The organism is Micromonospora polyrhachis (assembly GCF_014203835.1).
Classification (GTDB): Bacteria; Actinomycetota; Actinomycetes; order Mycobacteriales; family Micromonosporaceae; genus Micromonospora_H; species Micromonospora_H polyrhachis.
The window spans coordinates 5,085,741-5,143,411 of record NZ_JACHJW010000001.1; the positions used below are offsets into that span (position 1 = coordinate 5,085,741).

52 protein-coding genes and 1 riboswitch (2 of these 53 cut by a window edge) are annotated in these 57,671 nt (G+C 69.3%); of the genes, 30 read left to right on the top strand and 22 right to left on the bottom strand.

The genetic code is table 11. From position 1 onward, the window contains the following. A protein-coding gene (locus FHR38_RS22510; protein ID WP_184536535.1) for a winged helix-turn-helix domain-containing protein crosses the window boundary here: on the top strand, positions 1–887 show its final stretch. 1,903 nt of this gene lie to the left of the window's left edge; the window shows 887 of its 2,790 coding nt (coding positions 1,904–2,790); its start codon lies off the left edge, out of view; its stop codon occupies positions 885–887. 29 nt (positions 888–916) lie between these two features. Here the strand turns inward: FHR38_RS22510 and FHR38_RS22515 are convergent, their stop codons facing one another. Together FHR38_RS22515 and FHR38_RS22520 are read right to left on the bottom strand one after the other, a co-directional pair. Next, positions 917–1,468 carry a DsbA family protein gene (locus FHR38_RS22515; protein ID WP_184536536.1) on the bottom strand — a complete coding sequence of 184 codons (552 nt, stop codon included), beginning with the start codon at positions 1,466–1,468 and terminating at the stop codon, positions 917–919. 3 nt (positions 1,469–1,471) lie between these two features. Then, a complete protein-coding gene (locus FHR38_RS22520; RefSeq protein WP_184536537.1) occupies positions 1,472–2,149 on the bottom strand; it encodes a BON domain-containing protein in 678 nt (225 codons plus the stop codon). A gap of 250 nt (positions 2,150–2,399) precedes the next feature. Between FHR38_RS22520 and FHR38_RS22525 the strand changes: the two genes are divergently transcribed. The 3 genes from FHR38_RS22525 (at position 2,400) to FHR38_RS22535 (ending at position 7,801) form a co-directional block, all read left to right on the top strand. Next, the gene (locus FHR38_RS22525; RefSeq protein ID WP_184536538.1) at positions 2,400–4,277 is read left to right on the top strand and encodes a putative glycosyltransferase family protein; all 1,878 of its coding nucleotides are present in this window, start codon (positions 2,400–2,402) and stop codon (positions 4,275–4,277) included. Positions 4,278–4,347: 70 nt separating this feature from the next. Beyond that, positions 4,348–4,836, top strand: a complete 489-nt coding sequence (locus FHR38_RS22530) for a hypothetical protein (RefSeq protein ID WP_184536539.1) — start codon at positions 4,348–4,350, stop codon at positions 4,834–4,836. A 196-nt stretch (positions 4,837–5,032) separates the two neighbouring features. Continuing rightward, positions 5,033–7,801, top strand: a complete 2,769-nt coding sequence (locus FHR38_RS22535; RefSeq protein ID WP_184536540.1) for a cellulose binding domain-containing protein — start codon at positions 5,033–5,035, stop codon at positions 7,799–7,801. A 91-nt stretch (positions 7,802–7,892) separates the two neighbouring features. On the opposite strand, the gene FHR38_RS22540 is transcribed toward FHR38_RS22535, so the two are convergent. Continuing rightward, positions 7,893–8,483 (bottom strand): TetR/AcrR family transcriptional regulator, encoded by a 591-nt coding sequence (locus FHR38_RS22540; RefSeq protein WP_184536541.1) that lies wholly within the window; start codon positions 8,481–8,483, stop codon positions 7,893–7,895. A 139-nt stretch (positions 8,484–8,622) separates the two neighbouring features. Between FHR38_RS22540 and FHR38_RS22545 the strand changes: the two genes are divergently transcribed. From FHR38_RS22545 to FHR38_RS22565, 5 genes are all read left to right on the top strand, one after another. Next, positions 8,623–9,378: a class I SAM-dependent methyltransferase gene (locus FHR38_RS22545; RefSeq protein WP_281384904.1), complete on the top strand. Its 756-nt coding sequence runs from the start codon at positions 8,623–8,625 to the stop codon at positions 9,376–9,378. A gap of 100 nt (positions 9,379–9,478) precedes the next feature. Beyond that, positions 9,479–9,871 (top strand): TOBE domain-containing protein, encoded by a 393-nt coding sequence (locus FHR38_RS22550; RefSeq protein WP_184536543.1) that lies wholly within the window; start codon positions 9,479–9,481, stop codon positions 9,869–9,871. Then, entirely contained in the window at positions 9,868–10,710 is an 843-nt protein-coding gene (modA, locus tag FHR38_RS22555) for a molybdate ABC transporter substrate-binding protein (protein WP_184536544.1), read from the top strand. The genes FHR38_RS22550 and modA overlap by 4 nt, the downstream gene beginning before the upstream one ends. After that, positions 10,707–11,516 carry an ABC transporter permease gene (locus FHR38_RS22560; protein WP_184536545.1) on the top strand — a complete coding sequence of 270 codons (810 nt, stop codon included), beginning with the start codon at positions 10,707–10,709 and terminating at the stop codon, positions 11,514–11,516. Before modA ends, FHR38_RS22560 begins: the two co-directional genes overlap by 4 nt. Beyond that, positions 11,513–12,751, top strand: coding sequence for an ABC transporter ATP-binding protein (locus FHR38_RS22565; RefSeq protein ID WP_184536546.1), 1,239 nt, complete (start codon positions 11,513–11,515; stop codon positions 12,749–12,751). Before FHR38_RS22560 ends, FHR38_RS22565 begins: the two co-directional genes overlap by 4 nt. Positions 12,752–12,804: 53 nt before the next feature. Here FHR38_RS22565 and FHR38_RS22570 read toward each other — a convergent pair whose 3' ends face one another. Next, positions 12,805–13,218 carry a hypothetical protein gene (locus FHR38_RS22570; RefSeq protein ID WP_184536547.1) on the bottom strand — a complete coding sequence of 138 codons (414 nt, stop codon included), beginning with the start codon at positions 13,216–13,218 and terminating at the stop codon, positions 12,805–12,807. Positions 13,219–13,515: 297 nt separating this feature from the next. Then, positions 13,516–13,659 (bottom strand): hypothetical protein, encoded by a 144-nt coding sequence (locus FHR38_RS22575; protein ID WP_184536548.1) that lies wholly within the window; start codon positions 13,657–13,659, stop codon positions 13,516–13,518. A 492-nt stretch (positions 13,660–14,151) separates the two neighbouring features. On the opposite strand from FHR38_RS22575, the gene FHR38_RS22580 reads away from it, so the two are divergent. After that, the gene (locus FHR38_RS22580; protein ID WP_184536549.1) at positions 14,152–14,520 is read left to right on the top strand and encodes an STAS domain-containing protein; all 369 of its coding nucleotides are present in this window, start codon (positions 14,152–14,154) and stop codon (positions 14,518–14,520) included. Here FHR38_RS22580 and surE read toward each other — a convergent pair. Together surE and FHR38_RS22590 are read right to left on the bottom strand one after the other, a co-directional pair. Further along, the gene (surE, locus tag FHR38_RS22585) at positions 14,469–15,353 is read right to left on the bottom strand and encodes a 5'/3'-nucleotidase SurE (protein WP_312882342.1); all 885 of its coding nucleotides are present in this window, start codon (positions 15,351–15,353) and stop codon (positions 14,469–14,471) included. The two genes, FHR38_RS22580 and surE, sit on opposite strands and share 52 nt — an antisense overlap. Positions 15,354–15,355: 2 nt before the next feature. Beyond that, positions 15,356–16,333, bottom strand: a complete 978-nt coding sequence (locus FHR38_RS22590; protein WP_184536551.1) for a 1-phosphofructokinase family hexose kinase — start codon at positions 16,331–16,333, stop codon at positions 15,356–15,358. A gap of 133 nt (positions 16,334–16,466) precedes the next feature. Between FHR38_RS22590 and FHR38_RS22595 the strand changes: the two genes are divergently transcribed. Both FHR38_RS22595 and FHR38_RS22600 read left to right on the top strand, forming a co-directional pair. Further along, positions 16,467–16,853, top strand: coding sequence for an ArsR/SmtB family transcription factor (locus tag FHR38_RS22595; RefSeq protein WP_184536552.1), 387 nt, complete (start codon positions 16,467–16,469; stop codon positions 16,851–16,853). After that, entirely contained in the window at positions 16,850–17,311 is a 462-nt protein-coding gene (locus tag FHR38_RS22600) for an SRPBCC family protein (RefSeq protein WP_184536553.1), read from the top strand. Before FHR38_RS22595 ends, FHR38_RS22600 begins: the two co-directional genes overlap by 4 nt. Before the next feature lie 177 nt (positions 17,312–17,488). On the opposite strand, the gene FHR38_RS22605 is transcribed toward FHR38_RS22600, so the two are convergent. Then, entirely contained in the window at positions 17,489–18,739 is a 1,251-nt protein-coding gene (locus FHR38_RS22605; protein ID WP_184536554.1) for a S8 family peptidase, read from the bottom strand. A gap of 106 nt (positions 18,740–18,845) precedes the next feature. Beyond that, positions 18,846–19,916: an FAD-dependent monooxygenase gene (locus tag FHR38_RS22610; protein WP_184536555.1), complete on the bottom strand. Its 1,071-nt coding sequence runs from the start codon at positions 19,914–19,916 to the stop codon at positions 18,846–18,848. Positions 19,917–19,981: 65 nt separating this feature from the next. Between FHR38_RS22610 and FHR38_RS22615 the strand changes: the two genes are divergently transcribed. Further along, positions 19,982–20,548 carry a TetR/AcrR family transcriptional regulator gene (locus FHR38_RS22615; protein WP_184536556.1) on the top strand — a complete coding sequence of 189 codons (567 nt, stop codon included), beginning with the start codon at positions 19,982–19,984 and terminating at the stop codon, positions 20,546–20,548. Between the two features lie 67 nt (positions 20,549–20,615). On the opposite strand, the gene FHR38_RS22620 is transcribed toward FHR38_RS22615, so the two are convergent. The 5 genes from FHR38_RS22620 to FHR38_RS22640 form a co-directional block, all read right to left on the bottom strand. Next, entirely contained in the window at positions 20,616–21,698 is a 1,083-nt protein-coding gene (locus tag FHR38_RS22620; protein ID WP_184536557.1) for a coiled-coil domain-containing protein, read from the bottom strand. Between the two features lie 4 nt (positions 21,699–21,702). Continuing rightward, positions 21,703–21,830: riboswitch (cyclic di-AMP (ydaO/yuaA leader) on the bottom strand. Between the two features lie 173 nt (positions 21,831–22,003). Further along, positions 22,004–22,918: a cation diffusion facilitator family transporter gene (locus tag FHR38_RS22625; protein ID WP_184536558.1), complete on the bottom strand. Its 915-nt coding sequence runs from the start codon at positions 22,916–22,918 to the stop codon at positions 22,004–22,006. 178 nt (positions 22,919–23,096) lie between these two features. Continuing rightward, on the bottom strand, positions 23,097–25,214 hold the full coding sequence (locus FHR38_RS22630; protein WP_184536559.1) for a HelD family protein: 2,118 nt from the start codon (positions 25,212–25,214) through the stop codon (positions 23,097–23,099). A gap of 319 nt (positions 25,215–25,533) precedes the next feature. Then, positions 25,534–27,654: a right-handed parallel beta-helix repeat-containing protein gene (locus FHR38_RS22635; RefSeq protein WP_184536560.1), complete on the bottom strand. Its 2,121-nt coding sequence runs from the start codon at positions 27,652–27,654 to the stop codon at positions 25,534–25,536. Between the two features lie 257 nt (positions 27,655–27,911). Beyond that, on the bottom strand, positions 27,912–28,241 hold the full coding sequence (locus FHR38_RS22640; RefSeq protein WP_184536561.1) for a hypothetical protein: 330 nt from the start codon (positions 28,239–28,241) through the stop codon (positions 27,912–27,914). Between the two features lie 361 nt (positions 28,242–28,602). Here FHR38_RS22640 and FHR38_RS22645 point away from each other — a divergent pair, with 361 nt between their 5' ends. The 6 genes from FHR38_RS22645 (at position 28,603) to FHR38_RS22670 (ending at position 35,421) form a co-directional block, all read left to right on the top strand. After that, positions 28,603–29,094, top strand: coding sequence for a DUF3145 domain-containing protein (locus FHR38_RS22645; protein WP_184536562.1), 492 nt, complete (start codon positions 28,603–28,605; stop codon positions 29,092–29,094). A gap of 192 nt (positions 29,095–29,286) precedes the next feature. After that, the gene (locus FHR38_RS22650; protein WP_184536563.1) at positions 29,287–30,993 is read left to right on the top strand and encodes a glycoside hydrolase family 3 protein; all 1,707 of its coding nucleotides are present in this window, start codon (positions 29,287–29,289) and stop codon (positions 30,991–30,993) included. A gap of 154 nt (positions 30,994–31,147) precedes the next feature. Beyond that, positions 31,148–32,161 (top strand): glycosyltransferase family 2 protein, encoded by a 1,014-nt coding sequence (locus FHR38_RS22655; protein WP_312882344.1) that lies wholly within the window; start codon positions 31,148–31,150, stop codon positions 32,159–32,161. Continuing rightward, a complete protein-coding gene (locus tag FHR38_RS22660) occupies positions 32,158–34,449 on the top strand; it encodes a hypothetical protein (RefSeq protein ID WP_184536564.1) in 2,292 nt (763 codons plus the stop codon). Before FHR38_RS22655 ends, FHR38_RS22660 begins: the two co-directional genes overlap by 4 nt. A 53-nt stretch (positions 34,450–34,502) precedes the next feature. Then, complete coding sequence (locus FHR38_RS22665; RefSeq protein WP_184536565.1) at positions 34,503–34,997, top strand: GNAT family N-acetyltransferase; 495 nt, start codon at positions 34,503–34,505, stop codon at positions 34,995–34,997. 97 nt (positions 34,998–35,094) lie between these two features. After that, entirely contained in the window at positions 35,095–35,421 is a 327-nt protein-coding gene (locus FHR38_RS22670) for a hypothetical protein (RefSeq protein WP_184536566.1), read from the top strand. 57 nt (positions 35,422–35,478) lie between these two features. Here the strand turns inward: FHR38_RS22670 and FHR38_RS22675 are convergent, their stop codons facing one another. Then, positions 35,479–36,096, bottom strand: coding sequence for a class I SAM-dependent methyltransferase (locus FHR38_RS22675; protein WP_184536567.1), 618 nt, complete (start codon positions 36,094–36,096; stop codon positions 35,479–35,481). Between the two features lie 196 nt (positions 36,097–36,292). Here FHR38_RS22675 and FHR38_RS22680 point away from each other — a divergent pair, with 196 nt between their 5' ends. Beyond that, entirely contained in the window at positions 36,293–37,036 is a 744-nt protein-coding gene (locus tag FHR38_RS22680) for a YqjF family protein (RefSeq protein ID WP_184536568.1), read from the top strand. 161 nt (positions 37,037–37,197) lie between these two features. Here the strand turns inward: FHR38_RS22680 and bla are convergent, their stop codons facing one another. Beyond that, a complete protein-coding gene (bla, locus tag FHR38_RS22685; RefSeq protein ID WP_312882346.1) occupies positions 37,198–38,106 on the bottom strand; it encodes a class A beta-lactamase in 909 nt (302 codons plus the stop codon). Positions 38,107–38,156: 50 nt separating this feature from the next. After that, the gene (locus FHR38_RS22690; RefSeq protein ID WP_184536570.1) at positions 38,157–38,873 is read right to left on the bottom strand and encodes a class I SAM-dependent methyltransferase; all 717 of its coding nucleotides are present in this window, start codon (positions 38,871–38,873) and stop codon (positions 38,157–38,159) included. A 105-nt stretch (positions 38,874–38,978) separates the two neighbouring features. Here FHR38_RS22690 and FHR38_RS22695 point away from each other — a divergent pair, with 105 nt between their 5' ends. Continuing rightward, complete coding sequence (locus FHR38_RS22695; protein ID WP_184536571.1) at positions 38,979–39,200, top strand: hypothetical protein; 222 nt, start codon at positions 38,979–38,981, stop codon at positions 39,198–39,200. Between the two features lie 22 nt (positions 39,201–39,222). Here FHR38_RS22695 and FHR38_RS22700 read toward each other — a convergent pair whose 3' ends face one another. Continuing rightward, positions 39,223–40,107: a LysR family transcriptional regulator gene (locus FHR38_RS22700; protein WP_184536572.1), complete on the bottom strand. Its 885-nt coding sequence runs from the start codon at positions 40,105–40,107 to the stop codon at positions 39,223–39,225. A gap of 80 nt (positions 40,108–40,187) precedes the next feature. On the opposite strand from FHR38_RS22700, the gene FHR38_RS22705 reads away from it, so the two are divergent. Next, positions 40,188–41,126: an EamA family transporter gene (locus tag FHR38_RS22705; RefSeq protein WP_184536573.1), complete on the top strand. Its 939-nt coding sequence runs from the start codon at positions 40,188–40,190 to the stop codon at positions 41,124–41,126. 12 nt (positions 41,127–41,138) lie between these two features. Next, entirely contained in the window at positions 41,139–41,993 is an 855-nt protein-coding gene (locus tag FHR38_RS22710; protein ID WP_184536574.1) for an NmrA/HSCARG family protein, read from the top strand. Positions 41,994–42,020: 27 nt separating this feature from the next. Here the strand turns inward: FHR38_RS22710 and FHR38_RS22715 are convergent, their stop codons facing one another. Both FHR38_RS22715 and FHR38_RS22720 read right to left on the bottom strand, forming a co-directional pair. Continuing rightward, positions 42,021–42,641, bottom strand: a complete 621-nt coding sequence (locus FHR38_RS22715) for a hypothetical protein (protein ID WP_184536575.1) — start codon at positions 42,639–42,641, stop codon at positions 42,021–42,023. A 130-nt stretch (positions 42,642–42,771) separates the two neighbouring features. Further along, positions 42,772–44,097 carry an MFS transporter gene (locus FHR38_RS22720; RefSeq protein WP_221449129.1) on the bottom strand — a complete coding sequence of 442 codons (1,326 nt, stop codon included), beginning with the start codon at positions 44,095–44,097 and terminating at the stop codon, positions 42,772–42,774. A 382-nt stretch (positions 44,098–44,479) separates the two neighbouring features. Here FHR38_RS22720 and FHR38_RS22725 point away from each other — a divergent pair, with 382 nt between their 5' ends. Further along, on the top strand, positions 44,480–44,728 hold the full coding sequence (locus FHR38_RS22725; protein ID WP_184536576.1) for a hypothetical protein: 249 nt from the start codon (positions 44,480–44,482) through the stop codon (positions 44,726–44,728). A 98-nt stretch (positions 44,729–44,826) separates the two neighbouring features. Continuing rightward, positions 44,827–45,285 carry an Imm1 family immunity protein gene (locus FHR38_RS33600; protein ID WP_376771426.1) on the top strand — a complete coding sequence of 153 codons (459 nt, stop codon included), beginning with the start codon at positions 44,827–44,829 and terminating at the stop codon, positions 45,283–45,285. 52 nt (positions 45,286–45,337) lie between these two features. Here FHR38_RS33600 and FHR38_RS22735 read toward each other — a convergent pair whose 3' ends face one another. Further along, positions 45,338–45,568: a GntR family transcriptional regulator gene (locus FHR38_RS22735; protein WP_184536578.1), complete on the bottom strand. Its 231-nt coding sequence runs from the start codon at positions 45,566–45,568 to the stop codon at positions 45,338–45,340. 341 nt (positions 45,569–45,909) lie between these two features. Here FHR38_RS22735 and FHR38_RS22740 point away from each other — a divergent pair, with 341 nt between their 5' ends. Beyond that, complete coding sequence (locus FHR38_RS22740; RefSeq protein ID WP_184536579.1) at positions 45,910–46,191, top strand: hypothetical protein; 282 nt, start codon at positions 45,910–45,912, stop codon at positions 46,189–46,191. Then, positions 46,188–48,116 carry a hypothetical protein gene (locus tag FHR38_RS22745; RefSeq protein ID WP_184536580.1) on the top strand — a complete coding sequence of 643 codons (1,929 nt, stop codon included), beginning with the start codon at positions 46,188–46,190 and terminating at the stop codon, positions 48,114–48,116. Before FHR38_RS22740 ends, FHR38_RS22745 begins: the two co-directional genes overlap by 4 nt. A 32-nt stretch (positions 48,117–48,148) precedes the next feature. Here the strand turns inward: FHR38_RS22745 and FHR38_RS22750 are convergent, their stop codons facing one another. After that, positions 48,149–48,463, bottom strand: coding sequence for a hypothetical protein (locus FHR38_RS22750; RefSeq protein WP_184536581.1), 315 nt, complete (start codon positions 48,461–48,463; stop codon positions 48,149–48,151). A gap of 444 nt (positions 48,464–48,907) precedes the next feature. On the opposite strand from FHR38_RS22750, the gene FHR38_RS22755 reads away from it, so the two are divergent. The 3 genes from FHR38_RS22755 to FHR38_RS22765 form a co-directional block, all read left to right on the top strand. Further along, entirely contained in the window at positions 48,908–56,272 is a 7,365-nt protein-coding gene (locus tag FHR38_RS22755) for a polymorphic toxin-type HINT domain-containing protein (protein WP_184536582.1), read from the top strand. A gap of 10 nt (positions 56,273–56,282) precedes the next feature. Then, positions 56,283–56,720, top strand: coding sequence for a hypothetical protein (locus FHR38_RS22760; RefSeq protein ID WP_184536583.1), 438 nt, complete (start codon positions 56,283–56,285; stop codon positions 56,718–56,720). A 160-nt stretch (positions 56,721–56,880) separates the two neighbouring features. Beyond that, positions 56,881–57,671 carry the 5' portion of a S8 family peptidase gene (locus FHR38_RS22765; RefSeq protein WP_184536584.1) on the top strand. The gene runs 328 nt beyond the window's last position, so only the first 791 of its 1,119 coding nucleotides appear in the window; its start codon is at positions 56,881–56,883; its stop codon lies beyond the right edge, outside the window.

Consider the following 57,671-nt stretch of genomic DNA (forward strand, 5'->3'; position numbering starts at 1 on the left):
CCCTGGAACGGAACCGCCCGCTGGACGCCGACAGTCAACTCGCCCTCGCCGGCCAGTGGCCTGGTGCGGGCGGCGACCCCGCGCTTGCCGCGCTCGCCGCCCTGGTCCGGGCGCGGCTGCTACGGGTACGTGGCGATCTGGCCGGCGCCCAGCGGATCCTGCGAGCCGGCCGGGAAGAGTTGGCCGACCTGCCGGAGTCCGTGGAGCTGACGCACGGGCTGTTGGCGGCCGAGGCCGACCTGCATACCGCGCACGGCGACACCACCGCCGCCCGTGATCTGTTGTTACCCCTGGTCAATGGTGGTCCGCCGCCGTTCGAGGCGCTCGCGGTGGCGCTGGCCCGCAGCTACCTGGCCGACGATGACGCGGCTGCCGCGTCCCGGGCCCTGCCCACATGGACCGATCCGGCGGCGCACCACTGGCCGGTGCCGGTACGACTCACGGCCGGTCTGCTCGACGCGCTGGCCGCTTGGCGACTCGGTGACCGTCGGCGGGCCGCACACACCCTGGAACAGGTGCTCGCCGTGGCGGAACCGGAGGGCTTCCGGTGGGTCTTCGTCCATGCCGAGCCATCGACCCGGGATCTGCTCGCCGCGCATCTGGACACCGGCACCGCCTACTGGCCCACCATCAGCGAGCTGGTCGTGGCGCAGGAGCCGCCGAACAGCGGGCCGGTGGCCCGGCCTGCCCTCGGCGAGCCACTGACCGAACGGGAACTGACCATCCTGCGCTACCTACAGAGCATCCTGTCCAATGTGGAAATCGCCAGCGAGCTGTCCCTGTCGGTCAACACCGTCAAGACCCACATCCGCAACATCTACCGCAAACTTGACACCAGTCGCCGCCGGGAGGCCGTCCGCCGGGCCCGGGAACTGCGTCTGCTCTGACTGCCGAGGCGTGCGCCGGCCAGGCACAGTCAGGTACCGGCCGCCTGGTCGACAGCGGCCAGCAACTCGGTCAGGGCGTACGAACCGTCGTGCCGGATGCCGTTGACGAAGAACGTCGGTGCGTGGTCCACCCCGCTGCGTATTCCGGTGACGAAGTCGTCCCGGACCGGACCCAGGTGGGCGTGGGTACGTAACTCCTCCGCCACCTCGTCCAGCGGTAGTCCGAGCTGCTGCACACCGAGCGAGAGATGGACCGGGTCGAGCTGGTCCTGGTGTTCGAAGAGCCAGTCGTGCATCGTCCAGAACTGCCCCCGGGCACCGGCCGCCTCGGCCGTCTCAGCGGCGTTCTCCGCGTACGGGTGCACGTTGATGATCGGGAAGTGCCGGAACACCAGCCGTACGACCTCGGCACGCTGCCGTAGCAGCTCGGTCAGGTTGGGATGGGCAGCCCCACAGTGCGGACACTGGAAGTCGGCGTAGACGACGACGGTCACCGGGGCGTCGGACGTGCCCCGGATGTGGTCCTCCTCGGTCACCGGCGTCCGCAACCGGCTGACCGTGACCTGCAACGGGGTACTCACGGGTCACAGCCGTACGGTGATGTGGTTGTGCACGTCGACGATGCCCGGCGCGGACCAGGCGATCCGCTCGGCCACCTCGCGTTCGAGCCAGGACCGGACGGTGCCGCTGAGCATGATGACGTCGTCCCGCACCTGGATGTCGATGTGTTCGGCGTCAGCCTCGGCGGTGCGGGTCAGGGCGTCCTTGATCCGCTGCGTCAGGTCGTCCGGCGTCGGTCGGTCACCGGGCCGGACGAAGATGCCGTTGCTGACCCCACGGACGGCGGTCAGCTGGCACACGGCCCGCTCCGCCGCCCGTTTCTGGTGTTCCCACTCGACCTCGCCGCGCAGGGTGACCCAGCCATGGGAGACGGTCACGTCGAGTTCCCGGATCGACACGAAGGCATCCCACTCCAGGGTCTCGGTGACCGCCGTGGCGATCTCCGTATCGCTGCGTTCGGCCGAGGCCGGCAGCCGTACCTCGATGTCGTTGGCCACCGCGCGAACCCGGTTCACCCGGTGCGCGGCCCGTTCCGCCGCCCACTTCTTCGCGTAGTTCTCCACCCAGCCGGCGAGGGTCACCACACCCTCGGTCACCGACACACCGATTTCGTTGGGTTGGATCCGCGGTTCCCAACTCAACTCGTCGAGCACATCGTTCTGGATGTCCCGATCGGTGCGGGTGACCGATTGTGCCGACATGCGTTCCTCCCGAGGTCCCGTCGTTGGGTGCACGCCCCGGCCAACCGGTGCGGCACCCGTCATCGCTGATGCTCGCGCCCCGCCGGGTGAGTCGCCCTCGTCCGCAGCGGGTGATCCAGCCGTCGTGGCGGCGGACGAATCGACTGCCGTGGAATTCCCGGCCCGTGCCCCCCGAGACCACCCGGTGGGCCATATCGTGGGTCCTCGACAGCGGGCCGGTGGTTGCGGCGACGACGGTGAGGAACGGCGGATGACGACGGAACAGGAAGCGCCACCGACGTCCCCGGACGGGGCGGATCACACGGAAGAGTCCGGCTCCCGGGGTCGTACCGCCGGTCGTTTCCTGCTCCGGCTGCTGCGGCACGAATGGACCCTGGCCTCGATCGGCGGGCTGCTGCTCGCGGTCGTCCTGACCTGGCCGACGCTGCGGGACATCACCGAGACGATCCCGCAGGACATCGGCGACCCGATCCTCCAGGCGTGGCAGATCGCCTGGGGTGGGCACGTGCTGACCACCGACCCGACCCAGCTCTGGCACTCCAACACGTTCTTTCCGGAGCCCTACACCTACGCCTATTCCGACACGCTGCTCGGCTACGCCCCGGCCGGCATGATCGGCGAGGGGCCGGTCGCGGCCGTGGTGCGCTACAACATCCTGTACGTCCTGGTGCACGCGCTCGCCTTCGTCGGCGCGTACGCCCTGGTCCGTCAGCTCGGCGCGAACCGGATCGGCGGGGCGGTGGCCGGCGTGGCCTTCGCGTACGCCCCGTGGCGGTTGGCCCAGGCCGGCCACCTGCACGTGCTCTCCATCGGCGGGATCGCGCTCGCCCTGGCGATGCTGGCCCGAGGCCATGGCTGGTCGCTGCGGCACGGCTACCGGCCGCAGCGGCGCCGGCCCGGTTGGGCGCTGGCCGGCTGGCTGGTCGCCGCCTGGCAGATCACCCTCGGCTTCGGCGTCGGCCTGCCCTTCGGGTACGTCCTCGGCCTGCTCTGCCTGGCGGCGCTGGTCGGGTACGGCTGGTCGTGGTGGCGGCGGAAGGCGCGGCCCGTCTTCGGCGGTCGACTGCTCGCGGCTGACCTGGTCGGTGGGGTGCTCTTCGCGGCGGTGACCTTCTTCATGGCGCTGCCCTACCTGGAGGTGGTGGAACGGCACCCGGCCGGGCGGCGCACGCTGGCGCACATCGAGATGTTCTCGCCGCCGTTGCGCGGCTTCTTCATCGCGCCGTCCGAGTCGTGGCTCTGGGGTGAGCGGCACGCCGCCGCCCGGGACACCTTGACGTTCGCCGGGGAGATGACCCTGCTGCCGGGGGTCACCCTGATCGCGCTGGCCGGTGCCGGGCTGTTCCTCTCCGCGTGGCGGCCGATCCACCGGGTGTTCCTCGCGGTCGGCGTGCTGGTCAGCGTCGCACTCGCCTCGGGTACCCGGTTCGGCGGCGACGGTGATCCGGGCTACGCGACACTGGTCAACTACTTCCCTGGCTGGGACGCGCTGCGTACGCCGGGCCGGCTGGTGCTCTGGACCACGCTGCTGCTCGCCATACTGGCGGCTGGTGCGCTCAGCGCGAATCTGCGTCGGCCGGAGCCGATCGCCGCACCGGTCGCCGGCACGGCTACCGACACGACTGCTCGACCCGTCGCCGGAACGGCTACCGACACCGAGACCGGAACGGCCGCTCGGCGGCGCCCCCGGCGCCGATGGTTCGTCCGGTTGGCCATGCTCGTGCCGCTCGCCCTGGTCATGCTGGAGGGGATCAACCTCACTCCACATGCGACGGTCATCCCGCAGCCGGCCGCCCTTCGGGACCAGGCCGGTCCACTGCTGGTGCTACCGAGCGACGGCATCCTCGAATACAGCGTCATGCTCTGGTCGACGGATGGTTTCCCCCAGGTCGTCAACGGACTGGCCTCGTTCACGCCGGACACCCAGGCACAGACCCGGGCGATGACGGTGAGTTTCCCGGACGCGGCGAGTGTCGCCTATCTACGAAACCTCGGTATCCGAACCGTTGTCGTGCTTCCCGGGTATGCGGTGGGCACCCCATGGCAGGATGTGCTTGACCGGCCGGTGGACGGACTGGATGTCCGACGCGAGGAGATCGCTGGCGCGGTGGTCTTCCACCTCAGCTGATTGGTGTCCCGACCGGGTCGGACGGCGTGTCCGTCCGGCGACCAAGCGCGGGATGCCGGGGAGGTGGGGGATGGACCGGCAGGCGGCGGCGCTGTTCGGGGGCATTGTCGCGGTGGGGCTCGGACCTGCCGTCTGGCTGGGCGGCACGCTGTTCCGGGTTGATCCGGCCCCACGGAACCCGGTGCCGGTGATGACCGAGTTGCCGACCGTCGCGCCGACCGAGTCCAGGACCACGCCGGGGGCGACCCCCGATCCGTTGCCCACCGAACCGACCGGTCCCTATCGGGGTGGCCCGGACTGGTATCCGTCCGGGGGGCCGACCTTTGTCCCCGATCCGGTCGATCCGCTGCCGGAACCGAGCGAATCGGCGGCGCCGTCGGGTTCGCCGTCGCCGGGGGAGACCCCGCCACCCGCGACGCCCGATCCCGGCACCGAGCCGCCGAGCCGCCCATGGCCCGCCGTGCCCTGGCCCGCTGATCCGTGGTCAGACCATCCCGGGCCGGATCGGCCAGGGCCAGGTTGGCGGACCCAGGTTGACAGACTGCATCCGTACATGTGAATGTTTGCGCGTGGCCGGTGCGGGAGCCGAGCCGGTGTGGGAGCGTAGGGCCGTCTCCCACGTCAGGTAGTTTTCGCTCCCGCACGTGCCCGGCGCTGGCGGTCGGTCGATCCCCACCATCCGGGACCCGGCTTGCCGTGGCGCGGGTCGGTGACCCGCCCCTGACGCGATGCGGGACTTCCGAGAGGAAGCCGTGATGCGTAGGAGTCCTGGCGGCGTACTCGTGTCCGCCGCGACCGCGACGGCGGTCGCCGTCGCCACTGGCGCGGTGGCTGCCGCCGCCCAGTTGATCATTGGCCCGTCGACCTCGGCATCGGCCGCCGTGGTGGAGCCGTACTCGTGGAAGAACGTCCGGATCGACGGTGGCGGGTTCGTCCCGGGCATCGTCTTCAACCAGACCGAACGGAACCTGATCTACGCGCGTACCGACATCGGGGGTGCCTACCGCTGGGAGCAGGCCAGCCAGTCGTGGACCCCGCTACTGGACTGGGTGGGCTGGGACCGGTGGGGCTGGAACGGGGTGCTGAGCATCGCCACCGATCCGGTCCAGACCAACCGGGTGTACGCCGCCGTCGGCATGTACACCAACAACTGGGACCCGAACAACGGTGCGATCCTGCGCTCGGCCGACAAGGGGGCCACCTGGCAGGCGACCGAACTGCCGTTCAAGGTCGGCGGCAACATGCCCGGTCGAGGCCAGGGCGAACGACTCGCCATCGACCCGAACCGCAACAGCATCCTCTACTACGGTGCCGAAGGCGGCAACGGACTGTGGCGCAGCACCGATCATGGCGTCACCTGGGCGAAGGTCGCCAGTTTCCCGAACCCCGGCAACTACGTCCAGGACCCGGGCGACAGCAGCGGCTACCTGAGCCAGAACCAGGGAGTCACCTGGGTCGGCTTCGACAGGAGCACCGGTACGGCCGGCAACACCACCCAGACCATCTACGTCGGGGTGGCGGACAAGCAGAACCCGATCTACCGCAGCACCGACGGCGGCACCTCCTGGGCACGCCTCCCCGGCTCGCCGACCGGCTACCTGGCCCACAAGGGCGTGGTCGACCACATCGGGGGACACCTCTACCTCGCCACCAGTGACACCGGTGGCCCGTACGACGGGGGCAAGGGCGACGTCTGGAAGTTCAGCCGGAGCACCGGAGCGTGGACCCGGATCAGCCCGATCCCGTCCAGCAGCTCCGACGACTACTTCGGCTACAGCGGACTGACCATCGACCGGCAGAACCCGGACACGATCATGGTGGCCACCCAGGTCTCCTGGTGGCCGGATGCGATCTTCTTCCGGAGCACTGACGGCGGCGCGACCTGGACCCGGATCTGGGACTGGACGAGCTACCCCAATCGCAGCAAGCACTACACGATGGACGTCGCCTCGGTGCCCTGGCTGACCTTCGGCAGCAACCCGGCCCCACCCGAGGAGACCCCGAAGCTCGGCTGGATGAACGAGTCACTGGAGATCGACCCGTTCGACGGCAACCGGCTGATGTACGGCACCGGCGCGACCATCTACGGCACCACGAACCTGCGGGACTGGGACTCCGGCAGCCAGATCACCATCCGGCCGATGGTCAAGGGGCTGGAGGAGACCGCCGTACTCGACCTGGTCAGCCCGCCGACCGGGGCATCGTTGATCAGCGGACTCGGCGACGTCGGCGGATTCCGGCACACCAACCTGGACGCCGTACCACCGATGATGTTCACCAGCCCCATCTTCACCTCCACCACCAGCCTGGACTACGCCGAGTCCAACCCAGCGGTCATGGTCCGGGCCGGCAACTTCACCGACGCCGACCGGCCGAACGACAGTCACGTCGCCTTCTCCACCGATGGCGGGGCCAACTGGTTCCAGGGCACCGAGCCGGGCGGCATCAACAGCGGCGGTACGGTCGCCGCCTCGGCCGACGGCAGCCGCTTCGTCTGGGCTCCGGGCGACTCCGGCCAGCCGGTGGTCCGCTCGGTTGGCTTCGGCAACACGTGGACCACGGCGACGGGCATCCCGGCCAACGCCCGGATCGAGTCCGACCGGGTCGACCCGAACCGGTTCTACGGCCTCAGCGGCGGCCGGTTCTATGTCAGCACCGACGGCGGAGCGAGCTTCACCGCCACCGCCGCCACCGGCCTGCCGACGGACGGGCGGTTCACGGCACTGCCCGGGACCGCCGGGGACATCTGGTTGACCGGTGCAGAGGCGGCCAGCGGCGGGATCTGGCGTTCGACTGATGCCGGGGCGAGCTTCACGAAGCTCACCACCATCACCGGCGCGGTCAGCGTCGGCTTCGGTCGGGCGGCACCGGGCCGGACGCACCCGGCGGTCTTCACGATGGGCACGGTCGACGGCCGTACCGGCGTGTACCGCTCCGACGACACGGGCGTGACCTGGGTACGGATCAACGACGACCAGCACCAGTACGGCAACGCCGGTGAGGCGATCACCGGTGATCCCCGGATCTACGGCCGGGTCTACCTGGGCACCAACGGCCGGGGCATCCTGTACGGCGATCGGCTGGGCGGCCCGACCACCGGTCCGACGGCCACCCCGACAGGCAGTCCGACCACCGGTCCGACGGGCAGCCCGAGTCCGACTGGTGCGCCGACCACCCCGCCTCCGACGACACCGCCCCCGACCAGTTCCCCACCGGCCGGGGCGTGCGCGGCCAGCTACCGGGTGACCAACTCCTGGTCGGGCGGCTTCCAGGCGGAGGTGACCGTACGTAACACCGGCTCGTCGGCGGTCACCGGTTGGGCGGTCGGTTGGACGTTCCCCGACGGCCAGACGATCTCCCAACTCTGGGGCGGTACGCACACCCAGACCGGCGCGAACGTCACGGTCCGCAATCTCTCGTACAACGGCAACCTCGCCCCGAACGCGACGACCACCTTCGGCTTCCTCGGCACATGGGCCGGGGTCAACGGCGTACCGGCGACGATCAGCTGCACCGGATCCTGACTCGGACCGGGTGGCCGAGCCGTCGGAAGGCGGCCGGCCACCCGGACCATCGGGACGACATGATCCCCTGGCCGCCGGGTGGGGTTCGGGATCACGGTTGCCGCGTGGCGCTGGTCAGGGTGGTGGTCACGATCTTGTGGACGGCTGAAGGCTCTGGGCTGTCCTTCCGCTCGGTGAACAGTAGGTGCGCGGCACCGATCAGGGTGGGCGCGAGCGTATGGATGTCGGCGTCGAGCGCGATCCGGCCGAGGTCGCGTTCGGCCGTCAGGTAGCCGGCGATCATGGCCGTGCTCTCGCCGACGAGCGGGAACTGGGCGGTACCGGCTGCGCGCAGCCGTGCGCGTAGCTCGTCCCGGGCGATGATGAGGGCCACGATTGCCACCATGACCGGCTCGAAGAGGGTTATCAGGGCACGGGTCAGGTTGTCGGCGACGGTACCGGTCCCTGCCGCGTCCCGCAGCGCGGTGGCCTGCGCCTCGACCCGCGCCACACGGTCGAGAACCAGGTCGGCGAGAAATGCATCGAAATCAGCGAAATGTCGATGCAAGACGCCCTTGGCGACGCCCGCCTCGGTGGTGACCGCCCGGCTGGTCAGGCCGGTGACCCCCGCCTGGATCAGCACCCGTTCCGCCGCGTCGAAGAGTTGTTGACGTGGGTCCCGCAACGCTACGCCGGTGGGCAACGCGTACCTCCTTCGATCGCTGGAACGTCTGCGATCGCCTTAGTGGGCAAGCGCCCATTAAAGTGGGCGCATGGTCACTCTATCGCCCTCGTCCAGCTCCGAACCACACCGGCATCGTCGCCTGGCAGAGTCGTTCGGGATGGACCCCGCACGGTATGACCGGACCCGACCTCCGTACCCAGACGCCATGATCGAGCGGATCGCGGCCGCCAGTCCCGGCACCGACTTTCTCAACGTCGGCTGCGGAACCGGCATCGAGGCCCGCCAGTTTCGGGCCGCCGGCCGTAGGGTTCTGGGCGTCGAGCCCGATCCGCGGATGGCCGACTTCGCACGAGAAAGCGGCCTCGAGGTCGAGGTCGCGACCTTCGAGGAGTGGAAGCCGGCCGGGCGCACCTTCGACGCGGTCGTGTCAGGTACGGCCTGGCACTGGGTCGACCCGGTCGCCGGCGCGGCGAAGGCGGCGCGGGTCCTGCGGCCGGGCGGCGTGCTGGCACCGTTCGGGCATGCGTACCAGCTTCCGCCCACCGTGGCGGAAACCCTCGCCACGGCCTACCGGCGGGCGGCCCCTGAGTCGCCGATCAACTTCAGCGGCCAATCAGGCGGCTCTGTCCTGAACGCGTACCAGGCGCTGTACACCAAGGCTGCGGAGGGGATTCGCGAGGTTGGCGGGTTCGGGGAACCTGAGCTGTGGCGGTACGACTGGGAGCGTTCGTACCGTCGGGAGGAGCTCCTGGATCTGATGTCGACGTGGGGCGGCGTCAGCGATCTGCCGTCGGAGCGGATGGCCGAGGTGCTGACAGCCGTGGACGGGGCGGTCGATGCACTGGGCGGAACCGTCACGTTGTCGTACGCCACCTGGGGCCTTACCGCGATCCGGACCGACGCCCGACCCTGAAGAAATGGCCTAGCGGATGCGGCCGGTATGTCGCCTATCACCTAGCGGATGCGGACAATGAGCCTTTACTGGGCTTGCAAATGCTGGTTAGGTTGCGGGCGTGGACAGATTCCGGATCGGGGAAGCCGCCGAACTGCTCGGGGTCAGCGCCGACACCGTACGGCGATGGGTGGACAGCGGACGGCTGCCGGCCACCCGCGACGAACACGACCGTCGGGTGATCGACGGCGTCGACCTGGCTGGCTTCGCCCGCTCGCTGGCCGACGAACCCGACGAGGGGACCAGCCGCTCGTCGGCTCGCAACCGGCTGCGCGGCATCGTCACCGCCATCACCCGGGACACCGTGATGGCCCAGGTCGACATCCAGGCCGGCCCGTTCCGGCTGGTCGCCCTGACCAGCCGGGAGGCGGTCGACGAGCTGGGCCTGCGGGTCGGCTCGGTGGCCGTCGCGGTGGTCAAGTCCACCACCGTCATGGTGGAGCTGCCCCGATGAGCCGCCGGCACCGAGCCGGATGGTCCTCGGCACCAGCGCGGCGGTTCGGCCGGCGCAGCGCCTGGATCGGGGCCGCGCTCACCCTCGTGCTCGCCGGAGCGGCCGGCTGCACCTCGTCCGATCGCGGCGATGCCGGTCATGCCGGCGGCGACCCGGGACAGCCGACCGGCACCGTCACCGTGCTGGCCGCCGCGTCGCTGACCGAGACGTTCACCAGGATCGGTACGAACTTCGAGGCCGCCCATCCCGGCGTACGGGTCGTCTTCTCCTTCGCCGGTAGCTCACAACTGGCCAGCCAGATCAATTCCGGTGCCCCCGCCGACGTCTTCGCGGCGGCCAGCCCGGCGACCATGAAAACCGTCACCGAGGTGGCCCGCGACATCGACCAGCCCCGGGTCTTCGCCCGCAACCAGCTGGTCATCGCCGTACCGGCGGGCAACCCGGCGCAGGTCACCGGTCTGCGTGACCTGTCCCGGCCGGGGCTGAAGGTGGCGCTCTGCGCCCCGCAGGTGCCGTGCGGGGCGGCGGCCCGGACCGCGCTCGACACCGCCGGGGTGGCGCTCACCCCGGTCACCCTCGAACGGGACGTCAAGGCCGCGCTGACCAAGGTACGGCTGGGCGAGGTGGACGCCGCACTCGTCTACCGGACCGACGCGCGGGCGGCAGCCGGGCAGGTCGAGGGCATCGAGTTCGCCGAGTCGGCCGTCACGGTCAACGACTATCCGATCGTGGCGCTGCCCGGGGCACCCAACCCGACCGGGGCGGCGGCGTTCGTGGCGTACGTCCTGTCCGAGCCGGCCCGTACGGTGCTCACCGAGGCCGGATTCCAACCGGCATGATCGTGGCATCCCGTACCCGTGCGGTCGGCGGTCGCCTACCCGTGGTGCTGCTCGTACCGGCCCTGATCGGGCTGGCGTTCCTGGTGCTGCCGGTGGCCGGCCTGCTGATCCGTACCCCGTGGTCGTCGCTGCCGGCCCGGCTGACCGCCCCCGGGGTGCTCGACGCGTTACGGCTCTCGCTGGTCAGCGCCACCCTCGCCACCCTGCTCTGCGTGCTCTTCGGGGTGCCGCTGGCCTGGCTGCTGGCGCGTACCTCGGTGCCCGGCCGCCGGTTGATCCAGGCGCTGGTGACCGTGCCGCTGGTGCTACCCCCGGTCGTTGGCGGCGTCGCGTTGCTGCTGGTCTTCGGGCGGCGCGGGGTGCTCGGCGGTTGGCTCGACAGTACGTTCGGCATCACCCTGCCGTTCACCACCACCGGCGTGGTGCTGGCCGAGGCGTTCGTCGCCATGCCGTTCCTGGTGATCAGCGTGGCGGGGGCGCTGCGCGGTGCGGACGCCCGCTTCGAGGAGGCGGCGGCGACCCTGGGGGCCGGCCGGTGGACCGCGTTCCGCCGGGTCACCCTGCCGCTGGTGGCCCCGGGTATCGCCGCCGGAGCGGTGCTCTGCTGGGCCCGTGCCCTGGGGGAGTTCGGTGCCACCATCACCTTCGCTGGCAACTTTCCGGGTCGGACCCAGACCATGCCGCTCGCCGTCTACCTGGCGATGGAGACCGATCCGGAGGCGGCCATCGTGCTCAGCCTGGTGCTGCTCGTGGTCTCGGTGGCGATCCTGGCCACCCTCCGGGAACGCTGGACGATGACGTCATGACCAGGCTGGAATCCGCTGCCCACTCCTCGGCCGCCCAGCACCCGGCCGGTAACCATTCCCCGGTGGTGGACGCGCACCTGGTGGTCGACCGAGGGGCGTTCCGGCTCGATCTGGCACTGACCCTCTCCGCCGGTGAGGTGGTCGCCCTGGTCGGTCCCAACGGGGCCGGCAAGAGTACGGTGCTGCGGGCGCTGGCGGGACTGCTACCCCTGCACGACGGGCACATCGACCTGGCCGGCGAGCGGGTGGACGAGCCGGGAATCGGCGACTCCGGTGCCGGTCTGCCTCGTGCTACTCGGCCACGGGCCGGTCGGTTCGTGCCCGCCGAGCGCCGGCCGATCGGCGTGGTCTTCCAGGACTACCTGCTCTTTCCACACCTGTCCGCGCTGGACAACGTCGCCTTCGGTCCGCGCTGCCGGGGCGTGCGCAAACGGGACGCGCGGGACGAGGCCGCCCGCTGGCTCGCCCGGGTGGGGTTGACCGAGTACGCCCATCGCCGGCCCCGCCAACTCTCCGGCGGGCAGGCGCAGCGGGTGGCGCTGGCCCGCGCGCTGGCCGTACGCCCGGCCCTGCTTCTGCTCGACGAACCGCTGGCCGCGCTCGACGCCCGGACCCGGTTGGACACCCGCGCCCAGCTACGCCAGCACCTGACCGCACATCAGGGGGCCACCCTGTTGGTGACCCACGATCCGCTGGATGCGTTGGTGCTGGCCGACCGGCTACTCGTGGTGGAGGACGGTCGGCTGGTGCAGCAGGGTGACCCGGCCGAGGTGGCTGCTCGCCCCCGCACCGAGTACGTCGCCAGCCTGGTGGGGCTCAACCTGTATCGCGGCCAGGCCGACGGGCATACCGTGACGCTGGCCGACGGTCCGGTCCTCACTGTCGCCGACCAGGTGCACGGTGCCGTCTTTGTCGCTTTTCCGCCGTCGTCAGTCACGTTGTCACAGATCAAGCCGGGCGATGAGGGTAATACCTGGCCGGTACGGGTGACCGGGGTGGAGCCGTACGGCGACAATCTCCGGGTCCGACTCACCGGCATGCAACCCGGCCCTGCCGATTCCCCGACTACGATCCGGCCGCACGTTGACGTGGGGCACCCGGCCGATGCTCCGGCTACGGGGCAGTTGGCAGCCGACGTCTCGCCCGCGGTGGTGGCGCGGCTGGATCTGCGTACCGGGGCGCGACTCTGGGCCATGATCGACCCCGCCACCACCCGCGCCTATCCCGCACGATAGGAAGGGCTCCTTCCTGTCGTCTTCGCATAGGAAGGAGCCCCTTCTGACACTTGTCAGATGTCCAGGCCGGTCGGGGGCTTGAGCGAGTCGGCGTCGACGAACTCCAGGTGCTCGGCGGTGCGGGCGGCCTCGGCGCGACTCATCACGGCCTGGGCCATCGCCCCGACAGCCCAGCCGATCGCCGCACCGGCCAGCCCGGCCCCGATCAGCCAACCCCAGGGCAGCCCCGGTCGTCGGCCGGCGAGGGCGTCCACGGCCGAGGTGGCCCGGTGCCACGCCTCGTTGGCGACCGGTGCGACCCGGTCGCCGGCCCCGTCCGCGAGGTGCGCGGTGGCGCGCTTCGCCGAAAGTACGCTGTCCCGGGCCAGGTCCCCGGCCGAGTTGACCGTGGAGAGCACCTGCTCCCAGGCGTGATCGGCGATTCGTTCGGGCTTGCTACGGCGGTCCAGCAGACTGGTTCCGAACATGGTGCTACCTCCTCGGGTGCCGACAGCAGCGAGCGCTCTGGATAGCGGCATCTGTTCGGCGGTCGGTTTTCTCTCTCCGAGGTGCCCGGACATGCTTCCCGGCAAACGCGGCCGATGGTAGGAACTGACATCCTCTCCGCTCCAAAGGGTGGAGATTCCCTCCGCGTGTGGGACACGCGGCGTCCGGGCGGGTTACCGCTTCGCCGCGCGGCCCTGGCAGCCCTCCCAGCGCGGGCCTTCACCCCCGCCCTGAAGGGCGGAGCGTCGGCCCGCGCAACCGGTGGCGGCCGTACCTGATCAGCGGAGGGCGACCACCGCGGCCGGCAGCGCGAAGTCGTCGTCATCGTCATCGTCGTCGTCACCGGCGGGGCCGAAACCGCAGGCGAGCATCAGGGCGAGCAGGGCGCCGACACCGGCTAGGCCGAGCAGCTTCTTCAACATGATCAGTCTCCCTCGACTTGGCGGACCGGACGGAACGGCCGGAGGTGCTGGATCGGTACCGGTGGAACGTGCTGATCGGTGCGGGTGGAACGAAGATCGATGGTGTGGACATCGACCGGGTGGGGGCCGGTTCGGGCCGATGGTAGTGCTGCCCGTCCACCCCGATGGGGCCCAAGTAGGCGGGGTGTGCGGTGATCATGCTGGCCAGCGCGGGTGTGGAGAGGTCAGCCGCCACGCCGACGCCGACCGGCACGCTAGCGACTGGCTCGCTCGTCCCGCCGGTTAGGCTGACGGATGTCATGGGGCCGGATTGGCCTCGTGGAGCACGAGAACATATGGTGGCGATTGCCCGGATAGATGCTGTTTTGGGGGGTTCTTCGCATAGATTGCCCCTCCGGAAGGGTGGCGACCGAGGCCATGGGAGGAATACTCTCGGTCGCGGCCCGCGTACTGATGAGGCGCCCGGACACGGGCGAGTGGAGGTGCTCCCGCGTGAGCCTGTCGATCGTCCAGTCGACCCTGCCAGACGGAGTAGTGGAGATCGCCCCCCGTGGAGAGATCGATGTCGACACGGCGTACGAGGTACGTGAGGCGATTGCCGGGGTGCTGACCAAGAGTCGGCCCGCCCGGATCGAGCTCAACATGCGACTTGTCAGCTTCATCGACTCAGTGGGCATCAGCGCGATGGTCGCTGGGTTCCAGACCGCTGAGGTCAGCGGCGTGAAGCTGGTGGTCACCGAACCGAGCCGGTTCGTGCACCGGCAACTGTGGGTTACCGGTCTGCTCGGCCTCTTCGGCGCGCCGGAGCCCTACTTCTCGGGTGCCTCCTCGGCACCCGAGGCACCGGTTGCCGGCGGCTGAGTCGCGTCTGGCCTACCCCTGATCGCATCGAGGTCAGAGAGATCCACGTCGTAGGCCTCGGTGATCGCTCGGATCGCGGTCACCGAGGCGTACCCGTCGGCGAGCCAGGCGACGTCCGTACCCCGCTCCACCGGCTGGCCCGACTCCTCCAGCGCGGTCTGGATGAATCCGTGCCCCATCTCGGCCACGGTCATCTGGACCTGACCGAAGCCGGCCAGCGAGCCCCGTCGGATACCTCGCAACTGCTCGTACGGGATGTCCGGCGAGTTGACGTTGAGTACGCACTCCAGCGGCACGGAGGTCAGCCGGGGCAGTAGATCCAGCGCCACCCGAGCGGCGGTACCCCAGTGGCGGGCGTCGTCGTGCCCGTGATCCGCCGCCACCGCCGCGCCACCGCTGGCGGCGGTAGCCGTGGTGGCGGAGAGCACGTCGAGCGAGACCGCCATCGCCCGGCAGCCGTTGGCCGCCGCGGTGAACGCCGCGCCCACCGTGCCCGAGTGCAGGATCGCCCGGCCCGCGTTGGCACCCCGGTTGACCCCGGAGAGCACCACCGTCGGGGGTGGTCCGAACGCCCCGTGAATGGCGATCAGCGTGATGAAACCCGGGGAGCCGGCGACGCCGTACGACGGAACTCCGGGCAGATCGTCGACGGTGCGTTCCTCGACGACCACCCGGCCCTCCTCCTCGACCGCGGTCATCCCGGCGCTGGTACCACTGGCCTCGGTCGCGGGCGCCGCGATCACGACGTCCAGACCCCGGGCGACCGCTGCCTCGGCCAGCCACCGGATGCCAGGGGCGGCGATGCCGTCGTCGTTGGTGATCAATATGCGCATGGTCATCCCGGATTCGTCCGACCGGCGAACTGGTCCGGCGTCATCCGTTCCTGCCGGTCCGCCCCGATCGGTGCGAGCCGGACCCGGTCGACCAGCCCGGCGATGGCGTCCGGGCGGCCGGTACCCAGGCCGTGCCGGGTCACGTTGAGCGCGCCGGCCGCCGCTCCGGTGCGTACCGCGAGTGGCATGTCGCCGCCCCGGGCGAGCACGGCGGCCACCCCGGCGGTCAGCGAGTCGCCGGCTCCGCGCGGATCCGCCGCCTGCAATCGGGGCATGTGCACCTCGTAGACCTCCCCGTCGATCAACGCGAGGGCGGGATCCCCGGCACGGCTGACCACCACCGACTCCGCCCCCTCGGTGTGCAGTTGGTGCATCGTTTCGACGAGTTCCTCCTCGCTGTCGTTGGCCGCCCGGCCGTCGGCGATCAACTCCTCGTGGCTGATCTTGAGGAAGAAGAGCCCGCTGTCGAGGACCGCACCGAGATGCTCGCCGGAGAGGTCGGCCACCACCAGACTGCCGTTCCCTCCGAGGTCGGCGGCGAGCCGCCGGTAGGTGTCGGCCGGGGCCAGGGAACGGTTGCCGGGGCCGCTGAGCACGCTCACCCGGGCGCACAGTCCCTCGCCGAGAGCCAGGTTGTACAGCTCGTCCAATTCGTGTCGGCTCAGCGGATGTCCCGGTACGTCCGCGACCTCCTGTCGAGTGCCACTGCGCCGGTCGTGTACGTACCCGCCGCTGCTGGACTCCCGGCGGACCACCTTCAGGTCGACGCCCTCACTGGCCATCAGCGGTTCGAGCACCTGACCGATCTCGCCGCCCAGGCTGGCGCAGAGCACCACCGGGGTGCCGAGCGAGGTGATCATCCGGGCCTGCCAGATGCCCTGTCCGCCGGGGTGCAGGTGCATCTCCGCCTCGCCGTTGGTCTGGTCGAGGGTCACCGTCAGCTGTGGTGCCGGCGCGAAGACCATCACGTGGTCACTCATGAGGAGTCGTTTCCCTGCCTGGCGTCGCTCATGCGGCAGGTGCGGCGTATCCCTGCCGCGATTCGAGGTTGACAGCGTGCGCCGAGGAACCTATGTTTAACGTGTTCGTTAATTAACAAGGAGGCTAAATGCGGTGGCCAGCGACCGCCTGAGCGTCATCTTCGCGGCACTGGCGGACCCGACCCGCCGGGCGATCCTCACCCGGCTCGCGGAAGGTGACGCCACTGTCTCGGAACTCGCGGAACCGTTCTCGATCAGCCTGCCGGCGATCTCGCGGCACCTGAAGGTGCTCGAACAGGCCGGGTTGATCACCCGAAGCCGTACGGCCCAATGGCGCTCCAGCAGTCTCAACGCCGAACCGCTTCGGGAAGCCACGGAGTGGATGGAGCGGTACCGACAGTTCTGGGACGCCAACTTCGAACGGCTGGACGCCCACCTGCGGCGAATCATGCAGGCGCAGCAGGACGAACCGGCAGCACCTCAGACCAACCGAGCAGAATCCGAAGGGAAAACGTCATGACCCAGGCGAAGCCCGACCAGGAACTGGTCATCACCCGGATCTTCAACGCGCCGCGGGAGCTGGTCTACCGCGCCTTCACCGACCCCGACCAGCTGGTGCAGTGGTTCGGGCCGGTGGGCTTCTCGGTGCCCCGCGAGACCGTCGACCTCGACGTCCGTGTTGGCGGGCATCAGCGGTTCACCATGGTCAGCGACGAGGACCCGAACATGGCCTCGCCGGTCGCCGCCCGGTTCACCGAGGTCATCGAGAACGAACTGATCGTGGGCACCGAGGACTGGGAGGGGGTACCCGGTCAGCAGGAGAGTAGCGGCATGTACCTGCGGATCGAGTTCCACGACGAGGGTGGGAAGACGCGTCTCGTACTGCGTCAGGGGCCGTACACCGCGGAGATGGTGCAGATGGCCACCGCCGGTTGGGAAAGCTCCTTCACCAAGCTCGACCCGCTGCTCGCCAGCTGAACGGCGACACTCGTTCGTACGCTGGGGTGAGTGCGAGCCCCGTTCGTGCGCTGGCTGGTCGCGGTCTTCCTTCGGGCGCTGGTGGAAGCGTCTTTGCTGCCGCGTCGTGCCGCGTCGTGCCGCGTCGTGCCGCCCGTCCCCGGCCGGATCTCCGGTCCGGGGGCGGGCGTGGGGGACTCAGCCGGTGGGGGAGAGGTAGAGCAGGCGGTTGGGCGAGCCGGTGCCGGGGTTGGTCACCACCCCGATGGTGGCGGTGCTGGCCAGGTAACTCTGCACCTGGGCCGGCGTCCAGGTCGGGTTGTTGCTCAGCACCCGGGCGGCGGCACCAGCCAGGTGCGGTGCCGCCTGCGACGTGCCGCTCAGGCTGTTGGTGGCGCTGATGCTGGTGTGCCAGGTCGAGGTGACCGTTACGCCGGGCGCGAAGAAGTCCAGGCAGGGGCCGAAGTTCGACCAACTCGCCCGAGCGTCGGAGCTGGTGGTGGCACCGACCGTGATTGCGTTCGGGGTCGAGCCGGGCGAATAGTTGCAGGCGTTGGCGTTGGAGTTGCCTGCGGCCACCGTGTAGGTCACCCCGTCGGCGATGGAATTCGTCACCGCCGTGTTGAGCGCGTTGCTGTAACTGCCCTGGACGCCCAGGTTCGCCACGGCCGGTTGCCCGGGGAGGTGGTCGGCGGTGACCCAGTTGATGCCGGAGATGATGATCGCGAGGCTGCTCGCCGCGCCGCAGTCGTACACCTTGACGGCGACCAGTACGACGTCCTTGGCCACGCCCCACCACGTCCCGCCGACGGTGCCGGCCGCGTGGGTGCCGTGTCCGAGGCAGTCGTTGGCCGGCGGGAGACCGTCGATCGCGTCGTACCCGTAGATCGCCTGACCACCGAAGTCCTGGTGGCCGATCTGCACCCCGCTGTCGATGATGTACGCCTTTACCCCGGTGCCCTGGCTGGTGAAGTTGTAGGTGGTGCTCAGCGGGAGAGCCGGCTGATCGATACGGTCCAGGTTCCAGGGCGCGTTGTTCTGGGTGGTGGTCAGCTCCACCGTGCGATCCTGCTCGACGTAGGCCACTGCGGGATCGCGAGCCAGCCGTCGGGCCGCCGACTCGGACAGGTGGATCTGGAATCCGTTGAGCGCGTCGCCGTACACCCGGCCCAGGGTGCCGCCGTAGCGGCTGGCCAGGCTGCTGGCGGTGGCGGCGAGTGCGGCCTGTCGGGTGCCGGCCCTGCCGCCGACGGCGCTGTCGGCGAGTACCACGATGTAGCTGCCCGGAATCGCGGTGGCGGCACCGACATCGCCGATATCGGGGTGGGTGCTTGCTGTCGCCGTCGAACCGGCGGCCATCGTGCTGGACAGGACCATGATCGTGGTGGCCAGGAGACCGAGGACGCCCCGGGCGCCCAGTCGCCGCCGAGGACTGTGGGGGAGTGTCATCCGCCAATTCTATTGACGTTCTCCTATGTTAGGGGGTGGTCTGCCAAGTGTTAGGAAGGGCCCCTTCTCGTCGTTTTTCGCCTTGGAAGGGACCCTTGCTGACGCCTCAGCTCGGCGGACCCCCGACCGCCAGTGCGGCGCGTACCGTGACGTCTCGAAGTGGGACGAACCGACGCATCTGGGCCGCCCGGTTCATGATCCGGGCGAGTCGGGCCAGGCGTTGCACCGGCCGACGACGCTCGCGGTCGTACGCCGCCAGTGCCGACTGGACGTCCGGCGTCCGGCCCAGGTGGCCGGCCAGGGTCACCGCGTCGACCAGTGCCTCGCATGCGCCCCGACCGAGGTCGGGGGTCATCGCGTGCGCCGCGTCGCCGATCAGTACGGCGTTGCCCCGTACGAAGGTGGGCAGCGGCGGGTGAAGATCGTAGATGTCGTGCCGCAGCACCTCCGTCTCGTCGTGCAGGTTGGCCAGCACCCGGCGTACCCCCTCGTGCCAATCCCCGAAGTGCGCACGCAGGGCTGCCACCTCACCCTCGGGGGAGCGTCCGCCCTCGGTGGTGCGAACGGTGGCGAACCAGTTCGTCCGCCCGTCCTCGCGCGGGGTGATGCCGAACCGCTTGCCGCGCCCCCAGGTCTCGTCCACCGTGTCGATCGCGCCGTCGACCGTGCCGCGCCAGGCCGTGCAGCCGGCATAGCGGGCTCGACTGGTCGGACCGAAGAGGGCGGTACGGGTCCCGCTGAAGATGCCGTCGGCGACCACCACCACGTCGTACTCCCGCTGTAGTGCGGCAACGTCGGAGATCTCGGTGCCGAGGGAGAGCCGGTCCGACGGGAGCGCCGCGACCAGCAGGCGGAGCAGCGCCGGGCGGGAGATCAGGTGTACGCCGTCGCCGGTGCGGCGAGCCGTGGCGGCCACGTCGACGGTGGTGATCCGGCTGCCGTTCGGCCGTAGCAGGTCGCCGCTGCGTTGCCGGGCACCGATGTCGCGTACCGCGTCGCCCAGCCCCATCGCGTCCAGCGCGCGTAACGCCTCCGGCCACATGCCCAGCGCGGTGCCGGTGCCACCCGGCGTGGCGGCCCGCTCGAAGACCCGTACCGACCAGCCGGCCCGATGCAGCATGACCCCGGCGGCCACGCCCCCGATCCCGCCCCCGATGATGCCCGCTCTTCTGCTCATGCGCCGAACCGTACTACAGGTGTAGTGAGAAAAAACTACGGCCGTAGTGCCCTAGGGTGATCGACATGGAGAACAGGCAGGTCCGGATCACCGACGCGGCCATCCGGGTGTTGGGCGAGCGGGGGCTACGACAGTTGACCCACCGGGCGGTGGACGCCGAGTCCGGGCTGCCGGCCGGCTCCACCTCCAACTACTTCCGCACCCGGGACGCGTTGCTCACCGGGGTGGTGACCCGGATGACCGAGCTGGACCGGGAAGCCTGGCAGCACTTTGCCGGCTCGATCCAGCCCGCCGACATCGACGAGCTGGCCGGCGCGCTGGGCGAATTCGTACGCTTCGCCACCGGCCCGGGACGTTGCCAGACACTGGCCCGGCTGGCGCTTTTCGTGGAGGCAGGGGTCCGCCCCGAGCTGCAACAGGAGCTGGTACGCGGCAACCGCGAGATCGTCGAGTGGGGAGTTCCGTGGCTGCGGGGAATCGGCTCGGCCGACCCGGTGGGACACGGCCGGCTGCTCGCCGACTATCTCGACGGGGTGCTGCTGCACGGAGTGGCGTTCCCCGACACGAAGACCGACCCGGTGCCCGGGATCCGGCTGCTGCTGGGCGGCCTGGTTACCGCCGACGGTGGTTAGGACGGGCCCCTTCCTATGCAAAAAGCGACAAGAAGGGGCCCGTCCCTACCTCTCAATACGAAGAACCTCAGTACACGGAGAGGTGGACGTGGTTGGTGTGGTCGCTGGAGGGGTCGCCGTTGCCACCGCTGTACGACTTCCAGCCACTGCTCGGTAGCCAGATCTGCTTGAACCAGATCACGTAGAGCACACCGAGCCGGTTGGCGTTGTTCACGTAGTACGCCGCCAGGTTGTTGCCGTAGGTCCGGTCCCCGCCGGTCGCCACCCCGCCGAAGCCACCCTTCTGGGCGGCGAAGTCGCAGGCCCGACCCTTCGGGTGCTCACCGGAACCGCCGCTGCGGTAGCAGGAGACGTACCGGGTGAAGCCGGCGGCCTTGGCCTGGTTCATGGCGTGCAGGGTGCGCGGCGTGATGCAGCCCGAGGTGGTGGGGTCGTTCACACTGCACGACTCGCGGGGCCAGGAGCCGTCGGAGTTGCGCGGTGCCGGCTTCGCCGTCGAGGTGTTGGAGCCGGTCACACCGGCACTGGGGGACCCGCTGCCGGCAACGGCCAGGGCGCGCTCGGCCTGCTGCTTGCGGCTGGCCATCACGGCGACCTGTTTGCGCTGTTCGCGGATCTCGTTGTCCAGCGCCGCCTTCGCCCGGCTCTCCCGCTCGCGGGTGTCGAGCAGGGCCCGGAGCTGCCGATCCTCGTTGCTGGCCACCACGCCGAGGGTGGCCGCGCGGTCCAGGAAGCCATCCGGGGAGTCGCTGTTGAGCAGTGCGGCCACCGTGCTGAGGCGACCGGTCCGGTAGGCGGCTCCGGCCAGTTCCCCCACGGTCGCGGTCCGGGCGGGGAGTTCGGCCTCGATGGCCGCGAGGTGTTCGGTGAGCTGCTTCTGTCGCTTGATGGAGTTGTCGAGGGCGGCCTTGGCATCCAGGTAGCCCTTCGAGGCCGCCTCAAGCTGTTGCCGCAGGCTGGGGCTGCCGCCCTCCGGGTCGGCGACGTCGGGAGCGGCGAGCAGCCCGGCGGCGGTGACCGGACCGGGTGCCCCGGCGGCCACCGGGGCTGCGCCCGCCGGTACGGCGACCGTCAGGCAGACCGTGATCGTGGCGGCCACCAGCGCCATCATGCGGGTGGCCGTTCGTCGTACGGGTGCCGGGAATGGCATGCAGTTGTCCTTCCGTCAGCCGCCGACCGGGTTAGCTGACGGGTTCGGGACGGAAGATCCCTACCGCTGACGCGGATGCACCCCAAGTGGTGGTTCCCCGGCTCGCGCGTGGCGATTAGGCGGCGGTCGCCACCGGCACCCGGTGGGGTGCCGCCTGGTGGTGACCTCGACCGAGCCTACCGGTAGTGCAGAGATAGATCATGACCGCACGCGGAAACTTAAGACGCCGCTAAATTCCGTCGCGTCGTATCCCGTCGCGTCGCGGCTGGTACACGCCACCCCGGTCGGGCTACCACCCGGTCGGGCTACCACCCGGTCGGTCCGCAGTTGCCGGGCTCCGTGCCCGGCTCGACCTGCAGGGTCGCGTGTTCGATGTGGAAGTCGTCGTGCAGGGCTACCCGTGCGGCGGCGAGCACCTGCCCCACCTCGGTGCCCGGCTCGATGGTGAGGTGCGCGGAGGCGACCTCCATTCCGGAGGTGAGCGTCCACACGTGCAGGTCGTGCACGTCGGCGACGCCGGGGACGGCGGAGAGTCGGGCCGCCACGGCGGGGACGTGTAGGTGCTCGGGTGCGGCCTGTACCAGGATGCGCACGGCCGCCCGGCCCAGCCGCCAGGTGCGCGGCAGGATGAAGACGCCGATGGCGACCGCGACCAGTGGATCGGCCCACCACCAGCCGGTGAGCGCGATCAGCCCGGCGGCGAGGATGACCCCGACCGAGCCGAGCAGGTCGCCGAGTACCTCCAGGTAGGCCCCGCGCAGGTTGATGCTCTCCTTGGCGCCGGAGCGCAGCAGGGCGAAGGCGACGATGTTGGCCAGCAGCCCGAGCACGGCCACGACGAACATCGGCCCGGCGAGCACGTGTGGCGGCTCGCCGAATCGGCGTACCGCCTCGACGAGGACGTAGATCGCAACGCCGAAGAGCAGCACCGCGTTGGCCAGCGCCGCGAGCACCTCCAGCCGGTAGAGGCCGAAGGTGCGTTGCGGGTCCCTGCTCGCCCGTCGGGTCGCGGTGATCGCGGCCAGGGCCATGGCGATCCCGAGTACGTCGGTGAACATGTGCCCGGCGTCGGAGAGCAGGGCCAGCGACCCGGTGGCCAGTGCGGCGACCGCCTCGACCACCATGAACGCGGCGAGCAGCGCGAACGCGGCCCAGAGTCGTCCCCGGTGCCGCTCCGCGGCGCGCATTACCTGCCCACCGTGGTCGTGTCCAGCCCCCATCGGCCTACCCTCCGTCGCTCCTGCGCGTCCGGCTCAAATTATGCTCACATCGCAATATGTGCAAGTGAAATGCTGGCCGGTGGGAGCGCAGAAGAGGACGAGCCGGGATGAAGCAGACGGAGGACGGGACAGGGAAGCGGTCAGCCGGGGAGCAGGCGGGCCGGCACGGCGACGCGGATCAGTCGGTGAGGTCGATCGTGGTGAGCCGCTGAGTGGCCCGGGACAGGGCGACGTAGAGCGTCCGTACCCCCGACTCCGAATCGGCCCGGATCTCCCCAGGTGCGACCAGCACGACCCCGTCGTACTCCATGCCCTTGGCCTGGAGGCAGTCGACCACCTGTAGGCGCGGTCCGGCCAGCTCCGCCACCCAGTCGGCGATCTCGGTCCGGCGCGGTACCGGCGTGATGACGCCGACCGTCCCCTCCACCTCGGCGAGCAGCCGTGCGGTGGCGGTACGGATCTGTTCCGGCAACTCGGCGGCGGGCACCCGCAGCGCGACCGGCTCGACGCCGGTGGTCCGGACCGCGGTGGGCAGCGGCAGGTCCGGATGCACCTCGCGGATCACCTCCGCGGCGACGGCGAAGATCTCCGCCGGGTTGCGGTAGTTGGTGGAGAGGGTGTACTCATGCCGGGGCCGACGGCCCAACGCCTTGTCCCGGGCCTGCGCGAGTTCGCGTGGGTCGCCGGCCCAGGCGGTCTGCGCCGGGTCACCCACCACGGTCCAGGACGCCAGCCGGCCTCGGCGGCCGATCATCCGCCACTGCATGGGGGAGACATCCTGCGACTCGTCCACCACCACGTGGGCGTACTCGCGGTAGTCCTCCGGCCGCTGCCGGTCGGCCTGCGCGGCGCGCTGCCGGTCGGCGTACGTGCTCAGCTCCCGCACCCCACCGGTGAGCTGGAACGGGTCACGCCTGCGTCGGGCAGCCCGCTTCATCGGCTTGCCGAGCAACTCGTCCAACTCGTCGAGCAGGGCGACGTCGGCGATCGTCGGCCCGTCCGCGTCCAGGTTCCGGTACGACTCGGCGAGTAGCCGGGTCTCGGCACCGGACAGGATGCCCGCCGTGTACGCGCGCAGCCGCTCCGGCACCGCCAGCCAGCCGAGCACGTGCCACGGGTGCAGTCGGGGCCACCAGGCGCGCAGGAAGTCCCGGAACTCGGGCCGCTCGGCCACCTCGTCCTCGAACACCCGCTGATCGGGTAGACGACCGACACGCATCTTCCGGACCTGTGCCCAGAGCGCGGAGAAGATCCCGTCGAAGCCGACCCGGCGTACCTCGTTGCGGCGACCACCCCCGGCGAGCGCCCGGGTACGGATCTTGTCCAGTTCGGCGGTGGTCAGCCGGAGCAGTTCGCCCCGGTAGAGCAGGCGCAACTCGCCCGGACCGTCCGGTACCGCGTCCCGGGCGGCCCGGCGCAGCACCTGGCGCATCCGGAGCGAGCCCTTGATCGCGGCGACCTCGGTTCGGTCGACCCGGGTCGCCACCACCCCCGGGAAGAGCGAGCCCAGCGAGTGCAGGGTCGCCGTCTCCTCACCGAGCGAGGGCAGCACCGAGGCGATGTACTGGACGAAGACCCCGGACGGGCCGACCACCAGGACACCGCCCCCGGCGAACCGGTTCCGGTCGGAATAGAGCAGGTACGCCGCCCGGTGTAGGGCCACCGCCGTCTTGCCGGTCCCCGGCCCGCCGGAGACGATCGTCACCCCGGAACCGGGGGAGCGGATGGCCTGGTCCTGTTCCCGCTGGATGGTGGCGACGATGTCGCGCATGCCCCGGCCGGTGGCCCGGGAGAGATTGGCCAGCAGCGCGCCGTCACCGACCACCCGCATCCCGGGTGGTGCGGCGGCCGGGTCGAGCAGGTCGTCCTCGATCCGGGTGACCCGCTCGTCAGCGGACTGGATCATCCGTCGCCGGATCACGCCCTGTGGATCGGCGGCGGTGGCCTGGTAGAAGGCGGCGGCGGCCGGTGCCCGCCAGTCGATCAATAGCGGCTCGGAGTTCTCGCCGCGAATGCCGAGCCGGCCGATGTGCATCACCGCACCGGTGTGTAGGTCCAGCCGGCCGAAGACCAATCCCTCGTGCTCGGCGTCGAGCGAGTGCCGCCGCCGGGCGGCATGGAAGACCATGGCGTCGCGTTCCACGAGCGCCCCGAAGTTGCCCACCCGGGCCAGTTGGTAGCCCTCCCGTTCCGCCAGCGCGGCCGACTGGCGCAGCGCCGCCAACCGGGCGTAGACCCGGTCGAGATGGCACTGTTCGGCGGCCATCTCCTGTTCGAGGGTGGTGAGGTCGGTCAACGCGCTGGCTCCCGGACGATCGGCGGTAGGCCCCCGCCAGCGCCCGGCCCACCTCGGTCGGTGGGCGCCGGTTCGCAGCGGTGACCAGAGCGAGGGTACGGGCAACGGCCCAGGTCCGTGCTGCCGAGCGAGGCATGTCGGGTGGTATTTGATCTCCGTCACGTTCCGCCCGACCGGATGACCGCACCGAACCGCCGACTGGAAGGCCGGTCGACCGCTGGTCGCGGAACCGGTCGAGGCTGCGGAACCGATCAGGCCGGGAGGCTGCGGAACCGATCAGGCCGTGAGGCTGCGGAACCGGTCAGGGCTGCGGAACCGGTCAGGCCGTGGGCTGGGGGACCGGTCGAGCCGGGGGTTGGGTCGGCGCGGCGGCCGGACGGCGACGCAGGGCGAGCAGCGCCCAGGGCACCCAGACCAACTCCAGCAGGATCCGGATCCACACCGGGCCGATCGGGGTGACCGGCACCATGAGCAGTCCCCGGTCGAGCGCACCGAGCAGGGCGAAGCCGCCCAGTGCCACGGTCAGCCAACCCAGGCCGGTCCGGCCGGCGGCGCGTACGGACCAGCCGAGGCCGAGCCAGCCGAGGCCGGTCAACAGCAACCCGGTCGGAGTCCACCAGGTCGCCTCGGCGGCGGTCCCGAACACCCCGACAGCCAGGCCAGCGAGCAGCAGCAACACCGGCCAGCCCGCCGACCCACGCATCCTTCGGCCCGCCTGGCCGTCGTCGCCGAGTGGACGGCTGGTAGGCCGCCGACCGACGGGGCCGCCGGTACGCCGCCGGGCCACCCTGGCCCAGAGAGCCAACCCGACCAGACCGAGCAGCAGCGCCTCACCGAGCGCCCACTGCACCTCGATCCGGGCCAGACCCCGGGCGCCGTACCAGTCGCAGTTGCCGGGCATCCGGCGCTCGCCGAGCGAGTAGTCGGAGCAGACGTAGAGCTTGATCAGCTTGCCGGGCTCGGCGATCGCCCGGTTACTGCCGAGCCCGGCGGGTAGGGCGTCGTGGCCGCAGGCGGGCAGGGCCAGCGGCTCGGCACCGGCGTCGGACGGGGACTGCCAGCAGGACCCACGCCCCTGCCCGTCCCACCAGAAGTCCATCCGGTTCGGCGCGATGCCGCCGTCCGGTTTCACCCCCAGCTTGTTGCCCAGGTAGCGGTTGTGGTGCGAGGTGTCGAACTGGGCCCGCAACGAGGTGTCGCCACGTACCTGCCCCGGCACCCAGGACGTAACGAAACCGGCGTATTTGTGCCCGTAGACCCAGTTGTCCCGCCAGATGTTGTAGTTGCCGCCTGGATTGATCACCCCGGTGCCCACCGGCAGCCCCACCGCCGGACACACCACACCCTGCTCGTAGCCGCGCTCGGCGTACGGCCGGGCACAGGTGCCGTCCCGGACGTACCGGTAGTAGTCCTCGTTGTTGTCGCCGATCACGTTGCGCTCGAACCGGGCGTGGTTCTGTGGCATGCCAGGGTGGTCGGGGAAGGCCGAGTCGGTGCCGACCCCCGCGCCGTTGCCGGTGAAGACGTTGTCGTGCGCCCAGACCGAGTCCCCGGCCGTGCCCGAGTAACCGAGCAGGTTGTGGTGCGAGTAGCAGCCCCGGATCTCGATGGCGTACCGGTCGACCTGGTGACCCCGGTTGGCGTTGATGTTGGAGGCAGCCCCCGGATAGACGCCGGAGTCGCCATTGCCGTACGCCTCACAGTCGGTGTAGAGGCCATGATCGTCGGCGAAGGTGAGGAACCCGTACTCGTCGTTCCACCGGCCGGTCACCCGGTCGATGACGAACCCGTCGGTCTCCAGGATGTAGACGGCGTTGAAGGTGGTCCGCTGGGCGGTCAGGTTACGCAGGTAGAAGCCATTGGCGCGGTCTGCGCGGATGGCGTTGAGCCTCTGGTACGCGGCGTCAACGACAACGTCGAGCGGGCTGACCCCGGTGCCCTCGATCTGGAGGTCACGCTTGCCGATCACGGCAACCAGGTTCTGGACGTGCGGGCAGTCGCGTTGCTGTTCGAAGCTGAGCACCTGGTAGAGCTGGTTGCCCGACTTCGGCGCGCGGAGATCGGCGCAGGCGGGCGGTGGGGACGCCAGGCTCGGCTCCTCGCGGTAGGTGCCGGGTAGCACCAGAATCCGGGTGCCGGGTAGCCGTACCGCGTCCACCGCGGCCTGGATGTGCCGGTAGCCGGTGCGCTGGCACTCGGCGAAGAGTGCCTGGTTGCGGGTCTTGGCCTCGCTCGGAAACGCGGCGATCCGGCTGGCGAAGTCGGCCGGATCGTCCTTGCAGACCAGCAGGCGGGGCCCGTCGGTGCGGTAGGTCGGGACGCTGCCGGTGCCGTCCGGATAGACCGGGTCACGCTCGTCGTGGGCGGCGGCGGGTGCAGCGGGTGCCAGCGCCAGCAGCAGGAGTACGGCTGTCCCGACGACGCGCGTCAATATCGCCATGTCGCGCAGACTAAGGGAAGTCTCCGCTGGAGACCAGGTTCCATCGCTGTCGATCTGCGCTGGTCGGTCTTGTGCCCGGTCGATCTGCGCTGGTCGGTCCTGTGCCCGGTCGATCCGCACTGGTCGATCCGCGCTGGTCGATCCGCGCTGGTCCGCGGAACAGCGAACGGCCCCGGTGCGAGATCGTTCGATCCTGCACCGGGGCCGTTCGGTATGCCTCAGAAAGGCGGCCGGAGGGGGCTACCTGGGCGGGTGACTCAGGCCTCGAAGACGCCGGCCTCGACCAGCCGCTTCTCGGTGGCGTCCCAGCCGTGGGTCGGGTGCGCGGTGGCCAGGCCGTTGATCTCGGCCCGGATCTTGGCAGCGTGGCCGGCACCAGCCAGCACCCGGATCTCCTCGATGAACGCCTCGGAGTCGGTGCGCAGGCGGTTGGTCTTGCCGTTGGTCAGGTTCCGCACGTAGGCGTGCTTGCCGCCGTTGAGCGGGATGAGGTACTTGAACTCGCCGAGAACGCTCAGGGCGCCACCCTGACCGGCCTGGCCGGCGCGGACTGACGCGCGCGCGGTCTTAGAGGTGTTGCTCGCCACGGAGGTACTCCTTGCAAGACGTACGTACGGGAGGACGGATGGTCCGGGGGCCCCGACGGTGGACCGCCGGAAGGGGTCTGATGGTCGGTACGACCGCCGGACCGTCGTAATGCTGGAACACGGAACATGAAACGCTATCGGCGGCAGAAGCCGCCGAGTGAACTTTACATGACCCCGCAGGCCGGTTGGCCAGCGCGGGCCGTCGTAGGGGTGCAACCACGGCCACCGGGATGGCTATTCCACACCAACGAATTCCCGATTTCCTGGCACACCATCCGTCACTTCAGTCATCATAAGTTCCAGCCACCTGGTGATCGAGGTCGTAGGGGAAGACGCACCTCGCTCCCCGGGAGGTCACAACGTGCCAACGCGTGGCGTCGTATACGTCCACTCGACCCCGCTCGCCGTGTGCCAACACGTCGAATGGGCGATTGCGCGCGTCCTTTCCGCGCCGGTCAATCTGCACTGGACGGCCCAACCGGTCGATCCCACCGCCCGTCGGGCGGAGTGCGGGTGGTCCGGGCGGCCCGGGACCGGCGCGGAACTGGCTGCTGCCCTCCGGCAGTGGCCCATGATCCGTTTCGAGATCACCGAGGAGCCCAGCCTCGGCCTGGACGGTGAGCGGTTCATGTACGCGCCCGGCCGGGGACTGTTCCGGGCCGCCACCGGAGCGGCCGGCGACATCCAACTCGGCGAGGACCAGCTTCGGAGCATCATGGCGACCGCACGCGCCCCGGAGGCGCTTGCACACGCCCTGGACAAGGCCCTCGGTACGGCCTGGGACGCCGAACTCGAACCGTACCGGCACGCTGGCGACGGCGCCCCGGTGACCGTCCTCACCCAGGTCGGCTGAGCCGGTTCCAGGCGGCCCGTCCCGGCCCGGCCGCTGAGCCGGTTCCAGGCGGCCCGTCCCGGCCCGGCCACTGAGCCGGTTTCGGGCGGCCTGTCGGCCACTGAGCCGGCCCGTCCCGTTCGACCCGCAGGTCAGGGCAGCGGTGACGGCCCCAACTTGCCCCGATTCGCGGGGAACTGATGGGATGGGCGGGTGCCGCTCACCCCTCGGCGGATACCCGTCGTGCTCGCCCTGTTGGCCACGCTGGTCGCGGCCGGTTGCGGTGGCGACCCGACCGCTACGCCGCCTTCCGCGAATCCCGTCCCGCCCGCCCCACCCAGTGGCGGTGACCCCGCCAATGACGCCGCCCGGCTGGTGGCCACCCTCACCGACGAGGACCTGGTCGGGCAGGTGCTGATGCCCTATGCGTACGGCGACTCGGCCACCCGGGTCTCCGCCGGCTCGGCGGCCGGCAACCGGAAACTCGCCGGGGTCGACACCCCGGCACAGATGGTCGAGAAGTACCGGCTTGGTGGCGTGATCCTGGTCGGCTTCTCCGCCGACGACCCCACCGGCAGCAACCAGGCCACCACCAACGTCGACAACCCGGAGCAGGTACACGGCCTGACCACCGGGCTGCGCGCCGCCGCCGCGAAGCTGCCCGCCGGCTCCGCGCCGCTGCTCATCGGTATCGACCAGGAGTACGGCGTGGTCACCCGGATCAAGGACGGGGTCACCAACCTGCCCAGCGCGCTGGCCACGGGGGCGGCCGGTGACCCGGCCCTGACCGAGGCGGCCTGGCGGGCGGCCGGCACGGAACTCGCCGCGCTCGGGGTCAACGTCGACTTCGCCCCGGTCACCGACGTACTCGCCACCAACAGTGCGGTGATCGGCTCCCGCTCCTACGGTGCCGACCCGAAGGCCGCCGGTGCCCAGGCCAGCAGTGCCGTACGCGGTCTGCAGGGCGCGGGCGTGGCGGCCACCCTCAAGCACTTCCCCGGGCACGGCCACACCTCCGCCGACTCGCACGAGGACCTGCCGCAGCTCACCCAGGACCGCAAGACCCTCGACGCCGAGGCGATCTCGCCGTTCAAGGCGGGCATCGACGCCGACTCGTGGCTGGTGATGTCCGCGCACCTCGACGTACGGGCGATCGACCCGGGCACCCCGGCCACCTTCTCCCGCAAGCTCCTCACCGACGTGCTACGCGGCCAGCTCGGCTTCAAGGGAGTGCTGGTCACCGACGGGATGAACATGGGAGCGGTGCAACGCTGGTCAGCCGGCGAGGCGGCGGTCAAGGCCATCAACGCCGGCAACGACCTGCTGCTGATGCCGCCCAACGTCACCCAGGCGTACGACGGGCTACTGGCTGCCCTGCGGGACGGCTCGCTGCCCCGGGCCCGGCTGGTGGAGGCGGTAACCCGGGTGCTGACCCTCAAGTTCCGGCTCGCCACCCACTCCACCCCTGCCATGTCCACTCTCAACAGTGCGACCCACCGGGAGGCGGCCCAGCGGCTCGCCACGGCGTCCATCACCCAACTGCGTGGAACGTGTGCCGCCGCGAAGCTGCCCGGCCCGGTCACCGTCAGCTCCTCTGGTGGGCGGGACCAGACCCGCAAGGTGCTGACCGAGGCGCTACGTGCGGCTGGCGTCGAGGTGGTCGAGCAGGGCGGCACCGTGGTCCACCTGGTCGGGTACGGAGACCAGGCCGGCGATCTGCGGGCCGACGCGGCGGTGACGGTGGGCATGGACACGCCATACCTGCTCGGCAAGGCGAAGTCCAAGGTGCTGCTGGCGACGTACTCCTCCAGCGCGGTCTCGATGACGGCGTTGGCGCAGGTGCTCGCCGGCCGGGCCCAGCCGGTCGGCCGGTCCCCGGTGCCGGTCCCCGGACTGCCGGTCAGTTCCTGCACCCGCTGACATCGACCGAGCACCTGCCATGTGACCGGTGCTCGGGCCTTGACGGCCCGCCCAGCACAGGTCTTCGCCCCCGCCCCGAAAGGCAGAACACGAACTCGCATCCTGGTAGCGTTCGGCTGTCCATCGACCGAACGACCGGGAGGGTGTGCTGGCCGTGACACCGCCGGAGCCGACACTCTCCGTCGTCGTACCGATGTTCAACGAGGAGAGCGTCCTGCCGTTGCTCGCCCCCCGGCTGCGCGGCGTCCTCGACGGGCTGGGCGAGCCGTACGAGGTGGTGGCCGTCGACGACGGCAGCACCGACGCCACTCCGGCGGTCCTGGCCGGACTGCGGCGCGGCTGGCCCCAACTGCGGGTGATCCGGCTGCGCCGCAACAGCGGCCACCAGGCGGCCCTGACCGCCGGACTGTTCCGGGCCCGGGGCGAGTATGTCGCCAGCATCGACGCCGACCTCCAGGATCCGCCGGAGGCGATCGGCGAGATGCTGGCGCTGGCCCGGTCCGGCGGACTCGACATCGTCTACGGCGTACGGCGGGACCGCTCCACCGACTCGCCGTTCAAGCGGTGGACCGCCGGGCTCTACTACCGGCTGGTACGTCGCCTGGTCGGCAACAGCATCCCCGACCAGGCCGGTGACTTCCGGTTGCTCAGCCGAGCCACCGTGACCGCCCTGCGGGAGTTGCCCGAACAGCGTCCGGTGTTGCGGCTGGTGGTGCCCTGGCTGGGCTTCCCCAGTGGGGAGGTCGGCTACGTACGCGAGGAGCGGGCGGCCGGCAGCTCGAAGTATCCGCTGTCCCGGATGCTGCGCCTGGCCACCGACAGCATCACCAGCTTCTCGGCCGCCCCGCTGCGCCTGGCCACCTGGTTCGGGGCCGGTGGGGTGGTGCTCTGCTCGGTGCTGCTGGTGATCGTGTTCGTGGCGTACCTGCTCGGCCACACCGTGGCCGGCTGGCCCTCGCTCTATGTGGCGATCCTCTTCCTCGGGGCGGTGCAGCTGCTCTGCCTCGGACTGCTCGGCGAGTACATCGGACGGATCTACGTGGCGGTGCAGGGTCGGCCCAGCTACTTCGTCGGCTCCGACACGTTGGAGGAGGAGCCGGTCGAGGTGGTCTCGGCGGCCGTCGAGGAGTTGACCACCACCGCGCCCGGCCCGAGGACCGCCCGATGACCGCGACCACCCCCCGCCCGAGCCCTCCGTCCGCCGCTGTCGACCCGTCGCACCCCACCCCGGTCCAGTGGCGGCGCTGGGTGCCGCTGATCGTCGGCGTCGGCTACTTCGCGGTCGTACTGATCGCCGCCGGGACCTCGCCACTCGACCTGATCCGGTACGCCGGCTACGTCGCGCTGGCGCTGATGCTGCCCGGCACCCTGGTCTACCGGGCGTTACGCCGCCGGCCGCACACCCTGGTCGAGGACCTCGCGATGGGTACCGCCGTCGGGCTGGTACTGGAGTTGCCAGCCTGGGCGATCTTCGCCGCGCTGGACCTTGCCGGCTGGCTCTGGCTGTGGCCGTTGACGGTGGTCGCCGTCTTCGCCGCCGTACCGGGACTGCGCCGCCACTGGCTGGTCCGGAACTACGTCACCCGGGCCCCGCTGGGCTGGTCCTGGTCGGTGGCGGGCGCGGTGGCCTTCTTCACCACCTACCTGTCGTCGGTCTTCCTCCAGCGCAACCCGATTCTGCCCACCGACGAGGGCACCCGGCAGTACGTCGACCTGGCCTACCAACTTTCCCTGGCCGGTGAGGCGAAGCACCAGTTCCCGCTGCACGTGCCACAGGTCGCCGCGGAACGGCTGGACTACCACTGGTTCGGGTACGCCCACATGGCCGCGACCAGCCTGATCGGTCAGATCGACCTGCCGGTGGTGGCGCTGCGGCTGGCCGTACCCGGGTTGTGTGCGGCGGCGATCGTGCTGACGGCGGTGCTCGGCTGGCGGGTCAGCGGCCGGCCGTACGTCGGGGCCGTCGCGGCGATGCTCTTCTTCGTGGTCGGCGAAACCAACTTCACCCACCCGGTGACCATGCCGTTCGGCACCCAGGCGACCTTCGTCATCTGGCACGGCATGTCGATGATCTATAGCTGGGTGCTGCTGATCGCGTTGATCGCCGCCCTGGTGGACGTGGTCGACCAGCGCACCGACCGGACGGTGCCACCGATCGGGCCGGGCGCGTTCGTGCTCGTCGGGCTGCTGATGTTCGCCTCCAGCGGGGCCAAGGCCAGTTCGGTGCCGGTGGTCGCGCTCGCCCTGGCGATCACCGCGCTGGTTCTGCTGGTCACCCGGCGGCGCATCCCGTGGGCAGTGGTGGTGGCCGGGATCCTGGCCGGTGCCGCACAGCTCTTCGCCACGGCGGTGCTCTACCGCTTCCAGGCGTACGGCGTGCAGATCGGGCCGCTGTGGAGCCTCGAAGCCTTCTGGGCCCGACCGGCGGACCGCTCGCTGTGGGCACAGGCGTTGGTCGTGATCGGGGTCTTCGCCGCTTTTCTGATCAACATGCAGCTTCGGGCCGCCGGCGTGGTGCCGCTGCTGTGGCAGCGCCGTGGCCGGCTCGAACCGGGACAACTGTTGTTGCTTGCCGGCACCGTCGCGGGGCTGCTCTTCTACCTGCTGGTGGAGCAGTCCGGCGGCGGCAACCAGTACTTCCTGCGCGCCGGGTTCACCTTTGCGGTGGTGCTGTCGGCCTGGGGCTACGCGCTGGTCTTCGAGCGGGCCAGCCTGACCGTGCGCGAGAAGACCATCCTGGGCGGCTGCGCCGCCGGATTCGTCCTCGTGCTGGTGGCGATCCAACTCGAATTCGCCACCTGGGTGTCGGGGAACACCCCCTTCGACCAGTTGCGCCCGATGCTGAACTGGGCCCTCGGCCTGGCCGCAGTCGGGCTGGTCGTCGTCCTGGTGTGGCGGTCGGCCACCGGCTGGCAGCAGGCGTTGCGCGGGCGGGGCGGACTGGTCGCGCTCACCGCGATCCTGCTGGTCGGCGCACCCGGGCTGATCATGGACATGTACAAGTCGGAGCAGCATCCCAACGGTGGTGCCTACGTCAACGTCCCGCTGCCCCGGTCCCGGGTCGAGGCGGCCCGGTGGACCCGGGAGCACAGCTCACCCGGGGACGTTGTCGCCACCAACGTCCACTGCGTGGTCCGGGGCAACGGCTGGTGTGACGCGCGGGGCTTCTGGCTCAGCGCCTACAGCGAGCGCCGGGTCCTCGTGGAGGGCTGGGCGTTCGCGCCCCGGGTGGCGGCGCTGGGAGCGTACACCCCGTTCTGGGATCAGGACCTGTTGCGGCGCAACGACGAGGCGTTCACCGCCCCCACCACTGACGGACTGCGCGACCTGCGGGAGCGGTACGGCGTACGGTGGTTGGTGGTCGACCGGTCGGTGAACCCGGAGGCGAGCGACCTGCGGGAGTTGGCCCGGCTCCGGTTCGACAACGGCCGGATGGCGGTCTACGAGCTGGTCTGACCGCCACTGGAATTGGCTGGCTGGCAGCTTGCCTCATCAGCCAGGATGTTCCGATGCTCAGCGCCGCCACCCCGCTGTCGTTCGAGATCGTCTCTCCCGAGGAGGAGCGGTCCCGGACGGTGCTGCGGGCCTACTACCGCGACATCGTGGGCCGCTACTACGGGCGACCGGCGACTGAGGCCGAGATCGACGACGTGCTGGCCGACGAGCCCAGCGACGATCTCCGACTCCCCTCCGGCCTGTTCTGGGTTGCGACCGAGGGGCCGCTCGTCTCCGGCTGCGCCGGGCTACGCCTGCTGTCCGAGGCGGTCGGCGAGGTGACGCGGGTCTTCGTCGCGCACCAAGCCCGGGGGCGGGGGATCGGGGCACGGCTGCTGGCCGAGGTCGAGCAGGCCGCCCGGGACCGTGGGCTGGCCCGGCTCCGGCTCGACACCCGGACCGACCTGGTCGAGGCACGCCGGCTCTATGCCCGGCACGGCTACCGGGAGGTTCCGGCGTTCAACGACAGCCCGTACGCCGGGCACTGGTTCACCAAGGACCTCGGCTAGCACCTCCGTGCGGTTTTGAACGCCGCGAGATAGTTGCGCTCTCAACAAAATCCGACAACGATGGCGTCATCCCTCGTCGATGTAACGGAGGCTACGGATGCGCAGAAGGACAACCAGGGTCGGCGCGACTCTGGCCATGTCGGCGACCATGACCATCGGGCTCGGAGTCGTGGCATCCCCTGCCTCGGCACAGGACATTGGCCTTGTCTTCTACAGCGGGCACCTCAAGAACAAGGTCGCGCAGTTCCCCGTCCCGCCCACGGACTGCACCCCGATGCCGACCAGTGCGGACAGCCACATCGGCTGGAGCGGAGTCGAGAACGTCTACGCCTATTCGACCTCGGACTGCACGGGCGTGGGCTGGGGCCTGGGCACGCTCCGCACCTATGAAGCCGGGCGCTGGCTGAGCTTTCGCACCGTCTGATCCGACGCGTGGGCGGGCGGGTTGACACTTCCCGCCCGCCCATCCAGAACGTCTCCCTCAGTGGAGAGGCTTCCGCATTCGCATCAGCCAGAAGCTCGACGGGATTCGCGTGACGTCATCGATGATCTCGCCGTCCACTTCCTCGAAGGACTCCCGGGCCAGGGCAGTGAAGCCGGCTGGTTCGCGGACATGCTCGCCCCGGTCGTTGTCGGACATCCACCGGGAGATCCGGCCCTGGCGAGGTTCGTAGCAGGTGTCGACGGCGATCACCCGGCCACCAGGAGCGAGGGCTCGGGCGGCCACTCGCAGCACGTGTCGGGACTCCTCATCGGACAGGTGGTGCAGCAACCCGAGCAGCAGCACCGCGTCGGCGGGCGGGACCTGCGACAGATGCTCCGCACCGAAGACCTCGCAGCGGAACTCCGCACGGTCGCTGCCCCAGCGGTTGCGGGCGTACTCGATGTAACGCGGCGCGGTGTCGAAGCCGTAGTAACGCACCCGGGGGAGCCGCTCGAAGTAGTACGCCGGGCCGCAGCCCACATCGATCACGGTGTCCCCGTCGGCGAGTGAAAGCTCGTCCAGGCAGCGGTAGCGTAGTCGGTCCGCGCCCAGGCCACGCTGCAACGTGACGTAGAGCGGCACGTGACCGAGTAGACCCTTGGCCGCAGCCAACACGACTTTCTCCCGGGGGCATCTTCGACGATCAGCGACAGGGGCGTCGCATCTGCGGAACCTATCACCGGTGGCTGATGATCTGCTCAGTCTCGCCGGCCGTCGACCGGGCGGGTCAGCTCGCGGGCGGTCGTACCGCCGGACATACCCACCGCCCCCGGCCTCGCGGTCATGTGTCCGATCCATCAGGATGTGCGGCATGAGCGTGGAACCGGTGACCACGGGCCCGCCCCGGCCGATCCGACCGGCGTTGCTGGGACAACGCTGGGACCATCTCGCCTTCCTGCACTGGCCGGTCGAGCCGGAGACGGTCCAACCGTTCCTGCCCGCAGGAACCCGGCCGGACACCGTCGACGGGATCAGCTACGTCGGGCTGATCGCGTTCCGGATGGTGGGGGTGGGGCTGCCGGTCGGCCCGGGATTGCCCTACCTCGGCACCTTCGCGGAGACCAACGTCCGGCTCTACTCCGTGGACGACGAGGGGCGACGGGGAGTCGTGTTCCGCTCCCTGGACGCGGCGCGGTTGCCGTTCGTACTCGCCGCGCAGGCGGGGCTGCGGCTGCCGTACAAGTGGTCGGCGATGCGGTTGGACCGCGCCGGTGATCGGTACACCTACCGCTGTCGACGACGGTGGCCGAATGGACGGGGCGCCACCAGCCGCCTGGAGATCCGGGCCGGTGCTCGGATCGGCGAGCCCACCCCGCTGGAGCACTTCCTCACCGCCCGATGGGGCCTGCACGTGCGGGCGTACGGCCGCACGCTGTACCTGCCCAACGAGCATCCGCCGTGGCCACTGCACCAGGCGGAACTGCTGGAGCTGGACGACCAGTTGGTGTCGACGGCCGGGTTGCCGAGCCCGCCCGGCCCTCCGGTGAGCGTGCTGTTCTCCCCCGGCGTCCCGGTGCGCTTCGGCCGCCCGGTGCCGCTAGCGGAGGCCCAGTAGCCCGGTGCGGCTAGCAGAGGCCCGGTAGCCGCCCGGTGCGGCTAGCAGAGGCCCGGTAGCCCCGATCCGGTCTGCGCTGACCGACCAACGGTCCGCCCCGGCGTGCTCGGGTCGGAACGGACCAGCAGGTGGCGAAGAGACAGCCGGTCGCTACTACCGGATCATGGCCGCAGGGTCGCGATCGTCGCCTTCGCTGCCTCGGCGATCAGCGCGTTGTCGTACTTGGCGTCCTTCTCGCTCCGGTCGGACATGATCGCGAGCACGATCGGAGCCCCGTTCGGTGGCCACACGACGGCGATGTCGTTACGGATGCCGTAGGACCCCGCGCCGGTCTTGTCACCCACGGTCCAGCCGGTCGGCACCCCGGCCCGGATCAGCTTGTCGCCGGTGGTGTTCCGCCGCAGCCAGTCGACCAGCAGGGCACGGTCCTCGGCGGAGAGCGCGTCGTCCACGGCGTACGCCCGAAGGTTGGTGGCGAAGGCCCGAGTCGTGGTCGTGTCCCGCTGGTCGCCCGGCTTGACGTCGTTCAGCGAGGTCTCCCGACGTTCCGGGTCGGTGACCTGGTCACCGAGTTCCCGCAGCGCCTTCTCGAAGCCCGCTGGGCCGCCGAGCTGGTCCAGCAGCAGGTTGCCCGCCGTATTGTCGCTGTAGCGCACGGCCGCATCAGCCGCCTCGCGCAGCGTGATGCCCGTGGCCACCCGGTCCTTGGTGATCGGCGAGTGGTCCACGAGATCGGCGGCGGTGAAGCGGATCACCCGGTCGAGTTCGGCCGTGGTCGTCTTGTCCAGCACCGCGGCGGCGGCCAGTGCCTTGAACGTCGACGCATAGCCGAACCGTTCGTCGGAGCGGTGCTCGACGGTACGCCCGGAGCCGGTGTCGATGGCATAGATTCCGAGCCGGGCATCGTACTTGGCTTCCAGCCGGTCAAACTCGGGACTTGTCGTGGCGGCCACCGCCGCCGTGGTGGGGGAGCCCGGATCGGGAGCGACGGGCCCGTCGGTCGTCGAGCAACCAGCCAACGGTACGAGCACCAGCGCGGTGACCACCGCCAGTGCGGAACGCCGAGGCACGGGAACTGTGGAGCAGAGCACCATCGTTCGGCACGTCCTCTCGTTTGCCCTCAATTCTTGCTGGGACGGTGGGCGCGAAGCATGAGCGACACCCCGGGCAGCGACTTCACCGGCAGGTAACGCTCGGCAGTGATGATCGTCCGAAGGCCGAGGTTGACCACACCCGGCAACTCGTCCAGGTCGCTGCCGGTGGACTTGCGCCGCCGCCAGGCCGCCACCGACCGCAGCAGCACGTTCCAGCTCCACAACTCGTCGATGACGAGGCCAGCCTTTTCGATCACGGCGGTGAGCGAGTCGCGGTCGTAACGCCGGACATGCCCCACCGCCACGTCGTGCGCCGACCACAACCGCATGTCGCACGGTACGGCGATCAGCGCGGTGCCACCCGGCCGCAACGTACGCCGGATCTCGGCGGCGGCCAGCTGGTCCTCCTCGATGTGTTCGAGGATGTCGAAGGCGACCACCAGACCGAGGCTGGCCGAGGGCACCGGCAGGAATCGGGCGTCGGCCCGGATGACGTCGAGCCCCCGCTCGGCGGCCACCTCTGCGCCCTCGGCGCTGTACTCCAGAGCCAGCGGGTGCCAGCCGTGCGCCCGCAGGACCCGGGTGTTACCGCCTCCGGCCGCACCGATGTCCAACGCCCGCTCCGGCCGCTGGCCGTTGGCCGCCAGCCGGCGCAGCGACCGGGCCAGCAGGGCCCTTCGCTCGCGGTACCACCAGTGGGTGTCCTCCAGCGCGGCGAGCTTACGGATCTCGGTGGCTTCCAACGCGTACTCCTCGGCGGGTCGGCGGTCCCCACCCTAACGGCCGCAGCTTCGTACGGCGTAAACCCGGATGCCGACCAGGCACATTGCCTGGCAGACTCCGCCGGCATGGGAGAAGCGAGTGGATTCGACTACCTGGAGCGATCCGACGGGTCCGTGGTGATCACACATCGGGGGCGGGTCGCCACCACGTTGCGGGGTGGCCGGGCCGACGAGTTCCTGGCCGAGGTCGCTGCCGACCCGCAGCAGGTGATGGCCCGGTGGACCGGCAACTACCGGCGGGGCAACGAACGCACCGCCAAGCAGCACCCCCGCAACCGCCCCCGCTGAGGGGGTAAGGAAGGGCCCCTTCCTAACCGGAGAGCGCGGCCGGAATGTCGAGCAGGGCGAGGAACGCGGTCGCCGCCGGTGTACGACCGGCGTGGCTCCAGACGACGTATTCGACGCGGGCCGGGGCGTCGGTGACCTCGATGGTGGTCAGGCCGGTGAGCTGAGGCACGTACGCGGAGGGGAGCAGGGCGATGCCGAGGCCCTCCTTGACCAGCCGAGCCATGAAGTCCGCGGTGGTCACCTCGAAGGCGACGTCCCGACTGAGACCAGCAGCCGCGAAGGCCTGATCGGATTGGGCACGTCCGGCGGTCTTGGCCGGCAGGTCCACGAATACCTCGGTGGAGAGTCGGCGCAGGCTGACGGTCGACTCCGTGGCGAGCGGGTGATCTGGTGCGACCACGGCGACGAGCCGGTCCCGGGCGAGTTCATGGGCGGCGACCCCGTGGGGGCGGGCGGTGGTCGGCAGCCCGAGGAAGGCCACCTCGATGAGGCCCTGCTTGACCTGTTCGACGAGTTCGTCGCTCCCGCCCACCCGCAGGCTGATCCGCACGTGCGGGTACCGCTGGTGGAAGTCCCGCAGGGCACCGGGGATGTCGACCGCAGCCACGGTGGGGATCAGTCCCACGGCGAGGCGGCCCCGTATTTCGCCGACCGCCGCCGCGACCTCGGCGGCTGCGCGCTCGGCGGCGTCCAGGCACTGGCGGGCGGCGGGGAGGAACGCGGCACCGGCCGGGGTCAGTCGCACCCGGCGACTGGTGCGCTCGAAGAGTTTCGCGCCCAGTTCCCGTTCCAGGCGGGCGATCTGGTGACTGAGGGCGGACTGGACGACCAGACATCGTTCGGCGGCTCGGGTGAAGCTGCTGGTCTCGGCGACGGCGAGGACGTACCGCATCTGCTGGAGTTCCACAGGTCTATCTTGAATCACGATTGATCAGGTGACAATGATGTGTTGGACTCATTGATCACCTGCGGGTGAGACTGCCAGGTGTGACAACTTCAGCGACATCGAGGATTTCCGGCGGGGCCGGCAGTGCCCTCGGGGGAACCCTTCCGCGCACTCTCCTGACGGCGATAACTCCGGTCGTCTGGGGCACGACGTACGTCGTCACCACCGAGCTGCTCCCGCCCGGTCATCCGCTCTTCGCGGGCCTGTTACGGGCGTTGCCCGCCGGCCTGATCGCGCTGGTGATCAGCCGTACCCTGCCGCGCGGCGCGTGGTGGGGTAGGGCCGCGGTGCTCGGCGTACTGAACATCGGCTTGATCTTTCCCCTACTCTTCGTCGCGGCCGAACGCCTGCCCGGCGGCGTAGCCGCCACCCTCGGGGCGGTCCAGCCGCTCATCGTCGCGCTACTGGCCTCCCCGGTCCTGCACGAGCGGCTCACCGGCTGGCGTCTCGCCTGGGGAGCGGCCGGTGTGATCGGCGTCGGTCTGGTGGTGATCGGACCGAAGGCGGCATTCGACCTCGTCGGGGTCGCGGCCGGTCTGGCCAGCGCGGCCACCATGGCCCTCGGGGTGACCCTCACCAAACGCTGGGGACGTCCCGCCGAGGCCAGCCCCACCGCGTTCGCCGGATGGCAGCTCACCGCAGGCGGGCTCTTCCTGGTGCCGATCACGTTCCTGGTCGAGGGGGCACCGCCTGCGGTGGACGCGCCCGCCGTCCTCGGCTACCTCTGGCTCGGTCTGGTCGGCGGTCTGATCGCCTACGTCCTGTGGTTCCGGGGCATCACCGCTCTGCCCATCACCGCTGTTGCCGTGCTGCCCCTGCTCTCGCCGCTGGTCGCCGCGCTCCTCGGGGCCGTCCTGCTTGGCCAGATCCTCGGCCCGATCCAGCTCGTCGGGTTCGTCATCGCCCTCGCCGCGATCGTCGCCGGACAACTGCCGGCCCCCACTCGCCGTACCTCAGTTTCCCCAGCACAACAGCACTGAAAGGATCTTGCGATGTCGAGCAAGAAGACCATCCTCGTTACCGGCGCGACCGGCGGCCAGGGCGGTGCCGTCGGCCGCCGGCTGCTCGCCACCGGCTGGGCCGTACGCGCCCTGGTCCGCGACCCGGACGAGCCGGAGGCCAGCGCCCTCACGGCGCTGGGCGCGGAGTTGGTCGTCGGCGACCTGAACGACCCGGAGTCGCTGCGGGCGGCAGCACGCGGCGTGTACGGCGTCTACAGCATGCAGGCCGCCGACTTCACCGACCCGCAGCCCGAGATCGAGGTACGGCAGGGCCGCAACGTCGCCGACGCGGCCAGGGCCGTAGGTGCCGCGCATCTGGTCTACAGCTCCGTGGGTGGTGCCGCACACAGCTCCGGTGTCGCGCACTTCGAGAGCAAGGCGGAGATCGAGGCGTACGTCGACGCCAGCGGCGTGCCCGCGACGGTGCTGCGGCCGGTGTTCTTCATGGACAACTGGCGGTACCTGTTGCCGGAGGCAAAGGATGGTGAGCGGGTCGTCTCGATCGCGCTGGGCGCGGACACCCCGCTACAGATGGTCGCGCTGACCGACATCGGCCGGATCGCCGTCGAGGCGTTCGACAAACCGGCCGAATTTCTCGGCAAGAAGATCGAGATCGCCGGTGACGAGCTGACCGTACGGCAGATGGTCGACCTGTTCGCCAAGGTCGACGGCATCCCGACCCGCTTCGAACGGCAGCCGATCGAGCAGTTGCGAGTCGCGGTCGAGGAGTTCGCGAAGATGTACCACTGGTTGGACGAGCAGGGATACCGGGCCGACATTGTCGCACTCCGCCAGCGTCATCCGGGGCTGCTGACCTTCGAGGAGTGGCTGCGCACGTCCCGATAGCAGCGCCGTACGGGCCGAAGAGCAGGCTCAGGAATCCTCCGGGTTCTCCCAGATGGTGGCGCGTGCGGTTACCTGGAAGGAGTCGGCGGGAAAGCGGGTGACGGTGAACATGACGACGCGACCCTTGCTGGTAGTCAGGCAGCCGGTCCGACCGACCGGGATGTGAACCCTTTCGTCGCCGTGCGTGGAGACGCGGTCCGCGCACTGTTGCCGGGTGGGTGTGCCGGGTCCCGGCCACAGGGCAAGGTGCCCACTCGCAGCGGTCAGCGGCCGGTCCGGTCCGGTCAGGCCACGGTTCAGATCGGAGTTGAGGGAGGGCCAGTCCATCTGCACGGTCGGTGGGATCGTGTCGAGGTCGATGCCGTCGTTGTCGAACTGAATCTCGTCGCTCCAGCGGATCTTGTCCGCTGGAGCGGTGCTTTCCGGGGTGGTGCTGGGCGAACCTTCCGGAGAGAGGCCGGTCGATGCGGGCGGGGTGGTGGTCGACGAGCCTCCTGTGGTGGCATTTGCCGCCGGTTCCGGGCCGTTGTCGGCTTGCTTGTCGACCGGAAAGAGCCAGGCGCCTAGCCCGATGACAAGCGCCACCAGCCCAGTGAGACCACTGATGGCAGGCCAGGACTTCCACCAACGTTCGGCAGTGGCATCCATCACGCACCCCCAGTCATGGGGGTCAATCTAACAGTGGCCGCGCCCGTCATGAGATCCGGGCGCGGCCACAGTGGAGCGCGAGTAGAGCCGCGCGCAGCGCCCGACAAAGCCCTACGAGTGGGGGCCTGGGCTAGTGGGCCTGGGCGGCCACCGGCTCCTCGGGTGCCGGGCCATCGGGTGCCGGGCCCTCGGCTACCGGCGAGGTGGCTCGGGCGGCGGCGATCGCGGCCTGGCCGGACGGCATCATGATCGCCACGATCGTGACGGCGATGGTGGCCACACCGGCGACGATCAGCAGGGTCTGGACGCTGATCACGTCGGCCAGTGGGCCGAACACCACCATGCCGATCGGGGTGGCCAGGGCCATCACGATGCCGACGTAGCTGAACACCCGGCCGTGCTTCTCCGGCTCCACCGTCTCCTGGATCAGGGTCATGAACGGGGTGGAGAAGAGTGGAACCGCGAGCCCGAACAGGAACATGAAGCCGTAGAACACCCAGAGATTGGTGCTGAGGCCCAGCGCCACGGTGAAGATCGCGAAGCTGAAGGTGGAGATCAGGATCAGTCCGATCCGGCTACGCTTGGCCAGCCAGGTGGCGATCAACGCTCCACCGAGCATCATTCCGACGCTGAACGCGATCTCCAGCACGGCCAGCATCCACTTCTCGGTGCCGAAGGTGCGGGTCACCATCAGCGGCGTGATGAACGACGGCGCAACGGTGAGCAGGAAGATGATCGCGAACACCAGTAGCAGCCAGCGGACGATCCGGTGGGTCCAGATGTATCGCATGCCCTCGACCAGGTCCTGCCGGTAGGTGGTCGCCGTCTCGGTCATCCGTTCCAGGGTGGGGACCGTGACCAGGGCCAGCAGCCCGATGCCGATTACTGCGGTGATCACGTCCAGGAAGAAGACCGGGACCACTCCGAAGCCGGCGTAGATGGCGGCAGCCGCAGCCGGTGCCAGCAGGGCCATAGCGGAGCTGATGGTCTGGAACATGCCGTTGATCCGCATCAGCTGATCGGCCGGCACGATCTGCGGGATCATCGCCTGCACCGTCGGTGTCTGCACCCCGGCCCCGAAGGAGCGGACCGAGACCGCCAGCAGGATCACCCACAGGTCCGTGACGCCGTTCAACATCAACAGGGCTAGGACCAGGGTCGCCGCCGCGATTCCCGCGTCGGCCATGATCGTCAGCATCTTGCGGTTCATCCGGTCGGCCAGCACGCCACCGAAGATCGACACGATGCCCTGGGGAGCGAACGCGCAGACGGCGTAGAGGGCGATCGCCAGGCCGGACTTGGTCTCCAACGTGACGTACCACATCACCACGTACTGGACGATCATCGAGCCGAACAGCGACACGGTCTGCCCGGACAGGAAGAGCGCGACGTTGCGTTTCCAGTGACTCGGCGCCGGCACGGGACTGGTCTCAGGGGCAAGGCTTGTCTCGGGCACGGTCTCCTCGATCAGGGCAGTCGGTCAGCGGCGACAAAGATAACCGCAGGGTGTGACACCGCCGGGGTGGTACTGCGAACGGCCCAGCTTGGTTCGGGCGGCCGATTCACTCGTACGTCGGTGCGCACTCGCCCGATCAACCCACCTCGGCAACCGTCCCGGCCGAGCCGGGGTTACGCCTGGTGAGGCGGTTGATTTTGGGCAGCATTCAAGATGCTTCCCGTGGCGCGTTCCAAGACCATACCGAGGCAAGGGCGGCGGATGCTCGTGATTTAACCGGACCGGTGTTGGTCGACATGTGTAACTGGGGCACGCCCAGCGCTGCGACCTCGTCGGTGGTGGTCGGTAGGGTAGGGGGTCGCCAGCCAGGGAAGGATTTACCATGTCCGATCTTGAACGTACGCCTGAACAGGCCGCCCGCGAGGCGGGCCTGCGGGAGGTGTCCGACGTGCTGCTCAACATCGAGCAGGCGATCAAGCGGGCAGACCGAGCGCAGCGTACGGTGTCGATGACAGTGGGTTGCGACGACCTGGCCCGCATGCTCACCACCGCCAGCCGCAACCTGGAGACGGCCCGCAAGGACCTCTTCCAGAACGCCTACTTCTCCGCCGACGAGCCGAAGCTGTTCTGAGCGTGCGCAGCGGGGAGGAGATTCGCGCCGCGCAAACCCGGCCAAACCCTCATCGTGCACCACCCGAGGGGCACCACCACCTATACGGGACGGCAAGCATGATCGCGTTTAGCGTGGAGTTCAGCCTGCAAGCTGGCAACGACCAGGGGCCGATCATTGCTCACACGTCTGCGGAGGTCGACGCCGCCTTCGCCCGGATCCTTGCCGCTGCGCCGTTGCTACACAACCCCACTGCTCACGTCCGAGAGCGACCACGGTTCGGCCCTGCTCAGATCCCAGACCATGGCCTCAAGATGGACGTATCTCCCCAATTTGGGGTCGGCGCGCTCGCATACTTCGGTGATCCTGAGAACGAGCAGTCAGGCCCCTGGGTCACCAAATCTGGTGCACAGACCACGAGCGCGCCCCTCCTGCACCGGGACATAGACAGCGCGACACCCTTTCCGGTCGACGCTGCTATCTCCCTCGATCTCATCCGTCAGGCGCTACACGAGTTCCATTCATCCGGTGGCCGTCGACCTCCATCTGTTGCCTGGCAGGCGTCAGCGTCCTGGTAGCAAGAGGGAACTCGTCTACCGCGATGCGGTGACGTGGGGTCGAGGGGTAGGGCTACTTGTCGGCGGGGTCGGCAACGTAGGTGCCCCGCCCCGGCTGCCCGATGATCAGGTCACGGTCATGGAGTAGCGACAATGCCCGATAGACGGTGCCGGTGCTGACCTCGTACATCGCCGCGAGCTGGCTGGTTGAGGGTAGCTTCGTGCCCGGTGCCAGTTCACCGGTCTTGATCTTCTCGGTGATCTCGTTGACGATCCGTCGGAACGATGGCTGCGCTGTGGACATGCGGGTCTCCCGGTTGGTTCGGCATCCCCGATCATGCCCGACCTTGTAGACCTACTGCAATAACTTCAGCTAGCGCACCCGCCATTCGTAGACATGCTGTAGCTGTTGTAGTAGGTTTCGGTCGTCAGCCTCCGGTTGGTTCGGCAAACCATGGAGGAGGGCGACCCCCCGGTCGGGGCGGGTGACAGATGAGGGGACACCCGCCCCGACCCAGCATTCCCCCAGTTCGCGCTGCTCATGGCGAGCGTGAGCGCGAGCGCGGGGGAGGGCGGTCCGGCTCGGTTCTCCCTGATGGGCCGGACCGCCCCTTCGGTCCTCACCCGTGGAAAGGTGGCTGCACCGTGCCCGGATCGCCCCGACTCGTTTCGCCCGACCAACTCCGGTACGTCGTACACCTTCCGGTGCTCGCGTCCGACCTGGACCGGGCCCGGCAGCTTGCCCGGGCGATCGCCCGCTCACTGCGCCGGCTGTCGGCTGTGGACCCCGGCGAGACCACCGTCTCCGAGGAGGCCGACCAGGGCGTACGGCATCGAGTTTTCTGCGATCGCCTGGTCGGCGAGCGGGGCCGGTGTGTGCTGCGTACCGACCACGATGGCCTATGCACCCGTCGGGTGACCCGATGACCTCGGTAACCTGCGCGCGCTGCCAAGGGCTCGCCCTGGTCACCGCCCGGTGCCGGTGCCGGGACGGCGGCGACTCGTTCCTGATCGACGCGACCGATCCGGCGGCGACAGCCGACCGGCCCCCCTGGCCCGACTGTGAGCTGTGCCGAGGCAGCGGCACCACCGCCGCACCCTGCTCCGACTGCGGTCAGCGCGGTCAACGGCGGGCGCAGGTCGTACTCACGGTTGCCAACCTGGACACCGGCGTGGTCGCGTCGGCCAACGTCGTACCCGGGGCTGTAGAACCCACGGCGGACCGTGCCGGGCGGTGGCGGCTGGCGCTGACGCCGCTGCTCGCCGAGCTGGCCGACCAGGTCGGCGCGGTGGAACTCTCGGACCTGGCGGCCCCCGCGCGGAGGCTCGATCCAGCCGACGAGCTGACCGTCCACCTTCCGCACGAGTGGCGACCGGAGCTGCCGGCGGCGGACCGGCAGGCACTGGAGGCGGACGCCATCGCCGGCTGGTCCCGCCATCCGTGGCGGGTCTACCTCGGTCGGGGTGGGCACACCCCGCCGCCGGAGCCTGACCTCGCGCTGGCCCGGCTTCGGGCGGTGGCCGACCTGCTCCGGCTCGACCTGGTGGTCGAGGTCCGGCGGCTTGGCCCGGCCGCCGCCGAGGCGTGGAGCATCCGCTACGAGGTGCCGGGCGCGGACGTGCCGACGAGTCTCGGTCGATCTGCCGACGACCTGCTCACCGCCCTCGCCACCACCAGCGTCACGGACGCGTTGACCGGGCTCGGCGAGCGCTCCCTGACCGCCCCCGCGTATTTCGTCGGTGCGCCGCCGTCGGGTGGCCCGCCGCCGATGGTGGATTCGGCCCCGCCGGTGACCGTCGACCAGTTGGAGCGGCGAATCCTCGGCGACTGCGCGCACTTGGCCGGCGCTCAGGCGATCTGGCGGGATCGGCGGTGGCAGCACACCAGCCTGCGACGCGGCGGTACCACCACGATATTGACGGAACTGCCGACCGGGCAGGTGGAACGGCGGTCTGTCGCCGCGCTCCGGCGCAACTGGGAGCCGCCGCTGCCGTCGTACCTGGGGGAGCCGATTCCGTACACGCCGTGCCGGGACTGCAGCGGCACGGGCACGCGCGGCCGAGGGCTGCACTGCTTCACCTGCGGCGGGGCCCGGCGAATCCACCACGGGGCAGTGCTCACCATCACCGACCTCAACGGTCGGGTGGTGCACCTGAACTGGCATCCCGACGACGACCGTCGGGCGAGCCTGGTCGCCACCCATGCCGGCGGCAATCCGATGTTCCAGCTCGCCGAACGCTTCCGGGTGGGACTCTGGTCGACCGCGTTCGGGGTACGTCCCGAGGAACTGACCGAACTCGACGGCGGTTACGTCATCGACCAGGATCTGCGACAGGGCACGATCACGCTGTCCGACCCGTACGCGAATCCGGTTACGCGGTATCTCGGGGCGGCCAGTCGGGGGCGGCCGGCTGCGCGGCTGCTCGTCTGCGCCCGTCCCTGGGACGCGCCACCCTTGGCAGACCTGGCCCGGCTCGCCCTCGGCCTCGGGCTGGCCGTCGAGGTGGCCGCCCAGGATCACCGGCTGAACCTCGGTGACCTGCGCAGAATCCAGGGAGTCTGGTGGGAGGTCGAGGTCGTTGACCCGGCCACGCCGGTCGACATGCGTAATCCGCCGCTGCGGCAGAGCCTGCCCGAGGCGGTCACCTACTGCCTGCGATATCTCAGCGTCGCGCTGGACAATGCCGTACCGGCTGATCCGGCCCAGCCGCTCCCGGTGCCCCAGCAGCCGTCGGCGACGGTCGAGGTGCCGGACCTGGAGCGCCTGCTGCTCCGGTTGGCCGCCGAGCAGCCGGGGCAGCCGGTGGTGGCCCGCCTCGACCGTGCCGGTTGCCGTACGTACCCCGCCTGATCCGGCTTTCGTTGCTGTTGGCGCCGCTACGCCTACGGTGTCGTGGCCGCGAGCTTCAGACAATCCAGCAATGCGGCCTCGGCCGCCGAACCGGGAGCCGGAGTGGCATCCTCCAATCCCGTTGTCCTGCCTTCCAGCAATGCTGCTCGCTGCTCCGGTGACGCGTGGGTCGCATACCAGGCCGCGACGCAGGAGACAGCCTTGTCGGGGGCTCCAGACATCTGCGGATTGGCTCTGATCTTCGTGGCGAATTCCTCCGCACTTGGGTCGTCGTCGGCACAACCGGTCATCGAGATGGCAAGCAGCAGGAGGGCCAGCAGACGTGCTGGCCGGGAACGCATGGTCACAGCGGCAGCCTAATGTAAGCGCGTTCACACATTAACCAGCATCGCTGGAAAGATCGTTCTTGCGTACCTTGCTCAAGTGTGCATCGCAAGATTTTCGCTGGTCGGGGGCGCGGGTGAACCGGCTCGCGGAGGTGGCTCGCCGGAGTGTCGGTCAGTACGTGAACGGTGACGCTTGGTTGCGACCTGCGCTGGCGTGGATGACGTTTGCGCTGCTCAGGGTGGATGTCGGACGCATCTTGCTCATTTCGGCGCGCTGTGCGCCCAGTGCTTTCGCGTGAGGGATTCGTCACACAAGGTGGGGCAGCGGGGTGGGATTTTGCTGGATAAGTTGTCGTCCATCAATGTCTGGCTGCCGGTTCACGAGTTGGCGAACTGGTGGTTCACCCGCTCTGCATAGGGGGATCAATGCGTTTGGCGCGTCGTCTCCGTACAAGGTCGCGGTTGGTGCCCGCGTTGCTGGCGGCGGCGGTCGTCATCGCGGGCCTGCCGGCCAATCCGGTACAGGCCAAACGGCCCGAGGAACCACCGAAGCCAGAGAAGTCGCTGGCGGCACCGGCACCAGCCGGACCGCGCGACTACTTCTACGATGCCGCCGGCCAACTCGTCGGCGTCGCCGATTCGGCCACCGGGGCGGCGTCCTATCGCTACGACGACGCGGGCAACCTTCTGGAGACCAAGCGGCTCGCCGCGGATGCGCTTGCGGTGTTCGCGCTGGTACCAGCCCGGGGACCGGTCGGCACCACAGTGGAGATCAGCGGCACCGGCTTCGCCACCACTGCCGCAGACAACACCGTCACTGTGGATGGCATAGCGGCGGCGGTCACCACCGCCACTGCGAACCGGCTCAAGGTTACGGTGCCCGCCGGAGTTGCGGACGGGCACTTCACGGTGACCGCGAACGGCAAGACGGCGCAGAGTCCACGGCCGTTCCTCGTCGAGGCCGGTACACCCGTACCGACGATCACGGCCGTCTCCACCGACCGAGGCAACAAGAACGACCTGGTCACCATCACGGGCACCGGATTCGACCTGGACAAGACCCGAAACGTCGTGATGTTCCACCGCACCGTGGCCCAGGTGCAGTCGGCATCGACGACGAGCCTGACCGTACGGGTGCCAGCCGCTGCCTCGTCCGGGCGGATCTCAGTGCGTACTCCGGGTGGCATGGCGCAGAGCGCGACCGACTTCCTGGTGGCACCGCGTGGCTTCGTCATGAACCAGCTCGTGTACGCCGGCACCCTGGTGGCCGGCCAGCCAGCGGTCACCGCGACCATCCCGGCGGGCAAGTCCGCGCTGCTGCTCCTCCAGGGGACGGCGGGTGAGCGAATCAACGTGACCGTGGACAACAACACGGTCCCGGTCCGCTCGGCGCTGTGGATGTTCACGCCGTACGGCGGCAACTTCGGCCGGGGATCACTCGGTGACCCGATCGACGTCTGGGCCGGCGGGAAACTCACCCAGGACCTGCCAGCGCTGCCGGCCACCGGCACGTACGCGATGGTGATCAAGCCGAACGACGACGCGGGCGGGTCGTTGCGGGTCGCTGCCTCCCACACGATGGCCGGCCTGACGCTGACCAAGGACGGCGCGGGGGTGCCGTTCCAGATCACGGTGCCGCAGCAGGCGACGGTCTTCCCGTTCACCGCCGCCGCCGGGGAGTGGCTCAGCCTGGGTTTGACCGAGCTGAGTAAGCCGGGGAACCGCTTCGTCGTGACCATCACCGCCCCGGACGGTACGTCACTGAACTGGAACTATCCGCTGTCCCAGTACATCCCGACGATGATCTACAAGGCGAAGCAGACCGGCACCCATCAACTCGCCGTCACCTTTGGACCCAACGAGCGCGGTTTCGGCAAGGTCTGGCTCTCGGCCGTCATCAACGGACCCACCCTCGGGATCAACGGTGCCGACGCGGCGATCCGCATCGAACGGCCCGGCCAGTCCGTACGGTTGCCCTTCGCCGGCACCACCGGCCAGGTGCTGCAACTTGGCTACTCCGAGAACACGTTGCAGCAGAACGACCGCCCCGCCTACCCGGGCGCGTTGCTCATCGAGCCCGACGAGGTCCAGCGGGAACTGTTGAGCGGCGGCTATCCCGAGGCCCGCAACCTGCCGACGCTGCGTAAGACGGGCCAGCATGCGCTGCTCATCACCGGCTGGCAATCCGTCGGCACGGTCCGGACCTGGCTGTCCACGGCGATCGAAGCTGGACCGCTGGCGGTCAACAGCCGAAAGACAGTCACCATCGACCGTCCGGGACGAGACGCCTGGTTCGACTTCGACGGGGTCCAGGGCCGGCCGTTGTCGCTCGGCACGATCAACAACGCGATACCGGGCGAGGTGACGCTGCGGCTGTACCGACCAAACGGCAGCCTGGTGAGCCTCGGCACCGGTCGCAGCATCGAGGTCGCGGCGCTGCCCGACACCGGTCGGTATCGACTCCAGGTAGACCCGGAGGCATCCGGGACCGGGCCGGTCAACGTCTACGCGGCGGAGCCGGTGGACCTCGGCCTGATGACGCTGGACACCGCACTGCCGGCACCAGTGACGCTGCCCGGTCAGAAGGTCGTCGGGCGGTTCACCGGGCAGGTCGGTCAGCGGCTCTCCCTCGGCATGACCAGCTCCCTCGCCGTGGTGTCGGTACGCGTCAACAAACCGGACGGCACCTACTTCTGGAGCGGCAACGTCGACACGGTCTGGGGTCAGGACCTGCCCGCACTGACGGTCGCCGGCGACTACCGGATAGAGATCAGTACCTTCAACCGGGAAACCGGTGACCTCACCGTCTATCTCTCCACCGAATCGGACGCGGGCACAGCCGTGGTCGACGGCCCGGCCCAGACGGTCACCATCGCGAGACCGGCGCAGAACGGGCGGATCAGCTTTGCCGGTAACGTCAATGACCGGCTCGACATCCACGTCACTCGGTGGGCGCTGACCGGCAACAACCGGTTCTACTTCACCCTCTACGGCCCGGACGGGCGGGCACTGGCCACCCGCCGGTGGATGTACTACGACCGGGAGACCTTCCCAACCCTGACCGCCGCCGGTACGCACACCCTCGTGCTGGATCCACCGCAGGGTGCCGCCGGTGAGGTCGACGTCATCGTCAAGAGCCGTACCGCCCCGGTGGCTCCGCAGTCCACTCGGAAGAAGCGGGACGAGCCGGCCCGGCCTACCGTCACGCCGGCCTGTGACACCGAGCCGGAACGGATCACCGCGCCGACCGCGCCCGTACCCCGGCAGCCGGGTGAGCCACCAGCCCAGGCGGAACCGCAGCCCGAGCCGAAGCCAGCTCCCGGCTGTGACAACGCCGGCTGGACACCGGACGCCAAGAACCTCAGCGGTCAGGACTGGACCACCCGGCGCAAGCCCATGCCCACCCGCGAGCGGGCGTTGCAGTTCCCGGTCGGGATGACCGGTGTGGTCGGTCGGGTGCTCGACACCGACGACCGCCCCCTGGCCAAGGTCACCATCAGCGTGGGGGACCGGAAGGTCACCACCGACGCGGACGGCCTGTTCGCACTGACCGGTGTGCCCGGTGGGCACATCTCCCTGCGGGTGGACGGCCGGACGGCGGCAACGAAGAACCGCAGCTACGGAGTCTTCGACATCGGCCTGGAGATGACCCGGGGCCAGATGCTGGTGCTGCCGTACACGGTGTTCCTGCCGGTGCTGGACCAGGCCAACAGCGTGTCGGTCGCGAGCCCGACCACCGAGGAGGTCGTGCTCACCACCCGGGCGATCCCCGGCCTCGAAGTGCACATCCCCGCCGGAACGATCGTCCGTGACGTGGACGGCAACGTCGCCACCGAGCTGAGCCTGACGCCGATCCCGATCGACCGCCCGCCGTTCCCGTTGCCGCCGACCAAGGTGCCGGTCTACTTCACGGTGCAACCCGGCGGCGGGGTGCTTTTTCCCGAGGGCGCGCGGATCATCTACCCCAACTACACCAAGGAACCGCCCGGCACCCGTACCCAGTTCTGGAACTACGACCCGGATGGAAAGGGCTGGCACCTCTACGGCCTCGGCAAGGTTTCCCCGGACGGCAAGCAGATTATCCCTGACCCCGACGTCAGGTTCTACCGGCTGACCGGCGCGATGACCGCCGTACCCGGGATGAACCCGGCCCGGGTGGCCCCGAAGCCGAACGGCACCCGGGTCGGGGACCCCGTCGACCCGTCCACCGGCCTGCTCGTCGACGAAACCGTCGATATGACGGTGAACGACATTGTGCCGATCCGGATCAAGCGCACCTATCAGCAGGGGGATGTTGACGTCCGGCCGTTCGGCGTGGGCACCAACTTCGACTACGGCATGTTCCCCTGGTCACCCGGTCAGATCGGCAACTTCGACTTCCAACAGTTTGACCTGGTTCAGCCGGACGGCAGCAAGATTCACTACCAGCGCACCTCGCCGGGCGACGACTACGCCGGCGCGGTCTTCACCGCTGACCCGACGCCCACCGCGTATGACGGCTCGACCGTCGCCTGGAACGGCGACGGCTGGGATGTCAAGCTACGCGACGGCACGGTCTTCGTGCTCGGTGACGAGGCACCCATCCAGGAGATCCGCGACAAGCACGGCAACACGACGACCATCACCCGGGCCACCACGCCGCCCGGCACCGACGGCAAGGTCCGGCTCAACGGTGCGATCACCCAGATCACCTCACCGAGCGGTCGCTGGGTCAAGTTCAGCTACGACCAGGCCAACCCGCCCAAGATCGTCGGCATCGAGGACAACATCGGCCGCAAGGTCACCTACACCTACGACACAACCAACCGACTTTCCACCATCACCGATGTACGTGGCGGCGTCACCCGATACACGTGGGAAAACGGGCTGCTGAAGACCATCACCGACCCGCGCGACATCACGTACCTGGTGAACACCTACGACTCCGCCGGTCGGGTGCACACCCAGAAGGCCGCCGACGGTGGCATCACCACCTTCGACTACACCGTCGCCAACGATGTGATCACCGAGACCCGGATGACAGACCCGCGCGGGCACGTCCGCCGGTTCACCTTCAACGCCCAGGGCTCGGTGCTCACCGACACCCGCGCCTACGGCACCCCGCTGGCGCAGACCACCACGCACGAGTACGACGCCGCTGGGGCCCGCAGGACGGCGACGATCGACGCGCTGAACCGACGTACCACGTACGTCTACAACGGTCGAGGCCAGATCACCGAGGTAACGGTGCTGGCCGGGACACCGCAGGCGCGAACCGAGAAGTTCGAGTACAACGGCCCCTACGCCGAGTTGACCAAGTCCACGGACTCCTACAACAAGTCCACGGTCTACGAACTCGACACCCGTGGTGCGGTCAAGAGCATCACCGACCCGATGAACCGGAAGACGACCTTCACCGTCAACGCCAGCGGCCTGGTCACGGCAGTCACGGACCCGGCGAACAAGTCAGTGGTGACGGACTACGTCGGCTCTGACCCGATCAAGGTCACCGACCAGTTGGGCCGCATCAGTCACGCCGGCTACGACGCGATCGGACGACAGATCCAGACGCTGGACGGGCACGGTGGTCGCACCGACATCGGGTACGACGCCGCCGACCAGGTTCGATCGGTGACGGACCCGCTGGGTCGCACCAACAGCTTCGAGTACGACCCGAACGGCAACCAGACAAAGGTCATAGACGCACGTCAGGGAACGACCGTCTTCGGCTACACCAACATGGACCGAGTCGGGTCGATCACCGACCCGAAGGGTGCCGTCGAGTCGATCGAGTACGACCTCAACGGCAACCAGAAGAAACACACCAGCCGACGGAACGTCGTCACCGAGCACGACTACGACGAGCTCGACCGGGTCACCCAGACCCGGATCGGGACCGGTTCCACCATCGGCTACATCTACGACGCGGGTGGCCGCCTGCGGAGCACCGACGACTCGGTCGCCGGGGTGACGACCGTCGACTACGACGACCTCGACCGGGTCACGGCGGAAACCACGCCGCAGGGCACCGTGTCGTACGCATACAGCGCGACCGTTCGGGACCGGACGATGACGGTTCCCGGGCGGAGCGCGACCCGTCACATCTATGACGCCAACGGTGAGCTCGCGGAGATCCAGCAAGGCGGGACCGCAGTCACGACCGTGGGGCGCGACCTCATCGGCCGTCCCGAGCGGGTTGGTGCCCCAGGCACGGGCGTCAGCCAGACCTACGCCTACAACGACGCGGGACAGGTCAGCTCGATCACCTACCGGGCGAACACTACCGTGCTCGGCGACATCGGTTACCAGTACGACGACGCCGGTCAGCCGATTCGTACCACCGGCAGCTACTCCCGTACCCAGTTGCCGGCTGCGTTCGGCCCCGCCACCTACGACCAGGCCAACCGGATCGAGACCATCGCCGGGGTCACCGTCAGCTACGACGCCGACGGCAACCTGACCTCCGACGGCACGACCACCTACACCTGGAACGACCGTGGCGAACTGGCCGGGCTGTCCCGGACCGGGTTGACGGCCACCTTCGGATACGCCACGGACGGCCGACGGCTGGATCGCACCATCAACAGCGCCACCACCAACTACCTGTACGACGGGCCGAACCCGTTGCAGGAAAAGGTGAACGGTGCGGTGACCGCGACCATGACCAGCGCCGGCACCGACGGCTGGCAGCTACGCGAGTCCGGCGGTACGACGAAGCGGTATCTCACCGACGCGTTGGGCAGCACGCTCGGCCTGGTCGACAACGCTGGTGCCGGAGCTTCCTACGCGTACGAGCCTTTCGGCGCGACGACGGTCGACGGCAACGATGACGGTAATCCCTACCGGTATACCGGACGGGAGGACGACGGGACCGGGCTCTACTACTACCGGAACCGCTACTACAGCCCGCTGTTGCAGCGATTCATCAGCGAAGACCCGATCGGCCTCGCCTCCGGCGACACCAACCCGTACGCATACGTCTTCAACCACCCCACCGCGCTGACCGACCCGATGGGTACCAAGCCTGCGGGGTCGCGGGGCAACTGTCTCAGCAACAGCTTCACTCCGGAGACTCCGGTGCAGATGGCCGATGGTGCGCGGAAGCGAATCGCCGACGTCAGGGTGGGCGACAAGGTCCTCGCCACCGACCCGGAGACCGGTGAGACAGCCAGCAGGACGGTTACCGCGACAATTACGGGCGAGGGCCAGAAGCGTCTGGTCGACATCTCCACGGACAACGACGGCGACGGCACCTCCGATGGCACGGTCACCGCCACTGACGGACATCCGTTCTGGGTCGCCAAACCAGGAGAGTGGCGCGACGCCAAGGACCTTAAGAGCGGTGATCTGCTCCGAACCGGGTCCGGAACCTACGTTCAAATCACCGCCGTCGAACACCGCACCGCCGCGCAGCGCGTCCACAACCTCACCGTCGACGACCTACACACGTACTATGTGGTCGCAGGCGGCACGCCAGTCCTTGTCCACAACATCGGCGGACGTAGGGGCGGCTATCGTGACGCATGCAAACTATTCTTGCCAGGTCCGAACACTCAGCAATGGATCAATGCTCGTGGGCCGGAGCGGGACTTCACGGCGGCCGAGATTGCCCAGGTCAACGCGATCGGCAACAGGTACGGTTGTCACACCTGTTCGGCAACGGTGTCGGGCATGCCGAGCGGCACCTGGTTTAAAGATCATCAACCTGTGTCGGCTTTTATCAAGAACCCTAGCGGCATTCATGTCCCCCAGATTCTGCTGCCGCAATGCCGTCAATGCAGCAATTCCCAGGGAACGTGGACAGGGTTGATGAAGCGAGACGGTATCAATCCGTACGAGGATCTGCTGTAGGTGGCTGGCAATGTCTGACAGATCAAGTCCCGGTGCAAAATATGAACATCTTGTGCCGGTTCCATGGGGAACGGTCCGTATCGAAGCGATAGGGGCGGGCGGGAGTGTTCCGTTCATCGATCTGGCGGTATCCACCGTGGCGGCTGAGGAGAGCTGCGTCACGGTTGCGGTGGTACCCCCGGACATGGCCTCGGTGCTTATTCGGATCATCGGTGATGATGCGCAGGACGGTGAATCCGTTGTCTTCGACGGCTATCTTGAGGTTCCCGAAGGGCTTGTGGAAGTAGCCGATGTTGCCAGCGAGGAGTTCGCCTTTGTCTACCGGGTTCCCGTCGGGAATATGCATTTGCGGATAGTCGTCGACGATGTGCTGGAGGCGACGACGCTGACTATCTCCATGTCCCAGCTCATTGAAGAAGTTGCTCAATCAAAAACTGATCGAACGTGAAGGGTCGACGAAAATGGGGAGAGGTGCAGTAGGTGCGGTCAGGGCTCGTCAGCGACTACTGTCGGCACTGCTTGCCGGTGTGACACTTGCTGCGTCGTTTGCGACAGCGGATGGGGCGCAGGCGGCGCTGCCGGTGGAGGGGCCGATCCACATTCCAACGATGACGATCGAGGGTCGGTACATCGTGTCGTTGAAAGGCGCGGCGGGGCCGTCTGTCCAGTCAGCCGCAGGGGCGGTTGCCTCCCGGTACGGCGGTCGGGTGGAGCGGACGTACCAGCGGGCTTTGAACGGGTTCGTGTTGACCGCGACGGAGGCGCAGGCCCGGCGGCTCGCGGCCGACCCGCAGGTGGAGCGGGTGGAGGCCGACTCGGTTGTTTCGGGCGCGGAAACGCGCTACTACCCGCTGTGGAATCTGGACCGGGTCGATCAGCGTTCGTCGGTGCTGGATGATGAGTTTCGCTATCCGGATCAGGCCGGGGCTGGGGTGACCGCGTACATCATGGACACCGGTATCCGGACCAGCCACAGCCAGTTTGGCGGGCGTGCCACGGTGGGGTTCGACGCGATCGATGACGGCTGGAATGGGCAGGACTGCAACGAGCAGGGGCACGGCACCCACGTGGCCGGCACCGTGGGTGGGGCCACCTACGGCATGGCGAACCAGGTCAACCTGGTCTCGGTGCGGGTGCTCGCCTGTAACAACCTCGGCCTGACCAGCCAGATCATCGCCGGTGTCGACTGGATAACGCAGAACGCGCAGCGTCCGGCCGTGGTGAACATGAGCCTCGGCGGTGGGGAGTCGCCGACGATGGAGATTGCGGTGGCAAACTCGATCGCCTCGGGCATCACCTATGTGGTGGCAGCGGGAAACAAGGAGCAGGACGCCTGCAACTTCAGCCCGGCCGGGGTACCGGCGGCGATCACGGTCGGAGCGAGCAACCCGATGGCGGA

What these genes read in the sequence shown, in the direction of transcription:
- FHR38_RS22600 (WP_184536553.1), top strand. Translation starts at nt 16,850, where the DNA reads ATGACCCAGGCGAAGCCCGACCAGGAACTGGTCATCACCCGGATCTTC.
- FHR38_RS22715 (WP_184536575.1), bottom strand. Translation starts at nt 42,641, where the DNA reads ATGGATGCCACTGCCGAACGTTGGTGGAAGTCCTGGCCTGCCATCAGT.
- FHR38_RS22525 (WP_184536538.1), top strand. Translation starts at nt 2,400, where the DNA reads ATGACGACGGAACAGGAAGCGCCACCGACGTCCCCGGACGGGGCGGAT.
- FHR38_RS22660 (WP_184536564.1), top strand. Translation starts at nt 32,158, where the DNA reads ATGACCGCGACCACCCCCCGCCCGAGCCCTCCGTCCGCCGCTGTCGAC.
- FHR38_RS33600 (WP_376771426.1), top strand. Translation starts at nt 44,827, where the DNA reads ATGATCGCGTTTAGCGTGGAGTTCAGCCTGCAAGCTGGCAACGACCAG.
- FHR38_RS22725 (WP_184536576.1), top strand. Translation starts at nt 44,480, where the DNA reads ATGTCCGATCTTGAACGTACGCCTGAACAGGCCGCCCGCGAGGCGGGC.
- FHR38_RS22635 (WP_184536560.1), bottom strand. Translation starts at nt 27,654, where the DNA reads ATGGCGATATTGACGCGCGTCGTCGGGACAGCCGTACTCCTGCTGCTG.
- FHR38_RS22605 (WP_184536554.1), bottom strand. Translation starts at nt 18,739, where the DNA reads ATGACACTCCCCCACAGTCCTCGGCGGCGACTGGGCGCCCGGGGCGTC.
- FHR38_RS22745 (WP_184536580.1), top strand. Translation starts at nt 46,188, where the DNA reads ATGACCTCGGTAACCTGCGCGCGCTGCCAAGGGCTCGCCCTGGTCACC.
- FHR38_RS22590 (WP_184536551.1), bottom strand. Translation starts at nt 16,333, where the DNA reads ATGAGTGACCACGTGATGGTCTTCGCGCCGGCACCACAGCTGACGGTG.
- FHR38_RS22620 (WP_184536557.1), bottom strand. Translation starts at nt 21,698, where the DNA reads ATGCCATTCCCGGCACCCGTACGACGAACGGCCACCCGCATGATGGCG.
- modA (WP_184536544.1), top strand. Translation starts at nt 9,868, where the DNA reads ATGAGCCGCCGGCACCGAGCCGGATGGTCCTCGGCACCAGCGCGGCGG.
- FHR38_RS22670 (WP_184536566.1), top strand. Translation starts at nt 35,095, where the DNA reads ATGCGCAGAAGGACAACCAGGGTCGGCGCGACTCTGGCCATGTCGGCG.
- FHR38_RS22735 (WP_184536578.1), bottom strand. Translation starts at nt 45,568, where the DNA reads ATGTCCACAGCGCAGCCATCGTTCCGACGGATCGTCAACGAGATCACC.
- FHR38_RS22710 (WP_184536574.1), top strand. Translation starts at nt 41,139, where the DNA reads ATGTCGAGCAAGAAGACCATCCTCGTTACCGGCGCGACCGGCGGCCAG.
- FHR38_RS22680 (WP_184536568.1), top strand. Translation starts at nt 36,293, where the DNA reads ATGAGCGTGGAACCGGTGACCACGGGCCCGCCCCGGCCGATCCGACCG.
- FHR38_RS22560 (WP_184536545.1), top strand. Translation starts at nt 10,707, where the DNA reads ATGATCGTGGCATCCCGTACCCGTGCGGTCGGCGGTCGCCTACCCGTG.
- FHR38_RS22575 (WP_184536548.1), bottom strand. Translation starts at nt 13,659, where the DNA reads ATGTTGAAGAAGCTGCTCGGCCTAGCCGGTGTCGGCGCCCTGCTCGCC.
- FHR38_RS22520 (WP_184536537.1), bottom strand. Translation starts at nt 2,149, where the DNA reads ATGTCGGCACAATCGGTCACCCGCACCGATCGGGACATCCAGAACGAT.
- FHR38_RS22695 (WP_184536571.1), top strand. Translation starts at nt 38,979, where the DNA reads ATGGGAGAAGCGAGTGGATTCGACTACCTGGAGCGATCCGACGGGTCC.
- FHR38_RS22545 (WP_281384904.1), top strand. Translation starts at nt 8,623, where the DNA reads ATGGACCCCGCACGGTATGACCGGACCCGACCTCCGTACCCAGACGCC.
- FHR38_RS22615 (WP_184536556.1), top strand. Translation starts at nt 19,982, where the DNA reads ATGGAGAACAGGCAGGTCCGGATCACCGACGCGGCCATCCGGGTGTTG.
- FHR38_RS22535 (WP_184536540.1), top strand. Translation starts at nt 5,033, where the DNA reads ATGCGTAGGAGTCCTGGCGGCGTACTCGTGTCCGCCGCGACCGCGACG.
- FHR38_RS22610 (WP_184536555.1), bottom strand. Translation starts at nt 19,916, where the DNA reads ATGAGCAGAAGAGCGGGCATCATCGGGGGCGGGATCGGGGGCGTGGCC.
- FHR38_RS22570 (WP_184536547.1), bottom strand. Translation starts at nt 13,218, where the DNA reads ATGTTCGGAACCAGTCTGCTGGACCGCCGTAGCAAGCCCGAACGAATC.
- FHR38_RS22625 (WP_184536558.1), bottom strand. Translation starts at nt 22,918, where the DNA reads ATGGGGGCTGGACACGACCACGGTGGGCAGGTAATGCGCGCCGCGGAG.
- FHR38_RS22530 (WP_184536539.1), top strand. Translation starts at nt 4,348, where the DNA reads ATGGACCGGCAGGCGGCGGCGCTGTTCGGGGGCATTGTCGCGGTGGGG.
- FHR38_RS22565 (WP_184536546.1), top strand. Translation starts at nt 11,513, where the DNA reads ATGACCAGGCTGGAATCCGCTGCCCACTCCTCGGCCGCCCAGCACCCG.
- surE (WP_312882342.1), bottom strand. Translation starts at nt 15,353, where the DNA reads ATGCGCATATTGATCACCAACGACGACGGCATCGCCGCCCCTGGCATC.
- FHR38_RS22760 (WP_184536583.1), top strand. Translation starts at nt 56,283, where the DNA reads ATGTCTGACAGATCAAGTCCCGGTGCAAAATATGAACATCTTGTGCCG.
- FHR38_RS22665 (WP_184536565.1), top strand. Translation starts at nt 34,503, where the DNA reads ATGCTCAGCGCCGCCACCCCGCTGTCGTTCGAGATCGTCTCTCCCGAG.